At 69.3% G+C, this 56,595-nt stretch carries 47 protein-coding genes; 33 read left to right on the top strand and 14 right to left on the bottom strand.

The window, feature by feature from the left end; translation table 11 throughout:
* The first annotated feature begins 280 nt into the window (after positions 1-280).
* The 4 genes from U5798_RS20690 to U5798_RS20675 are packed head-to-tail and all read left to right on the top strand — an operon-like array spanning position 281 to position 5,228.
* A complete protein-coding gene (locus tag U5798_RS20690; RefSeq protein WP_124453847.1) occupies positions 281-790 on the top strand; it encodes a sigma-70 family RNA polymerase sigma factor in 510 nt (169 codons plus the stop codon).
* Between the two features lie 3 nt (positions 791-793).
* Complete coding sequence (locus U5798_RS20685; protein ID WP_322083030.1) at positions 794-1,780, top strand: FecR domain-containing protein; 987 nt, start codon at positions 794-796, stop codon at positions 1,778-1,780.
* 54 nt (positions 1,781-1,834) lie between these two features.
* On the top strand, positions 1,835-4,393 hold the full coding sequence (locus U5798_RS20680; RefSeq protein WP_322083029.1) for a TonB-dependent receptor: 2,559 nt from the start codon (positions 1,835-1,837) through the stop codon (positions 4,391-4,393).
* 55 nt (positions 4,394-4,448) lie between these two features.
* Complete coding sequence (locus U5798_RS20675) at positions 4,449-5,228, top strand: hypothetical protein (protein WP_322083028.1); 780 nt, start codon at positions 4,449-4,451, stop codon at positions 5,226-5,228.
* A gap of 15 nt (positions 5,229-5,243) precedes the next feature.
* Here U5798_RS20675 and U5798_RS20670 read toward each other — a convergent pair whose 3' ends face one another.
* The gene (locus tag U5798_RS20670; protein WP_322083027.1) at positions 5,244-6,134 is read right to left on the bottom strand and encodes a LysR family transcriptional regulator; all 891 of its coding nucleotides are present in this window, start codon (positions 6,132-6,134) and stop codon (positions 5,244-5,246) included.
* A gap of 112 nt (positions 6,135-6,246) precedes the next feature.
* On the opposite strand from U5798_RS20670, the gene U5798_RS20665 reads away from it, so the two are divergent.
* Both U5798_RS20665 and U5798_RS20660 read left to right on the top strand, forming a co-directional pair.
* Positions 6,247-6,672 (top strand): VOC family protein, encoded by a 426-nt coding sequence (locus U5798_RS20665; protein WP_322083026.1) that lies wholly within the window; start codon positions 6,247-6,249, stop codon positions 6,670-6,672.
* 132 nt (positions 6,673-6,804) lie between these two features.
* On the top strand, positions 6,805-7,389 hold the full coding sequence (locus U5798_RS20660) for a flavin reductase family protein (RefSeq protein WP_322083025.1): 585 nt from the start codon (positions 6,805-6,807) through the stop codon (positions 7,387-7,389).
* 39 nt (positions 7,390-7,428) lie between these two features.
* Here the strand turns inward: U5798_RS20660 and U5798_RS20655 are convergent, their stop codons facing one another.
* Positions 7,429-8,325 (bottom strand): LysR family transcriptional regulator, encoded by an 897-nt coding sequence (locus tag U5798_RS20655; protein ID WP_322083024.1) that lies wholly within the window; start codon positions 8,323-8,325, stop codon positions 7,429-7,431.
* 97 nt (positions 8,326-8,422) lie between these two features.
* Between U5798_RS20655 and U5798_RS20650 the strand changes: the two genes are divergently transcribed.
* From U5798_RS20650 to U5798_RS20640, 3 genes are read left to right on the top strand one after another with little or no spacing between them, the layout of a single operon-like run.
* Positions 8,423-9,721 carry a citrate:proton symporter gene (locus U5798_RS20650; RefSeq protein ID WP_322083023.1) on the top strand — a complete coding sequence of 433 codons (1,299 nt, stop codon included), beginning with the start codon at positions 8,423-8,425 and terminating at the stop codon, positions 9,719-9,721.
* A 40-nt stretch (positions 9,722-9,761) separates the two neighbouring features.
* On the top strand, positions 9,762-11,120 hold the full coding sequence (locus tag U5798_RS20645; RefSeq protein WP_322083022.1) for an acyclic terpene utilization AtuA family protein: 1,359 nt from the start codon (positions 9,762-9,764) through the stop codon (positions 11,118-11,120).
* Positions 11,120-11,431 (top strand): hypothetical protein, encoded by a 312-nt coding sequence (locus U5798_RS20640; RefSeq protein ID WP_124453829.1) that lies wholly within the window; start codon positions 11,120-11,122, stop codon positions 11,429-11,431. The genes U5798_RS20645 and U5798_RS20640 overlap by 1 nt, the downstream gene beginning before the upstream one ends.
* Positions 11,432-11,467: 36 nt before the next feature.
* On the opposite strand, the gene U5798_RS20635 is transcribed toward U5798_RS20640, so the two are convergent.
* Positions 11,468-12,289 (bottom strand): carbon-nitrogen hydrolase family protein, encoded by an 822-nt coding sequence (locus tag U5798_RS20635; protein WP_124453827.1) that lies wholly within the window; start codon positions 12,287-12,289, stop codon positions 11,468-11,470.
* A gap of 399 nt (positions 12,290-12,688) precedes the next feature.
* Positions 12,689-13,486, bottom strand: a complete 798-nt coding sequence (locus tag U5798_RS20630) for a helix-turn-helix transcriptional regulator (RefSeq protein ID WP_322083021.1) — start codon at positions 13,484-13,486, stop codon at positions 12,689-12,691.
* Positions 13,487-13,591: 105 nt separating this feature from the next.
* Here U5798_RS20630 and U5798_RS20625 point away from each other — a divergent pair, with 105 nt between their 5' ends.
* A complete protein-coding gene (locus tag U5798_RS20625; RefSeq protein WP_322083020.1) occupies positions 13,592-14,350 on the top strand; it encodes a hypothetical protein in 759 nt (252 codons plus the stop codon).
* 56 nt (positions 14,351-14,406) lie between these two features.
* The gene (locus tag U5798_RS20620; RefSeq protein WP_322083019.1) at positions 14,407-15,231 is read left to right on the top strand and encodes a topoisomerase IV; all 825 of its coding nucleotides are present in this window, start codon (positions 14,407-14,409) and stop codon (positions 15,229-15,231) included.
* Positions 15,232-15,273: 42 nt separating this feature from the next.
* On the opposite strand, the gene U5798_RS20615 is transcribed toward U5798_RS20620, so the two are convergent.
* A complete protein-coding gene (locus U5798_RS20615) occupies positions 15,274-16,203 on the bottom strand; it encodes a phosphatidate cytidylyltransferase (RefSeq protein WP_322083018.1) in 930 nt (309 codons plus the stop codon).
* A 34-nt stretch (positions 16,204-16,237) separates the two neighbouring features.
* Positions 16,238-16,870, bottom strand: a complete 633-nt coding sequence (locus U5798_RS20610) for a lysophospholipid acyltransferase family protein (RefSeq protein WP_124455914.1) — start codon at positions 16,868-16,870, stop codon at positions 16,238-16,240.
* Positions 16,871-17,337: 467 nt separating this feature from the next.
* Here U5798_RS20610 and U5798_RS20605 point away from each other — a divergent pair, with 467 nt between their 5' ends.
* The 4 genes from U5798_RS20605 to U5798_RS20590 all read left to right on the top strand — a co-directional run bounded on the left by U5798_RS20605 (position 17,338) and on the right by U5798_RS20590 (position 21,648).
* Entirely contained in the window at positions 17,338-17,943 is a 606-nt protein-coding gene (locus U5798_RS20605) for a CDP-alcohol phosphatidyltransferase family protein (protein ID WP_124455915.1), read from the top strand.
* Positions 17,944-18,023: 80 nt separating this feature from the next.
* Positions 18,024-19,793, top strand: coding sequence for a bifunctional alpha/beta hydrolase/class I SAM-dependent methyltransferase (locus tag U5798_RS20600; protein WP_322083017.1), 1,770 nt, complete (start codon positions 18,024-18,026; stop codon positions 19,791-19,793).
* Complete coding sequence (locus U5798_RS20595) at positions 19,790-21,196, top strand: phosphatase PAP2/dual specificity phosphatase family protein (protein WP_322083016.1); 1,407 nt, start codon at positions 19,790-19,792, stop codon at positions 21,194-21,196. The genes U5798_RS20600 and U5798_RS20595 overlap by 4 nt, the downstream gene beginning before the upstream one ends.
* Positions 21,196-21,648, top strand: a complete 453-nt coding sequence (locus U5798_RS20590; RefSeq protein ID WP_322083015.1) for a hypothetical protein — start codon at positions 21,196-21,198, stop codon at positions 21,646-21,648. The genes U5798_RS20595 and U5798_RS20590 overlap by 1 nt, the downstream gene beginning before the upstream one ends.
* Before the next feature lie 23 nt (positions 21,649-21,671).
* Here U5798_RS20590 and U5798_RS20585 read toward each other — a convergent pair whose 3' ends face one another.
* Positions 21,672-22,694, bottom strand: coding sequence for a sensor domain-containing diguanylate cyclase (locus U5798_RS20585; RefSeq protein WP_260434982.1), 1,023 nt, complete (start codon positions 22,692-22,694; stop codon positions 21,672-21,674).
* Positions 22,695-23,162: 468 nt separating this feature from the next.
* Here U5798_RS20585 and bcsB point away from each other — a divergent pair, with 468 nt between their 5' ends.
* The 9 genes from bcsB to U5798_RS20540 all read left to right on the top strand — a co-directional run bounded on the left by bcsB (position 23,163) and on the right by U5798_RS20540 (position 38,076).
* Positions 23,163-25,481, top strand: coding sequence for a cellulose biosynthesis cyclic di-GMP-binding regulatory protein BcsB (gene bcsB, locus U5798_RS20580; protein ID WP_124455920.1), 2,319 nt, complete (start codon positions 23,163-23,165; stop codon positions 25,479-25,481).
* Positions 25,482-25,484: 3 nt separating this feature from the next.
* A complete protein-coding gene (gene bcsZ, locus U5798_RS20575) occupies positions 25,485-26,705 on the top strand; it encodes a cellulose synthase complex periplasmic endoglucanase BcsZ (protein WP_322083014.1) in 1,221 nt (406 codons plus the stop codon).
* Positions 26,690-30,568, top strand: a complete 3,879-nt coding sequence (locus U5798_RS20570; RefSeq protein WP_322083013.1) for a cellulose synthase subunit BcsC-related outer membrane protein — start codon at positions 26,690-26,692, stop codon at positions 30,566-30,568. The genes bcsZ and U5798_RS20570 overlap by 16 nt, the downstream gene beginning before the upstream one ends.
* Before the next feature lie 294 nt (positions 30,569-30,862).
* Positions 30,863-32,800 (top strand): cellulose biosynthesis protein BcsE, encoded by a 1,938-nt coding sequence (bcsE, locus tag U5798_RS20565; RefSeq protein ID WP_322083012.1) that lies wholly within the window; start codon positions 30,863-30,865, stop codon positions 32,798-32,800.
* A complete protein-coding gene (locus tag U5798_RS20560; protein WP_322083011.1) occupies positions 32,797-33,003 on the top strand; it encodes a hypothetical protein in 207 nt (68 codons plus the stop codon). Before bcsE ends, U5798_RS20560 begins: the two co-directional genes overlap by 4 nt.
* Positions 33,000-33,779, top strand: a complete 780-nt coding sequence (gene bcsQ, locus U5798_RS20555) for a cellulose biosynthesis protein BcsQ (RefSeq protein WP_124455925.1) — start codon at positions 33,000-33,002, stop codon at positions 33,777-33,779. Before U5798_RS20560 ends, bcsQ begins: the two co-directional genes overlap by 4 nt.
* Positions 33,776-36,313, top strand: coding sequence for a UDP-forming cellulose synthase catalytic subunit (bcsA, locus tag U5798_RS20550; protein WP_124455926.1), 2,538 nt, complete (start codon positions 33,776-33,778; stop codon positions 36,311-36,313). The genes bcsQ and bcsA overlap by 4 nt, the downstream gene beginning before the upstream one ends.
* Positions 36,314-36,340: 27 nt before the next feature.
* Positions 36,341-37,897: a cellulose biosynthesis protein BcsG gene (bcsG, locus tag U5798_RS20545; protein WP_322083010.1), complete on the top strand. Its 1,557-nt coding sequence runs from the start codon at positions 36,341-36,343 to the stop codon at positions 37,895-37,897.
* Positions 37,879-38,076: a hypothetical protein gene (locus tag U5798_RS20540; RefSeq protein WP_124455928.1), complete on the top strand. Its 198-nt coding sequence runs from the start codon at positions 37,879-37,881 to the stop codon at positions 38,074-38,076. Before bcsG ends, U5798_RS20540 begins: the two co-directional genes overlap by 19 nt.
* Positions 38,077-38,131: 55 nt before the next feature.
* On the opposite strand, the gene U5798_RS20535 is transcribed toward U5798_RS20540, so the two are convergent.
* The 4 genes from U5798_RS20535 to U5798_RS20520 all read right to left on the bottom strand — a co-directional run bounded on the left by U5798_RS20535 (position 38,132) and on the right by U5798_RS20520 (position 42,819).
* Positions 38,132-39,016 (bottom strand): pirin family protein, encoded by an 885-nt coding sequence (locus U5798_RS20535; protein WP_322083009.1) that lies wholly within the window; start codon positions 39,014-39,016, stop codon positions 38,132-38,134.
* Between the two features lie 20 nt (positions 39,017-39,036).
* Entirely contained in the window at positions 39,037-39,429 is a 393-nt protein-coding gene (locus U5798_RS20530) for an OsmC family protein (protein ID WP_124455930.1), read from the bottom strand.
* A gap of 52 nt (positions 39,430-39,481) precedes the next feature.
* Positions 39,482-41,062, bottom strand: coding sequence for a sodium:proton antiporter (locus U5798_RS20525; protein WP_322083008.1), 1,581 nt, complete (start codon positions 41,060-41,062; stop codon positions 39,482-39,484).
* 170 nt (positions 41,063-41,232) lie between these two features.
* Positions 41,233-42,819: an acid phosphatase gene (locus U5798_RS20520; RefSeq protein ID WP_322083007.1), complete on the bottom strand. Its 1,587-nt coding sequence runs from the start codon at positions 42,817-42,819 to the stop codon at positions 41,233-41,235.
* 231 nt (positions 42,820-43,050) lie between these two features.
* Between U5798_RS20520 and U5798_RS20515 the strand changes: the two genes are divergently transcribed.
* The 3 genes from U5798_RS20515 to U5798_RS20505 all read left to right on the top strand — a co-directional run bounded on the left by U5798_RS20515 (position 43,051) and on the right by U5798_RS20505 (position 45,670).
* A complete protein-coding gene (locus U5798_RS20515) occupies positions 43,051-44,403 on the top strand; it encodes a cytochrome-c peroxidase (RefSeq protein ID WP_322083006.1) in 1,353 nt (450 codons plus the stop codon).
* Between the two features lie 398 nt (positions 44,404-44,801).
* A complete protein-coding gene (locus U5798_RS20510) occupies positions 44,802-45,188 on the top strand; it encodes a hypothetical protein (RefSeq protein WP_124455934.1) in 387 nt (128 codons plus the stop codon).
* A gap of 11 nt (positions 45,189-45,199) precedes the next feature.
* Positions 45,200-45,670 (top strand): NUDIX hydrolase, encoded by a 471-nt coding sequence (locus U5798_RS20505; RefSeq protein ID WP_322083078.1) that lies wholly within the window; start codon positions 45,200-45,202, stop codon positions 45,668-45,670.
* A gap of 129 nt (positions 45,671-45,799) precedes the next feature.
* Here U5798_RS20505 and U5798_RS20500 read toward each other — a convergent pair whose 3' ends face one another.
* The gene (locus U5798_RS20500; RefSeq protein ID WP_124455935.1) at positions 45,800-47,509 is read right to left on the bottom strand and encodes a glutamine--tRNA ligase/YqeY domain fusion protein; all 1,710 of its coding nucleotides are present in this window, start codon (positions 47,507-47,509) and stop codon (positions 45,800-45,802) included.
* Between the two features lie 253 nt (positions 47,510-47,762).
* Here U5798_RS20500 and U5798_RS20495 point away from each other — a divergent pair, with 253 nt between their 5' ends.
* The 4 genes from U5798_RS20495 (at position 47,763) to U5798_RS20480 (ending at position 49,993) form a co-directional block, all read left to right on the top strand.
* Complete coding sequence (locus U5798_RS20495) at positions 47,763-47,972, top strand: ornithine acetyltransferase (protein WP_006497729.1); 210 nt, start codon at positions 47,763-47,765, stop codon at positions 47,970-47,972.
* 192 nt (positions 47,973-48,164) lie between these two features.
* Positions 48,165-48,719, top strand: a complete 555-nt coding sequence (locus U5798_RS20490; protein WP_322083005.1) for an RBBP9/YdeN family alpha/beta hydrolase — start codon at positions 48,165-48,167, stop codon at positions 48,717-48,719.
* Positions 48,720-48,995: 276 nt separating this feature from the next.
* Positions 48,996-49,424, top strand: coding sequence for a L,D-transpeptidase (locus U5798_RS20485; RefSeq protein WP_124455937.1), 429 nt, complete (start codon positions 48,996-48,998; stop codon positions 49,422-49,424).
* Positions 49,421-49,993, top strand: a complete 573-nt coding sequence (locus tag U5798_RS20480; RefSeq protein WP_322083004.1) for a hypothetical protein — start codon at positions 49,421-49,423, stop codon at positions 49,991-49,993. The genes U5798_RS20485 and U5798_RS20480 overlap by 4 nt, the downstream gene beginning before the upstream one ends.
* A 60-nt stretch (positions 49,994-50,053) precedes the next feature.
* Here U5798_RS20480 and U5798_RS20475 read toward each other — a convergent pair whose 3' ends face one another.
* Complete coding sequence (locus U5798_RS20475) at positions 50,054-51,274, bottom strand: CaiB/BaiF CoA-transferase family protein (protein ID WP_322083003.1); 1,221 nt, start codon at positions 51,272-51,274, stop codon at positions 50,054-50,056.
* Between the two features lie 254 nt (positions 51,275-51,528).
* Between U5798_RS20475 and alaS the strand changes: the two genes are divergently transcribed.
* Positions 51,529-54,153 (top strand): alanine--tRNA ligase, encoded by a 2,625-nt coding sequence (gene alaS / locus U5798_RS20470; RefSeq protein ID WP_322083002.1) that lies wholly within the window; start codon positions 51,529-51,531, stop codon positions 54,151-54,153.
* 130 nt (positions 54,154-54,283) lie between these two features.
* Here the strand turns inward: alaS and U5798_RS20465 are convergent, their stop codons facing one another.
* Positions 54,284-55,198 (bottom strand): LysR family transcriptional regulator, encoded by a 915-nt coding sequence (locus U5798_RS20465; protein WP_322083001.1) that lies wholly within the window; start codon positions 55,196-55,198, stop codon positions 54,284-54,286.
* A 123-nt stretch (positions 55,199-55,321) separates the two neighbouring features.
* Here U5798_RS20465 and U5798_RS20460 point away from each other — a divergent pair, with 123 nt between their 5' ends.
* Positions 55,322-56,584: a YbfB/YjiJ family MFS transporter gene (locus U5798_RS20460; RefSeq protein ID WP_322083000.1), complete on the top strand. Its 1,263-nt coding sequence runs from the start codon at positions 55,322-55,324 to the stop codon at positions 56,582-56,584.
* Positions 56,585-56,595 lie beyond the last annotated feature (11 nt).

Raw genomic sequence — 56,595 nt, 5'->3', positions numbered from 1 at the left:
GACAATCGCGCGCAATCGATGGGGGAATGGCGACGGTCCGAATATTGTTATTGATCCGTCAAATAATTATTGAATGAATTGAATTGGCCGCGATGTGACGGGTGTGTTAGGGACGTATCGTCCGCGGCCGGCACCGGCATCGCGGCGTCGCCATCACGCCGCACCTGATCATGGCTGCGCGCACCGGCGCGCATCAAACCGGGGGCCCAGGCTTACTTTTGTATATAATAATCATTCTCATTTACAGAATCGTTGACGCCTGCGCACCCGGAACCCGGCCATGTCCGCTGACAAGCTGTCCCTCCATCGAGAAATCGACGCCCTCTATGCCGGCCACCACGCGTGGCTGCGCGGTTGGCTGAGCCGGAAGCTCGGCTGCGCGCACCGCGCGGCCGATCTCGCGCACGACACCTTCATGCGCCTGCTTGCACGCGACGAGCCGATCGGCGCCGACGAGCCGCGCGCGTTCCTGACGACGGTCGCGCAGCGCGTGCTGAGCAATCACTGGCGGCGCGAGCAGATCGAGCGGGCGTATCTAGACGTGCTGGCGCAGCGCCCCGAAGCGTATGCGCCGTCGCCGGAAGAGCGGGCCGTCGTGCTCGAGACGCTGCTCGAAATCGATCGACTGCTCGACGGCCTGCCGCTCGCGGCGAAGCGTGCGTTCCTGCTCGCGCAGCTCGACGGGCTCACGCAGGCCGAGATCGCGCGTGAACTCGGCGTGTCGCTCGCGACGGTGAAGCGTCATCTCGTGAAGGCCGGCACGCAGTGCTTCTTCGCGATGGCGGCCTGACCGATGGCCGCTCCACGCGCACCGTCGGTGCCACCGCACGTTGCACGCCGCGCAGTCGAATGGTGGGTCGACCGGCAGTCCGGCCGCACCGACGACGCATTCGCCGCTGCGCTCGCGCGCTGGCGCGCGGAGGATCCGTCGCACGATGCGGCATGGCGTCATATCGAAACGATGCAGGGCCGCTTCGGCCGGCTCGCGGCCGGGCTCGACCCGCAGGCCGCGCACGCGGCGCTGCTGCCGCCGCGGGCGGGCCGCCGCCGCGCGGCCGTCAAGGCGCTGGCTGTGCTGCTGTTCGCGGGCGGTGCCGCATGGATGGCCGAGCCCGCGCGGCGCGCGGCGATCTGGCCGGCCGACCTGCGCACGGCGGTGGGTGAGCAGCGCACGGTGACGCTCGCGGATCGTACGGTCGTCGTGCTCGATACCGACTCGGCGCTCGACGTGGATTTCGACGACGCAGCGCGCCGCCTGCGCCTGCTGCGCGGCACGATCATGGTGACGAGCGGGCATGACGAGCGCGTCCCCGCGCGGCCGCTCGTCGTCGCGACCGCGCAAGGCGAGTTGCAGCCGCTCGGCACGCGCTTCGCGGTACGGCAGCGCGACGGCGCGACACGCGTCGAAGTGTTCGCCGGCGCGGTGCGCGTGCAGCCGGGCGACGCGACGGCCGGCACGCGCGTGATCGCGGCGGGAGAGGGCGCGGACTTCACGCGCGATGCGATCGGCGTGCCGGCGCCGCTCGATCCGAATGCGTCCGCGTGGACGGGCGGCATGCTCGTCGCGTCGCGCATGCGGCTGGCCGACCTCGTCGCCGAGCTCGACCGTTATCGGCGCGGCAGCCTGCGCTGCGATGCGGCCGTGGCCGACCTGCGTGTGTCGGGCACCTATCCGCTCGACGATCCCGCACGCGTGCTCGACACGCTGAAGGCGACGCTGCCGATCGACGTCCACTACCTGACGCGCTACTGGGCGACGGTCGTGCCGGCCCGTTCGTGAGTTCGTCGAAAAATATTTCCGCCGACCTGAGCTGTTTCTCGATGTTCGCGTGACATGGGTATTGAAAGCAGCACTGGCCCATCGTCCACCGACTCTCCGATCATGGTTTCCATCCGTCTCACGTATCGGCGCCGTCCGGCGCCCGCCCGTCATCTGCCGCGCGCGGCCGCGCCGGGCCGTCTTGCCAGCAGGCTGGCCGGCGCGGTCCTGCTGTCGGCGCTGCTGCCGCTGCCCGCGCTGGCCGACACCGACGCCGATGCGGCGCCCGCCGCGCAGCGCGCGCCGCGCCGCACATTCGACATTCCGGCCGGCGCGCTCGAAGCGGCGTTGAACCGGTTCGGGCGCGAGGCGGGCATCCTGCTCGCGTTTCCGGCCGACATGGCAACGGGCCTGACGAGCGGCGGCGTACATGGCCGGTTCGACATCGACGGCGCATTCGATCGCCTGCTGGCCGGCACGGGGCTCGTCGCGCTGCGCCAGCCGGGCGGCGGCTACACGCTGATGCGCGCGGACGGTTCGGCGGCGCGGCCCGTGGCGGCAGACATCGCACCGGCCGCCGAGCTGCCCGCGATCAACGTGCGCTCCAGCGCGTTGCGTGCCGAAAGCTATCGCGCGCCGAAGGAAGCCGGCGTGCTGCGCTCGGAGATTCCGCTGCTCGACACCGCGCAGGCCGTCAACATCGTGCCCGCGCAAGTGTTGCGCGACCAGCGTCCGCGCAATCTCGACGACGCGCTCGGCAACGTGAGCGGCATCACGCAGGGCAACACGCTCGCGGGTACGCAGGACACGATCATGAAGCGCGGCTTCGGCGGCAACCGCGACGGCTCGATCATGCAGAACGGCATGCCGCTCGTGCAGGGCCGTGCGTTCAACGCGGCGGTCGACAGCGTCGAGGTGCTGAAGGGGCCGAGCTCGCTGCTGTACGGTCTGATGGATCCGGGCGGCATGATCAACGTCGTCACCAAGCAGCCGCAGCTCGTGCGCTACAACGCGATTTCGCTCGGCGCGTCGACGTTCGGGCACGGCAAGAACGGCGGCAGCGCAACGTTCGATTCGACGGGGCCGATCGGCGATTCGCGGCTCGCATACCGGCTGATCGTCGACCAGTCGAACGAGCAGTACTGGCGCAATTTCGGCGAGAACCGGCAGACCTTCGTCGCGCCGTCGCTCGCGTGGTACGGCCGCGATACGCAGGTCGCGGTGTCCTACCAGTACCGCAAGTTCCACTCGCCGTTCGATCGCGGCACCGCGCTCGATCCGCGCACCAATGCACCGCTCGACATTCCCGCGCGGCGGCGGATCGACGAGCCGTTCAACAACATGGACGGCGAATCGCATCTCGCGCAACTGACCGTCGATCACCAGTTCAATGCGGACTGGAGCGCGCATTTCGGCTACAGCTACAACCGTGAGACCTACGACGCGAACCAGCTGCGCACGACCGGCGTCGATCCGGTGAAGGGCACGATGACGCGCAGCAACGATGCGACGCACGGTTCGCTCAGCACCGACAGCTACGGGGTCGGCTACGTGAACGGCAAGCTGACGCTCGCGGGGATGCGTCACGACGTGCAGGTGGGTTTCGATACCGAATACCGCCGCATCTATCGCAAGGACATGCTGCGCCAGGCCGTGAAGACGCCGTTCAACTACATCGATCCGGTGTACGGGCTGCTGCCGCCGTCGAGCACGGTATCCGCGAGCGACAGCGACCAGACCGACACGCTGCACGATGCGTCCGCGTTCTTCCAGGACACCATTCACCTGACCGACAAGTGGATCGTGTCGGGCGGCCTTCGCTACATCACGTACAACCAGGTCGCGGGGCGCGGCCGGCCGTTCACGGCGAACACCGACCTGAGCGGCTCGAAGTGGCTGCCGCGCGCGGGCATCGTCTACAAGTGGACCGATACGTTCTCGCTGTACGGCAGCTATTCGCAGTCGCTGAAGCCGTCGTCGTCGATCGCGCCGATGACGGGCTACATCATCGACGGCGCGACGCCGCCCGAGGAAGCGACCGCGTGGGAAGTGGGCGGCAAGCTCGACCTGCCGGGCGGGCTGACGGGCACGCTCGCGCTGTTCAACATCGACAAGAAGAACGTGCTCGTGTCGCAGTACAACGACGCGACGAAGCTGACCGACTGGCGCACGTCGGGCAAGGCGCGCTCGCGCGGTGTCGAGCTCGACGTGTCGGGCAAGATCGGCGAACGCGTGAACGTGATCGCGAGCTACGCGTACATCGACGCGAAGACGACCGAGGATCCGCTGTATGCAGGCAACCAGCTGTGGAACGTCGCGCGCCACACGGCGTCGCTCGCGGCCGTCTACGACTTCGGCACGATGATCGGCGGCGACGACCTGCGCGTCGGCGCGGCCGCGCGCTATGTCGGCGCGCGGCCCGGCGATTCGGCGAACAGCTTCACGCTGCCATCGTACGTGCTCGCCGACGCGTTCGCGACCTACGACACGCGGATCGGCAAGCAGAAGCTGTCGTTCCAGCTCAACGTGAAGAACCTGTTCAACCGCACGTACTACCCGTCGAGCGCGAATCGCTACTTCGTCGCGATCGGCGATGCGCGACAGGTATCGCTGCTGACCACGCTGCAGTTCTGACCACGCAATCGCCGCGCGGCCGGTGCGCCGGCGCGCGGTTTTGGAGAAGATCCGGATGACCCTGAAGATGAAGACCGGCGCCGCGCGCGCCGTTGCCGGTGGCGGCGGTGCACGGCGCCGCGCATTGCGCGCGATCGCGGGCTCGGTGCTCGCACTGTCCGCGGGCGTTGGCGTCGGCGTATCGGCGCCTGCGTTCGCCGCCGATGCGCCGCCGGCCGTCACGCGCGTCGCGATGCTCGTGCAGTTGCGCGGCCCGAACCTGAAGGTCGACGAACGCATCGGCCAGCACCTCGGCGAACGCGGCTACGCGGTGCGCCTGATCGACGAGTCGGCCACACCCGATGCGGCGCGCGACGCCGACCTGGTCGTGATCTCGTCGACGGTGTCGTCGAAGAACGTGCGGCCCGGCTGGCGCACGCTCGACAAGCCGCTCGTCACATGGGAAAACGACCTGCTCGACGATCTCGCGATGACGGGCAAGCGGCACGACGTCGATTTCGGCGAAACGGGCAAGGAGCGCTACCTGTGGCTCGTCAACGCGCCGCATCCGATTGCGGCCGGCTTGCCGGCCGGCGCAACCAACGTGTACGGCAAGCAGGCGCCGATGAGCTGGGGCAAGCCGGGGCTCGGCGCGATCACGATCGCGACCGTGTACGGACAGCCCGACAAGGCCGCGGTCTTCGCGTACGAGAAGGGCGCGACGATGGACTACGAGGCGCTCGCACCGGCACGCCGCGTGATGTTCTTCCTCGACAACGACACGTTCACGAACCTGTCGCCGGCCGGCGTTGCGCTGTTCGACGCGGCCGTCGACTGGGCAGCCGGGCGGCGTTGAGTGCCCACGCGCCGGTCAGGCGGGACGCGACGGCACGCCGATCCGCGCCGCCGTTTCGATCAGCTGCGCGAGCTGTTGTGCCGGTTCCGGCATCGTGTGCCGTGCGCGATGCACGAGCCCGATGTCGCGATGGAACGTGTGCGGTCCGAGGTCGATCGCGCGCACGCCGGCCGGCCAGCGGCGATACACGGCCGTCTGCGGCACGATCGCGATGCCGACGCCGTTTTCGACGAGCTTGACGATCGCATCGAGCTCGTCGAGTTCGCAGGTGTCGCGTACCGCGATGTGCATCTTGCGCAGGAAGCGATCGACCTGGCGGCCGCCGAACGACGCACGATCGTAGCGCACGAACGGTTCGCTCGCGAGCAGTTCGGCCCAGTCCTTGCCCTTCACGCCGCGCGGCACGATCAGCCGGAACGGCTCCTGCATGAGCGTCGTCCAGTGCAGGTCGCTTTGCAGCGAAAACGGCGGGCGAATGATCGCGGCCATGTCGATCTCGCCCGTATCGACCCGGTTCACCAGCTCGATAGACAGCCCGGGGATCACGCGCGTCCGGCACGCGGGATGCCGGCGATGGAACTCGGCCAGCGCGGCCGGCAGCAGCGCGCCCTGCACCGACGCGATCGCGCCGATCGTCACGCGCACGGCGGCCGGCGAGCCGGGCGCCGTCGAGCTCAGGTTCTCGTACAGGCCGATCAGCGCCTGCGCCTGGTCGAGCACGTGATGACCCCTGTCGTTGAGCCGCGCCGACCGGCCTTGCCGGTCGAACAGCGCGAAGCCGAGCTCGGCCTCGAGACGCTGCATTTGCGCGCTGACGGCGGCCTGCGTGAGCCCGATACGGTTGCCGGCGGCGGCGAACGTGCCTTCCCGGGCGACGGCGACGAGGGTTTTCAGCTCGCGGATCATTCATCAATTCCGTTTGTGAATCGCGAAAGTATATATTGATTTAATTTTTGCTCGACCTTGTCTACCATGGTGCCGTCCTCGCGCCACGCGAGCGTTTCTTCACGAGGCAACCATGAGTCTTTCCCCGTTTCACCTGGCGATTCCGGTCTACGACCTGCCGGCCGCGCGCGATTTCTACGGCCGTGTGTTCGGGCTGGCGGAAGGGCGCTCGAGCGCGCAGTGGGTCGACTTCGACTTCTACGGGCACCAGCTCGTGATCCACGAACATCCGAAGACCGCGTCGCAGGAAGGCGCGCACACGAATGCCGTGGACGGTCATGACGTGCCGGTGCCGCATTTCGGGGTCGTGCTCGACTGGCCGAGCTGGGAAGCGCTGGCCGAGCGGCTGCGTTCGTTCGGCGTGACCTTCGTGATCGAGCCGTATGTGCGGTTCCAGGGGCAGGTCGGCGAACAGGCGACGATGTTCCTGTTCGACCCGTGCGGCAATGCACTCGAATTCAAGGCGTTCCGCGACATCGGCCAGCTGTTCGCGAAGTGACCGGCGGCAGCGCCAGCGTCGATTGAAATTGGGTGCGAGAATGCGGCCTGCGGCCCGGGCGTGCGCAGCTGCGCCGGCCGGCGCCGCGCCGCACGGCATCCGTCCGTGCGCGCCGTTCTCCAAGGAACCCGTATGGACAGTCACATCGCTCCGGTGGAGCTGAAGAAAGCGTACCGCCTCCTCAACCACGGCCCGACCGTGCTGGTGTCGGCCCGCCATGACGGCGTCGACAACGTGATGGCGGCCGCGTGGGCGTGCGCGCTGGATTTTCTGCCGCCGAAGCTGACGGTCGTGCTCGACAAGTCCGCGAGGACGCGCGAGCTCGTCGAGCGCAGCGGCACGTTCGTGATCCAGGTGCCGACTGCCGCGCAGCTGCAGCTCACGCATGCGGTCGGCAGCCACAGTCTCGCGGAACGGCCCGACAAGCTGCGCGAAGCGGGCGTCGAGCTGTTCGACGTCGAGGGGCACGACCTGCCGTTCGTCGCCGGCTGCTCGGGCTGGCTCGCGTGCAAGCTGATCCCCGAGCCGCACAACCAGCAGACCTACGACCTGTTCATCGGCGAAGTGGTCGGTGCATGGTCCGACACGCGCGTGTTCCGTGACGGCCATTGGTATTTCGAATCGGCCGATCCCGCGCTGCGCAGCCTGCACTACATCGCGGGCGGCAATTTCTATGCGATCGGCGAATCGCTGCACGTCGATCCGGACGCGCAGTAAGCGTCGGGCGACCAGCCCATTCGCTTCAGGGCGCGCGGTTCACGCGCGCTTTTTCAATTCCGCCAGCATTGCCTCGGCGAACGCCTGCGCGACGCGCGGCAGCGTGCGCCCGCGTTTCGCGACGAGCGCGATCGGCCGCACGAACGCGGGATCGTCGATCGGCTTCGCGGCCAGCTCGGGCTCGGCGCGCACCTCGCGTGCGGTCGCGGGCAGGATCGTCACGCCGAGGCCGCCGCGCACCATCGCGACGGCGGTCATCATGTAGGTCGGCTCGCACGCGATGTCGGGCGTGCAGCCGGCCGCTTCCAGCGCGGCGTCGACGACGCTGCGCACGCTGGTGCCTTGCGCGGTGAGCACGAGCGGCACGGCGGCGACGTCGGCGGTGGTGACGCGGCGCTTGCGCGCGAGCGGATGATCCTTCGGGCAGACGGCGACGAGCCGGTCGGCGCCCACATACAGTACCTCCAGCGACGCGTCGAACGTGTCGCCGCCGGTCAGCCCGAGATCGGCTTCCTCGTTGCGCACGAGTGCGGTGACGAGGCTCGCGACGCCGTCGCGGATCTCGAAGCCCGCGCGCGGCACATCGCGCCGGAACGACTGGATCAACTCCGGCAGCACGCTGGAGGCAAAGGTCGGCAGGCACGCGAGCCGCACCGTGCCGCTCGTGCCTTCGCCGAGTGCACGTGCGTCGCGCAGCACGCGCTCCATGTCGTCGAGCGAGCGCTGCAGGAGCGGCAGCAGCTCGCGCCCGGTCTGCGTGAGCGCGACGCTGCGGCTGTTGCGGTCGAACAGGCGCGCGCCGACGATCTCCTCGAGCCGGCGGATCTGTACGGTCAGCGCCGGCTGCGACAGGTGCAGGCGTGCCGCCGCGCGTGTGAAGTTGCCGGCATGCGCGACGGTGACGAAGGCGCGAATGTCGCGAAGATTCAGATCCATAACGGTTCGTGATTGCTGCGATCAAATCATTTCAATTGTGCTATCGCTGCGCCGACCTTACGCTCGTCTCCAACAAAAGACAAGGTAGGAGACACCGATGCTGCCGTTACTCGGGCTGGGCACGATCGTCGTGCTGCTGGCCGCGATTCTGTCGAAGCGGATGTCGCCGCTCGTCGCGCTGATCCTCGTGCCGATCGCCGCGTCGCTGATCGGCGGCTTCGGGCTGCACACCAGCAAGTTCGTCGTCGACGGGCTGAAGGGCCTCGCGCCCGTCGTCGGGATGTTCGTGTTCGCGATCCTGTATTTCGGGACCATCACCGACGCCGGCACGCTCGACCCGATCATCGACCGGATCCTGCGCGCGGTCGGCACGCGGCCGACGCGCATCGTGATGGGCACGACGCTGCTCGCGCTGCTGATCCACCTCGACGGCTCGGGCGCCGTCTGCTTTCTCGTGACGATTCCGGCCGTACTGCCGCTGTACGACCGGCTGAAGATGGACCGGCGCGTGCTGGCCGCCGCCGTGTCGATGGCCGCGGGCATCAATTTCCTGCCGTGGACGGGGCCGATGATCCGCGCGTCGGCATCGCTGCACCTGCCGGTGTCGGCGCTGTTCAATCCGCTGATCCCGGTGCAGGCGATCGGGCTCGTGTTCGTGTTCGGCATCGCATACTGGCTCGGGCGGCGCGAGGAGAAGCGCCTCGGCCTGTCGCGCGACGATGCGTCGATCCCGCTACCGAAGCGCGAACTGACGCCCGACGAGCAGGCGCTGCGCCGCCCGCACCTGTTCTGGTTCAACCTCGTGCTGACGCTCGTCGTGCTCGGCACGATGGTCGTGATGGGCGAGAAGATTCCGCCCGCGATCATGTTCATGGTCGGGCTGTGCATCGCGTTGATGGTGAATTACCCGGACGTCGACATGCAGAGAAAGCGCATCGACGCGCATGCGCGCGCCGCGCTGATGATGGCCGGCATCCTGCTCGCGGCCGGCGTGTTCACGGGGATCATGCAGGGCAGCGGGATGCTGAAGGCGATGGCGCAAGCGGCGGTCGGCTTCGTGCCGCCGTCGATGGCCGGCCACATTCCGGTCGTGCTCGGTATCGCCTCGATGCCGCTCAGCATGCTGTTCGATCCCGATTCGTTCTACTTCGGCGTGCTGCCCGTGATCGCGGAGGTGGCCGGCCAGCTCGGCGTGCCGGCCGTACAGGTCGGGCAGGCCGCGCTGCTCGGCCAGATGACGACGGGGTTTCCGGTCAGCCCGCTGACGCCCGCGACGTTCCTCGTCGTCGGCCTGTGCGGGATCGAGCTGGCCGAGCACCAGAAATTCACGTTCCCGCTGCTGTTCGGCGCCTCGATCGTGATGACGATCGCATGCGTCGTGCTGGGCATCTTTTGATCATTTCCGGCGGCGTGATCCGCTGGACGACGGTACGGACATGACAGCAAATCAACCTGAACCGCGCGTGCGCATCGGCGCGGGCGCCGGCTACTCGGGCGACCGGATCGAGCCCGCGGTCGAACTGGCCGAACACGGGCAGCTCGACTATCTCGTGTTCGAATGCCTGGCCGAGCGCACGATCGCGATCGCGCAGCAGGCGCGCCGGCAGGACCCGGCGCTCGGCTACGACCCGCTGCTCGACGCGCGGATGCACGCCGTGCTGCCGGTCGCGGCGGCGAAACGCGTGCGCATCGTGTCGAACATGGGCGCCGCGAACCCGCGCGCGGCAGCACGACGTACCGCGCAGATCGCGCAGTCGCTCGGCATCGCGGGACTGAAGGTCGCGGCGGTCGAAGGCGACGACGTGCTCGACGTCGTGCTGCGCGGCGCGTTCCGTTTCGAGGAATCGGGCGACGACGTCGCCGCGTATCGCGACCGCATCGTGTCCGCGAATGCGTACCTCGGCGCCGCGCCGATCGTCGACGCGCTCGCGGCCGGTGCGGACGTCGTGCTGACCGGGCGCGTCGCCGATCCTTCGCTGTTCGCCGCGCCGCTGATCCACGCATTCGGCTGGCGGATGGACGACTGGGACACGCTTGGGGCTGCGACCGTCGTCGGCCATCTGCTCGAATGCGCAGGGCAGGTGACGGGCGGCTATTTCGCGGATCCCGGCTACAAGGACGTGCCGAACCTGGCGCGGCTCGGCTTCCCGATCGGCGAAGTCGCGGCCGACGGCTCGGTCGTGATCACGAAGGTGCCGCACGCGGGCGGCCGCGTGAGCGCGGCGACCTGCAAGGAACAGCTGCTCTACGAGATTCACGATCCGGCGCGCTATCTGCAGCCCGACGTCGTCGCCGATTTCACGCGCGTGGCCGTTGTCGAGGAGGCCGTCGACCGCGTACGCGTGACGGGCGGGCGCGGCACTGCGCGACCCGATACGCTGAAGGTGTCGGTCGCGTATGTCGACGGTTACATCGGCGAAGGCCAGATCTCGTACGGCGGACCGGGCGCGCTCGAACGCGCGCGCCTCGCGCTCGACATCGTCCGCGAGCGGCTGGCGCTGACCGGCGTCGCGGCGACCGAGTGGCGCTTCGACCTGATCGGCGTCGATTCGCTGTATGGCGCCGCGACACCGGCCGTGCGCGGCGAGCCGGCCGAGGTGCGCGTGCGGGTGGCCGGCCGTGCGGCGAGCGCTGCCGAAGCCGCGCGGATCGGCAATGAAGTCGAGACGCTCTATACGAACGGGCCGGCCGGCGGCGGCGGCGCGTTCAAGTCGACGCGCGAGGTGATCGCCGTGCAGTCGGTGCTGCTGCCGCGGGCGGTCGTGACGCCGTCGTTCTCATTCGTGGAGGCATGATGCAACTGCGTGAACTCGCGCATGCGCGCACCGGCGACAAGGGCAATACGCTGAACGTATCGGTCATCTGCGTCGACCCGCGCCATTACGACCATCTGCGCCTGCACCTGGATGCGCACGCGGTGAAGGCGTGGCTCGCGGGCATCGTGCATGGCGACGTCGTGCGCTACGAATTGCCGTCGCTCGGTGCGTTCAACTTCGTGCTGCGCGATGCGCTCGGCGGCGGCGTGACGCGCTCGCTCGCGCTCGACGCGCACGGCAAGTCGGTCAGCTCGGCGCTGCTGGCGATCGAGGTGCCCGACCCGGCGTGACGCGTGGCGCCGCTGCGGGCTTTGGTCAGGGGCGTGTCACGGAATCAGCAGCTCGCGCCGACCGTCCGCATGCTCGATGCGCTCGCCGGCGATGTGCAGGCGCTGATCTCGTCGATAGTCGTAGACCGTGCGCGACGCGGCGAGCTGGTCGAAATCGAGTTCGATCGCATGCCGCGATTCGGTGTTGCCGGCTTCGAAGATCAGGTTGCCGTATGGGTCGACCGCCAGACTGCCGCCGGCGAACACGACGTCGTGCGCGCTGTCGCCGACGCGGTTGGCGACCGCCGCGAATACCTGGTTTTCCATCGCGCGCGCCGACACCGACGTGCGATGGACGTTGCGGTACGGCTCCATGTTGCCGTCGGTCACGAGGATCAGCTGTGCGCCGAGCGCGGCGAGCGCGCGGCCGGTCTCCGGAAATTCGCTGTCGTAGCAGATCAGCAGGCCGATCCGCACGCCGCGCCATTCGACCGTCGCGTAGCGGTCGCCGGGCAGCACGACGCTGTGCTCGCTCACCCACAGATGCGTCTTGCGGTAGCGCAGCGCGATACCGTCCGGCGTGACGAACACGGTCGTGTTGTAGAAGCGGCCGCCATCGTTCTCGATCAACCCGACCACGACCGCGACGTCGCGCTCGCGTGCGGCCGCGATCACCGCGCCGACGCTCGGCCCGTCGAGCGGCTCGGCGACTTCGGCCAGATTCGACGGATCGAGGAAGCCGGTGAGCTGCGCTTCCGGAAACATCACGATGTCGGTGCCGGGCGCGCAGGCCGCGATCGCCTCGAGCGTGCGCTGCAGGTTGTAGTGCGTGTCGCCGTCGCGGCCGGCGAGCTGGACGATGTCGAGCTTCAGTTTCATGGGCGGTTTCGGGGCAGTGGCCCGTCGCGACAGGCGACAGGCGGCGGAGCGGTTGGAACGAGGCTCCAGTATGCGCCGAACCCTACCGTTGGCCATCCCGCCGATGCGTTAGCCCGTCGGGGGTATTGATCTCGTGGGCATCGTGCGGGAAGCAACGGCAAAAAAACGCCGACCCTTCTGCAAGGGTCGGCGAAGAGGTTCTGACTGACGAGGAGATGCCATCAGAACCCAGGCCAGCGCGTGTCGCCCGTTTCGTCTCGAACGGGCAGACAGGTCGGATCGCGCAAGGATAGGGGCGCGCTGCCTGTTTGCACAGAAGGCACAGCCGATAGCGCGTATCGGCGGCACCGCGGGGCGAAATGCTGCGGGCCGCGAACACGTCACGCCGCCCGCCGATCGTCACGTACCGGTCTGCGCCTTCAGGAACAGCGAAAACAGTTCAGACTGCGAATTGATCGCGAGCTTCGCGTAGATGTTGCGCCGGTGCACCTTGACCGTTTCGGCCGAGATTTCCAGCTTGTTCGCGACTTCCTTGTTCGAGCGTCCGCTCAGGATCAGCCGGATCACGTCGAGCTCGCGCGCGGTGAGCGGCGTGCCGAGCCGCGTCATCGCGTGCTCGAAGCCGTTCCCGGCATCGGCGCCGGGCCGGCGCGCCGGAGCCGGTTCGGCAAGAGCGGGCTCGTATGCGAGGCGCTGGCGCATCAGCGCGGCGACCCACGGCCGCACCAGGTCGAGCAGCGCCACGTGTTCGGGGCTGAAGCGCCGCTTGCTGCCGAGCGACAGGCACAGCGTGCGCGCATCGTCGAGCACGACGTTGAACTGCACTTCGTCTTCGACCACGTTGTGCGTGAAATAGCGCGTGTAGTACTCGGTGTCGCGAAAGCACTCGGGCGCGACGTCGGACAGCCGGAACAGGCCGCTCGCCGGCGCGTCGCGGTTTGCGATGTAGAACGGATCCAGCAGGTACAGCCCCTGCAGGTAGTCGCGGAACAGCGGATCGGGCCCATCGCCTTCGTACGCGCATTCGGCGAATACCAGCGGGCGGGCGTCGTCGAACATCAGTGCGACCCAGCTGTCGACGGCGACGTATTCCTCGATCAGCCGGATCAGCGACAGCCAGAAGCCCGGCTGGTCGAGCGTCTCGATGAGCCGCCCGACCGAGCGGTGCCAGGCGACGTCCTGCAAGGTCAGGTTCATGCGTGTGTCCGTGTCGGGCCGGCCGATGTGCGCGTGCGGTGGCGCGTCTTGCGTGTACGCTACGGGTTCGCGGGCAGCTTCCCGTGCACATCGGACGGAACCTGGATGAAGAACGAGATCGTAACGCCGGCCGGCGCGAATGGCGAGGCCGTGCGTCGTGACCGGTACGCGGCACTCGCCGTGGGTGCCGTGCTGGCGTGCGCGGGCGTACTGGCCGCGCAATCGGCGACCGCTGCGCCTCCGCCGGCATCGTGCAACGCGCAATTGACGGCGCTGATCGTACCGTCGTTGCGGCAGACCGCGATGGCGCGGCGCGACATCCAGGCCGACTTGGACGAGCGCACCGGCAACGTTTATCGCATCCGGTTGTTCACGGTGCCTGGCCATCCGGGTACGCCTAATCGCGAAGCGACGATCGGCTGGGTGACGCTCGATACGCAGGCGATGCGCGCGCTCGACATCACACGCGATCCCGACCGGCCGGATGTGCTGAAGATCGACCGGCGCGCGCTGTTGCATGCCGTGTCGGTGTGTGATGCGCCTGCTGCGCCGGTGCACGGTGCCGTCGATTGCGACGCGTTGAACCGCCGCGCACAGGGGCAGGGTGATGATGTGATGGGCAGCGACGCCGGGCGTGTCGTCACCGGCAAGGGGCGTCTGCCGTTCTTTTCCGCGCCGGACGACGCATGCAGGATCGACGGGTTGTTCATCGTCGAGCACGACCACGTCGATGCGCGGACCGAATACGGCCGTTTCACGTCGGTCGTCTACCTGAATCCGCACACGCGCGGCATTGCCGAGGGATGGGTGTCAACCGCGCGGCTGAAGCCGGACGGCACCGGTATCGCGCCACGGCAACCGTGATCGTGCACACTTGCAACCCTTCACAACGTTTCTTCCCGACCAGCACGAACCTCGTCATGACCGTCCCGCACCGGAACACACGTCTCAAGCCGCTCGCGGCTTCGCTCGCTGCCCTTGGCGCACTCGCGGTACTCACGGCGCTCTCCGCGCTGTCGCCTGTTTATGCGGCCGAGCCGGTCCAGCTGGACCCTCCGTTGAAGACCTTCGTCCACGACACGTACGGAAACTGGCGTGCCGACCGCAAGGGCTGGCAGGCAGAAGGAGATGATTTCATCTACGCGCCGTGCGGCTCGCTGCGCGTCGCGACCGCGGACGGTCCGCGCACGCTGCTCGCGATGTGCGGCGAGACCGAGGCGGCGGTGCAGAACGGGATGCCGGGTATGGATTCGGACGCGACGCCCGGCACGATCGACCTGTACGTGCTGAAATCGACGGCCGACGGCAAGGCGCTCGAGCCTGTCGTGAAGAAGACGGAGATCGCGTCGGGTCAGCGCGGCGAGCCGGGTACGGTGCGCATCGAGCGGCTCGGGCCACACGTGTTCGGCTTCGTCATCGGCGAAAGCGACTCGCGGCAAGGCTATACGCAAACCTTCCGGTCGATCTGGCTGCCGTATGGCAATGCGCTGGTGCAGGCGGCGGCACGCATCGACCAGGCGCTCGACAATGCCGAATCAAACGAATGTGCGCATGCGCGGGCACGCTGCGAGGAACGTCGCTTCGAGATCGCGCCGGACCTGACCGGCGCCGGCGACGTCTATCCGCTGACGGTCACGGAGACGGGCACGCGCGGCAACAAGGACATCCACGCGCGCCATACGGTGAAGTTCGACGCGGCGCGCGGCCGCTACGTCGTGCCGAAGGCATTGCGCGAAGGGTACTGATCCTTCGCGCGCAGGAACGGGCGGCGTTGCGCCGCCCACGCATCACACGTACAGATAGCGTACGAGGTGGAAGAACACCGGCGCGGCGAAGCAGATGGAGTCGACGCGGTCGAGCATCCCGCCGTGGCCCGCGATCATCGAGCCCCAGTCCTTCGTGCCGAGCGAGCGCTTGACGGCCGACAGCACGAGGCCGCCGACGAAGCCCGCGATCACGATCGCGAGCGAGATCCCGAATGCCGCGCCGAAGCTGAACGGCGTCACGCGATACAGCGATGCGCCGCACAACGTGGCCAGCAAACCGCCGCCGATGAAACCCTCGATCGTCTTCGACGGCGACAATTGCGGCGCGATCTTGCGCTTCCCGAACAGCTTGCCGACGACATACTGCAGCACGTCGCTGATCTGCACGACGAACAGGAAGAAGAACAGCAGCAGCGCGTTCTGCCCCGCGTAGCGCGGAATGTCGAGGATCAGCACGGCCGGCGCATGGCTCAGGCCGTACACGCACACCATCAGCGCCCAGTTGATCTTCGCGTTGCGGCTCAGGAATTCGCGCGTGTCCTGCGTGAGCGCGGAGACGAGCGACATCGCGAAGAACAGGTGCACGGGCACGAAGATCGAATACATCCCGTACCAGTTGATCCCGAGCAGCAGGTACTGCACGGGGATCGCGATGAAGAACGCGATGAACAGCGTCGTATGGTCGCTCGCGGTGGTCGGCGTGAGCGTGATGAATTCGCGCAGCGTCAGGTACGACAGCAGCGCGAACACGAGATACGTGACGTTGTTGCCGAGGCCGATCGCGATGGCCATGATCGCGATCATCGCCCACCACGCGCGGATGCGCTGGTTCAGGTTGACGATGGTCGCGCTCTGGCCGCCGCTGCGCGCGCCGAGGATCGCGCCGATCACGGTCGCGACGACGAGCACGCCCGTGACGCCCGCGACCAGTTCCCAGAAGATTGTTCGCATGGTTGAAATCCGGAAAGGGAGAAGGGGGCCGCGCTCAGCCGGCGGGCCGCTGCGGCGGCGCGAGCGCGACGACCGCGTCGCGCATGCGGGCGAGGAACGTCGGCTTGTCTTCCTGGGCGCCGAGCGCCTCGTTCGCGCCGAAATGCACCTTGCAGATCAGCGGCACGGGCCAGATCGCGCCCTTGGGCATGATGCGCTGCAGGTTCTCGAGGTAGACGGGCGCGAGCGCGACGTCAGGGAACTCGGTCGCGAGATGGAACAGCCCGCTCTTGAACGGCTGCGGCAGCACGTCGGCGCCGCGCGTGCCTTCCGGGAAGATGATGATCGAGTGGCCCTGCTTGAGCGCGTCGCGCACCGGGTCGAGCGGGTCGCCTCCGGATTCGCGATGACGGTCGATCAGCACGACGTTCAGCAGCTTCTGCGCGATGTGACGCTTCAGGTCGCTGCTGTCCCAGTAGTCGCGCGCCGCGACCGGCCGCACGACCGCGCGCACGTTGCGCGGCAGCGCGGCGAGGATCGCGAGCGTGTCGATATGGCTCGTGTGGTTCGAGAAATAGATCTTCTGCGTCGGGGACGGCGGCGCCTGATGCCAGACCGGATACGCGCCGGCGACGAGCCGCACGATGGACAGCAGGAAGTCGCGCTGCCAGACGTTGAGAATGTTCATCGGCGCGGTGCCTCCTGCCTGCATGCGCGGCCCGCTGCGCACGCGCGGCGGGCGGAACCCCGGAATGCCGGCGCGGCAGGATGCGCGCCGGACGGCTCTTGTTTAAATTTTTTCAAATTCGTGGCTGCCTGTCGCAGGTCCGCGATAATCGGACGATTCGCCGTCACACGTTGTTGCGTCGCGGCGAATGCGCCGGTCGGCGGCGTGATAATCGGCTGTTGCACGAGTGCCCGTCTGCAGTTCGAATGGATCTCGCCGCGATCGGGCCAGCGGATTATCGCGAGTTTCCGTCAAAAACGCCAGATTGGCGCCACGCGTGCGAGCCGGGGGCGTGCTTGACGCATCGGGGCTGCTCGGCGACGATTAGGGCCGTCCATGGAAGGCCGACCAAGGCCGTTTCGCCGCCCGGGGCATGGCGGCGGGAAATGTATCCGACTGTGCCGCGCGAATAATACGAATACGAAACGATGAGCCTCTACGCACTCAAACCCAAATTCCAGAACCGCCTGCGCCCGTTCGCGAATTCGCTCGCCGAACGCGGCGTCACGGCCAACCAGGTCACGCTGTTCGCGGCCGGCGGCTCGATCGTCGTCGGCGCGCTCGCCGGGCTCGGCGTGTTCGCCCGCGCGCTGTTCCTGCTGATTCCGCTGTGGCTGTTCGCGCGGATGGCGCTCAACGCGATCGACGGGATGCTCGCGCGCGAACACAACCAGAAGAGCACGCTCGGCGCGTACCTGAACGAACTCGGCGACGTCGTATCCGATATCGCGCTGGTGCTGCCGTTTCTCGCGATTCCCGCGTTCGCTCCGGCGGACGTCTGGCTGTTCGCGCTGACGGCGGTGATCGTCGAATGCGCGGGGCTGATCGGCCCGCTGGTCGGCGTGAGCCGCCGCTACGACGGCCCGTTCGGCAAGAGCGACCGGGCGCTCGCCCTCGGCGCGTTCGCGCTGTGGATCGGGCTCGGGTTTCCGGTCGGCGGTGTCGCCGCATGGCTGTGGCGGCTGCTGATCGTGCTGTCGATCGTGACCGTGGTGCGGCGCGTGCAGGCCGGCATCGCGGAAAAGGGCGGTTGAAAAGGCAGTCAGCGTAGTTGCAGTACCGGGCGCCGGAGGGCGGCGCAACAAGATTCCAATAACGAAACGAGAGAAAACGCATGAGCGCACGCACGGCACGTGAGGCCGACTTCATCACGCACGACGGCGAAACGCTGTTCTATCGCCACTGGCCCGCGACGGGCCCGCATTGCCGCGGCGCCATCGTGCTGCTGCATCGCGGCCACGAACACTCGGCACGCGTCGCACATCTCGTCGACGAGCTCGACCTGCCCGATTTCGCCTTCTTCGCATGGGACGCGCGCGGCCACGGCCGTTCGCCCGGCGCGCGCGGCTACAGCCCGAGCGCGGCCGCGTCGGTGCGCGACCTGCAGACCTTCGTCGAACATATCCGCGACACGCACGGCATCGCGATCGAGGACATGGCCGTGATCGGCCAGAGCGTCGGCGCGGTGCTCGCGGCCACCTGGGCGCACGACTACGCGCCGCCGATCCGCGCGCTCGTCGTCGCGTCGCCGGCCTTCCACATCAAGCTCTACGTGCCGTTCGCGCGGCCGGGGCTGCGGCTGATGCACAAGCTGCGCGGGCTGTTCTACGTGAACAGCTACGTGAAGCCGAAATTCCTCACGCACGATCCCGAACGGATCGCGAGCTATGCATCCGACCCGCTGATCACGCGGCCGATCGCGGTCAACATGCTGCTCGGCCTGCACGACACCGCGCAGCGGATCGTCGCCGACGCGGCCGCGATCACCGTGCCGACGCTGCTGCTGATCTCGGGTGCCGACTGGGTCGTGCATCGCGGCCCGCAGGACCGCTTCTTCGAACGGCTCGGCTCGGCGCGCAAGGAGCGCATCGTGCTGCCGGGCTTCTATCACGACACGCTCGGCGAACGCGACCGCGCACAGGCGCTCGCGCCGCTGCGCGCGTTCGTGCTGCGCGAGTTCGATGCGCCGAGCCCGCGCGTGTCGCTCGCCGACGCCGACCGACGCGGCGCGTTCCACGACGAATACGCGGCGCTCGGCCGGCCGCCCGCGAACGTGTTCGCGCGGGCGTACTGGGCGCTCACGCGCGCCGGCCTGAAAGCCGGCGGCGCACTGTCGGACGGCATCGCGCTCGGGCTGCGGCTCGGCTTCGATTCGGGCTCGACGCTCGACTATGTGTACCGGAATCGTGCGCAGGGGCGGCTCGGCGTCGGCGCGCTGATCGACCGCACGTACCTCGATTCGCCGGGCTGGGTCGGCATCCGCCAGCGCAAGGTGCATCTGCAGGAACTGATCGGCGCGGCGATCGGCCGCCTGCGCAACCACGGCTCGCCGGTGCGGATCGTCGACATCGCGGCCGGCCACGGGCGCTATGTGCTCGACGCGATCGCGTCGGCCGCCGAGCGCGACGGCGCGGCGCCCGACGACATCACGCTGCGCGACTACAGCCCGCCGAACGTCGAGGCGGGGCGCGTGCTGATCGCCCAGCGCGGCCTCGAGCCGATCGCGCGCTTCGAGCGCGGCGACGCGTTCGACGAGACGTCGCTCGCGACGCTCGAGCCGCGTCCGACGCTCGCGATCGTGTCGGGCCTGTACGAACTGTTCGGCGAGAACGCGCTGATCGAACGCTCGCTGCGCGGGCTCGCGCAGGCCGTGCCGCCGGGCGGCTATCTCGTCTATACGGGGCAGCCGTGGCATCCGCAGCTCGAATTCATCGCACGCGCGCTGAACAATCACCGCGGTGAAGCGACCTGGGTGATGCGCCGCCGCTCGCAGGCCGAGATGGACGAACTTGTCGCGCGTGCGGGCTTCCGCAAGCTCGACCAGCGGATCGACGAAATGGGCATCTTCACGGTCAGCCTCGCGCAGCGGGTCGACGCGTCATGAGCGCGCTCGGCGGCGGCGCGGGCGCGCGTGGCGGGTTGGCCGAGCCGGCGGCCGGCGCGCGCGACGCATCGTTCGCGCTGCGCTTCGGCTGGCTCGCGGTGATGGGCGCGGTGTTCTTCTCGACGTACGGCTTTGCGAACTGGCTCGCGGCGCGCCGCGCGGCGGTGCCGACGTTCGCGTTCGGCTGGGAGCATGCGATCCCGTTCGTGCCGTGGACGATCGTGCCGTACTGGTCGATCGACCTGCTGTATGCGCTGTCGTTCTTCTTCTGGACGCGCCGCGCCGATTTGCTCGATCACGTGAAGCGGCTGCTGACCGTGCAACTGGTGTCGGTCGCATGCTTCGTCGCGTGGCCGTTGCGCTTCGGGTTCGAGCGGCCCGACGCGGGCGGCGTGGCCGGCGCGCTGTTCACGCTGCTGATGGGCTTCGACAAGCCGTTCAACCAGGCACCGTCGCTGCACATCGGGCTGCTCGTCGTGCTGTGGGCCGTCTATGCGCAGCACCTGCGCGGCACGTTCGCGCGCGCCGTGCTGCATCTGTGGTTCGCGGCGATCGGCGTGTCGGTGCTGACGACCTACCAGCATCACGCGATCGACGTGCCGACCGGCGCGGCCGTCGGCTGTCTCGCACTGTTCCTGTTCCCGCTGCGCGATGCGGCGGGCCGGCTGCCGGGCGCCGATGCGTCACCGAACGTGGCCGGGCGCGCGCTCGCACGGCGCTATGCGATCGGCGCGGCGCTGGTGGCGTTGGCGGCACTGTGGTGCGTGCCGCGCGCGCCGGGCTGGGCGCTGGCGGCCGGGTGGGTCGCGCTGGCGCTCGCCTGTGTCGCGTGGGCCTACCGGCGCGGCGCGCCCGGTGCTTTCCAGAAGGATCCGCATGGGCGCCTTCCGGTATTCATCCGCTGGCTGCTCGCACCGACGATCGCCGGCGCGTTCGTCAATTCGCGGCTGTGGACGTTCCGCCAGCCGGCGCCGGTGCGGATCGACGAGCGCGTGTCGATAGGCCGCACGCCGACGACGCGCGACGTGCGTCGCCGTGGCTTCACCGCGCTGGTCGACCTGACCGCCGAGATGCCGCGCTGGGCGGCGGCAGATGCATCGCTCGCGTATGCGGCCGTGCCGCAGCTCGACCTCGTCGCGCCGACGGCGGCACAGCTTTCGGAGGCCGTCGCGGCGCTCGAGCGCCTGCACGGGGAAGGGCGCGACGTGCTGGTCTGCTGCGCCCTCGGATACGGGCGCAGCGTGTTGTGCGCGGCCGCGTGGCTCGCGGCCCGACGCGGGCTGGGGGACGCGCGCGACGCGCTGGCCGCGGTGCGCGCGGTGCAGCCGCACGCGGTGTGGTCGGACGAAGGCGTGACCGTGCTGCAGCACTGGATCGATCGTCGCCACGCGGGAGGGGCGTGATGGGCGATCCGTCGGCGCCGTTCCGGATTGCCGCCGCGCGCGGCGCGCTCGATGCGGGCGCGTGGGCGATCGCGGCCGCCCTGGCCGCGGCCGGCGCGGGCTGGTGGATCGCCGCGGGCTGGGCGCCGGCGACGGTCGCCCGCGTGCTGCTGGCCGTCGTCAGCACGGGGTCGGGGATTGCGGCGCTGTGGTACGCGGTGCGCATCGAGATCGACCGCCGGCTGTTCGCGGCACTCGCGCGGGCGACGGCCGGCGATGCGTCGGTCGACGACGGGCTCGCGGCGCTCGACCGCGCACTCGCCGATCTCGGCTGGATCGATGCGGCCAAGGCCGGCCGCGCGCTCGACGCGCGCGTACGCGGCGCGGTCGGGCTGTGCCGGGCCGGCGTGCTGGTCGCGATCGTGCAGTGGCTCGTGGTCGGGCTCGCGATCGCGGCGCCGCAAATCGGCTAGCGTCGCACGTGACGCGGCAGGCGTTACGCGTAAGCCGTGCGCTGCGACCGCGTTCGCTTGGCCTCGTACATCGCCTGATCGGCATGCTCGATCAGCGCGGTCATGTCGGTGCCGTCTTCCGGCAACATGGCGATCCCGACGCTGACGCCCAGCCGCAACGCGCGCCCCTCGAATTCGAACGGTTCGCCGACCTGCCGCGCGAGCCGCGTGCTTTGCGCATGCGCGTCGTCGCGGGTGCCGATGTTCGGCAGGATCACCGCGAATTCGTCGCCGCCGACGCGCGCGACCGTATCCGAGCGCCGCACCGCCCCCTGCATCCGCGTGGCGATCTCGCGCAGTGCGGCGTCGCCCGCGCGGTGGCCGAACCCGTCGTTGATCGGCTTCAGCCCGTCCATGTCGATGTTGAGAATGCCGAGCCGGCCGTTCGCGCGCAGCGCCGTGTGCATCGACTGGCGCAGGCGGTCGTAGAACAGCGCGCGGTTCGGCAAGCCCGTGAGCGCGTCATGGGTGGCGCGCAGGTACAGCTCGTTGGCCTCGTTGCGCGCCGCGTGGAACATCGCGGCGGCGATCAGCCCCGCCGTCAGCCGCAGCGTGCCGGCGTCGGCCGGCGAGAAGCCGTCGACTTCCGGCGACATCACCTTCAGCACGCCGACCGTCGTGTCGGCATGCGTGAGCGGCATCACGAGCATCGAGCGCAGGCCGACCCGGCGGCATGCGTCGCGATCGACGCGCGGGTCGGTTTCCGAATCGACGCAATGCAGCAATTCGCCTTGCCGCACGCACAGGCCCGACAGGCTGCCCGAGCGGCGCAGCCGCAGCCCGAGCATCCCGGCGGCGGTGCCCGATGCGGCGCGATACACCATGTCGTCGCCCTCGGCGAATTCGACCGCGGCCGCACTCGCGCCCGTGAGCAGCGGCACCTGCTCGGCGACGTAGGTCATCACACTGCCGAGGTCGAGGCCGAGCTTCGCGATCTCGGCCTGCACGGCGATGATGCGCAGCAGCGTGTCGGAGGACGGGGTGGCGGTGTCGACGATTTGATTCAAGTCAGTTTCCATGAAAGAAAGCGCATCCGGTGTCGCGGGATTGCGGTAGCATACGCGCCGCCTCGCGGCCGCGCGTCCCAGCCAACGGGCCGCCCGGCGGCCGGCTGCACCGCGCCGGCAGTATGCCGTTCGGCCCGTCCGGCGACAACGGCGCAATTCTTACCATTCGTCCCGCTCGTGCAGCATTTCCGACTGGATCGAGGTTTTTTTCGCTTCACCGTCACGAATTCGCGCAAGTTTTGCCCTTTTTTTGAGATAGTGTGACGAATGGGTGCGCGCCCGTGCCAGGCGCGCGCAGCACGACGACGGCCATTCAGGAATGCGCCGCGTCGTTTCGATAAATGCATCAGGTCAGTTCGCCATATGAGGGGAAGCAGTGGGGATGTGCACTCACGGGCATAGCTGCTTAGCGCGCGTCGGTTCCGACGTGCTTGATGACCGGATCAATCAGACGAAACGGAGCGGCGCATGAAGCCGGCCGCGTCGCTGCTCGTCCTGTCGGCCGCCATGGTTGGCGCTTTCCATACGGCCGCGCTGTCGGCCGCGCCGATGCCGGCAGTGCCGGCCGCCGCGTCGGCTGCCGGGCCCGCCGAAGCGGCCGCACCGGTGCTCGCGGCCGCGCCGAGTGCGGCCAGCGCATCGTCGGCCGGCCTGCCGGCGACGACCGTGCGTCTGCCTTTCGCGTCGCTCGGCGCGTTCGATCCGCTGCGCCTGCGCGGCGCCGACGACGCGCGCACGATCAACGCGGGCGTGCGGCTCGACCGCGTGGTGACGGGCGCGCGGTTGCGCCTCACCTATGCGTATTCGCCGTCGCTGGTGTTCCCGATGTCGCACCTGAAGGTGTCGGTGAACGGCGAAGTGATCGCGACCGTCCCGTTCGACGCCGCGCGCGCGGGCCGCACGGTCACGCAAGAGATCCCGATCGATCCGCGTTACTTCTCCGATTTCAACCAGATCGGCCTGCGCCTGATCGCGCACTACACGCTCGATCATTGCGAAGATCCGACGAACTCGGCGCTGTGGGCCGACGTGAGCCCGACGAGCGAACTGATTCTCGACGAATCGCCGGTGCGCTTGCCGAACGATCTCGCGCTGCTGCCTGCGCCGTTCTTCGACCGGCGCGACAACGGCCGCGTGCGACTGCCGTTCGTGCTGCCGGCCGCGCCCGATTCGGCGACGCTGCGCAGCGCCGGCGTGCTCGCGTCGTGGTTCGGCGCGCTGGCCGACTACCGGCATGCGCGCTTCCCCGTATCGTCCGGGCTGCCGGCCGACGACCAGGCCGTGGTGGTCGGGACGGCCGCGACGCTGCCGGCCGGCCTCGTGCTGCCGTCGATCAACGGCCCGCTGCTCGCGGTGGCCGACAACCCGGCCGCGCCGGGACGCAAGGTGCTGGTCGTCACGGGCCGCACGGCGGCCGAGGTCGACGATGCGGTCGCCACGCTCGTGCTCGGCCGCGCGGCGCTGTCGGGGCCGGCGGCGACGGTTGCGCACGTCGATCTCGGCGCGCCGCGCAAGCCGTACGACGCGCCGCGCTGGCTGCCGGTGAACCGGCCGATCACGTTTCGCGAGCTCGTCAACGATCCGCGCCAGCTCGAAGTGCGCGGCACGACGCCCGACGCGATCCGCCTGAACCTGCGCGTGCCGGCCGATCTGCATTCGTGGAACGGCGCGGGTGTGCCGATCACGCTGCGCTACCGCTACACGGCGCCGACCGTGCAGGACAATTCGACGCTCGCGGTCGAGATCAACGACCAGCTCGTGAAGTCGTACCGGCTCGGGCCGGCCCAGGCCGAGGATGCGCATGGCCGCATGCAGCTACCGCTGCTGTCGGTGCCGGAAGGGCGCGTGACGAGCGACGTCGACATTCCCGCGTTCCGCGTCGGCAGCGGCAACCAGCTGCAATTCCGCTTCACGCTCGATTCGCAGAAGACGGGCCTGTGTTCCAGCACGGCCACCGAGCCGCAGCGCGCGGCGATCGATCCCGATTCGACGATCGACTTCTCGCACTTCGTCCACTACGCGCAATTGCCGAACCTCGCGTTCTTCGCGAACAGCGGCTTCCCGTTTACGCGCTTCGCCGACCTGTCGCAGACGGCCGTCGTGCTGTCCGACCGGCCGTCGCCGCAGGAGCTCGAGGCCTACCTGACGATGCTCGGCCACATGGGCGAATGGACCGGCTTCCCGGCGCTGCGCGTGCAGGTCGCGCGGCCGGGCGACGTCGCCGCGCTGTCGGGCCACAAGGATCTGCTCGTGATCGACGGCTCGCCGGCGTCGCCGCTGCTCGCGCACTGGCGCTCGGCGCTGCCGCTCGCGTTCGGCGAGCAGGGCGGAGCGGGCGGCGACGGTGCCACGCGCGTCGCGTTCACGGTGAAGGAGCGGTGGCGCAACGGCGTCGGCCTCGCCGACGGCGGCGCGCATATCGAACAGACGGGCCCGCTCGCGACGCTCGCCGGATTCGAGCTGCCGGGCAGCCGCGGCCGCAGCGTCGTCGCGCTGACGGCGACCGACCAGCCGCGCCTCGGCGATCTGCTCGACGTATTCGAGAACCCGGGCCTCGTGTCGCAACTGCAGGGCGACCTCGCGGTGGTGCGGCCGGGGCAGGTCGACAGCCTGCGCGTCGGCGAGCCTTACGTGGTCGGCTTCGTGCCGTGGTATGCGCGTGTGTGGACCGAGGCGGCGCGGCATCCGGTCGCGCTCGGCGCGGTCGGCGTCGTCGCGGGGCTGCTGCTGGCGCTCGGCGTGTTCAGCGTGCTGCAGAGAATCGCCGCGCGTCGACGGGGGATGTAACGGATGGCGCGGGCATTGACGAAGCGACGGGCAACGCAGCCGGCGCGACGTGTCGGCGCGGCACTCGCGCTGGCGCTGGCGATGACGTGCGCGGCGGCCGGCCTGGCCACGCGCGCGCAGGCCGCGGGCGCCGCCGCGCCCGATGCGGGATGCGGCGCGGCCTGGCCGCGCTGGGACGCGTTCAAGCGCGATTTCATCTCGGCCGACGGCCGCGTGATCGACGTCGGCTCGGCCGATTCACGCACGGTATCGGAGGGGCAGGCGTATGGACTTTTCTTCGCGCTGGTCGCGAACGACCGGCGCATGTTCGACACGATCCTCGCATGGACCGAGAACAACCTCGCGCAGGGCGACCTGAGCGCGCACCTGCCCGCGTGGCTGTGGGGCCGCGCGCCCGACGGCGCGTGGCGCGTGCTCGACGCGAACGCGGCGTCGGATGCCGACCTGTGGATCGCGTATGCGCTCGTCGAAGCCGGGCGGCTGTGGCACGAGCGCAGCTATACGGCACGCGGCGCGCTGCTCGCGAAGCGCGTGCTCGACGACGAGACGGCGAGCGTGCCGGGCCTCGGCCTCACGCTGTTGCCGGGGCCGACCGGGTTCAGGCTCGCCAACGGCCAGTTCCGCGTGAATCCGAGCTATTCGCCGCCGCAGGTGATCCGCGCGCTCGGCGCGCGCCTGCCCGACGACCGGCGCTGGGCCGCGCTGGCATCCAGCACCGGGCGCGTGCTGCTCGACACGGCGCCGAAGGGCTTTTCGCCCGACTGGGCGCTGTATCGCGCGGGCACGGGCTTCGGGCCCGATCCGGACACGCATGCGGAGAGCGCGTACAACGCGATCCGCGTGTACCTGTGGGCCGGCATGCTCGACCGCGCCGATCCGCTGGCCGCGCCGTTGCTCGCGCGCTTCGCGCCGTTCGCCGACCATATCGCCGCGCATGGCGCGCCGCCGGAGAAGGTCGACACGACGACGGGCGTCGCGGGGCCGAACGACGGCAACGGCGGGTTTTCGGCGGCGGCCGTCCCGTTCCTCGACGCGCGCGGCCAGCGTGCGCTCGCGGATGCGCAGGCGGCCCGCGTCGAGACGCTCGCGCGCCAGTCGGCACCGGGCTATTACACGAGCGTGCTGACGCTGTTCGGCCTCGGCTGGCGCGAAGGGCGCTACACGTTCGGCGCGGACGGCACGCTCGACCCGCGCTGGGGAGGCCGCTCGTGCGCCGCCCGCTGAAGCGCGCCGTGCCGCATGTCGCGGGATTCGCGTGGCTCGCGTCGTCGGTGTGCGCGGCGGCGCCGGGCCCGGCATCCGGCACGGCGATGCCGAATGCGGCGGCGACCTCCGCTTCCACGGACGCGCAGCGTCAGCTCGACACCGCGCGGATGTGGGGCACCAAGCATCGCGACGACCTCGCGCGCGACGCATTGCGCAAGGGGCTGCTGATCGCGCCGGGCGATCCCGAATTGCTGGCCGAACAGGTCCGCGTGCTGCTGCGGCTCGGCGACGCAAAGGGCGCGCAGGCGTCGCTCGCGCGCCTGCAGGCGCAGTCGCCGAATGCGCCCGCCACGCGGCGGGTGGCCGACGAATATCGTGTCGCGACGAGCGGGCGCGGCGAGATGGCGCAGATCCGCCTGCTCGCGCGCAGCGGCCGCGCGGACGAGGCGGCCCGGCGGATCGTCGCGCTGTTTCCGAACGGCGCGCCGTCGGGGGCGCTCGGCGCCGAGTACTACCAGATCGTGTCGAATGCGCCGGGCGGGCGCGAGCCGGCGATCGCCGCGCTGCGCCGCGCGGTCGCGGCCGATCCGCGGGACACGAGCGCGTCGATCGCGCTCGCGCGGCTCTTGAACCAGCGCGCCGACACGCGCCCGGAAGCGAACCGGATCGCGTGGTCGCTCGCGAAGCGCACCGACGCCGACCATACGGAGGCGATGGCGTTGTGGCGCCGCGTGCTGCAGTCGGCCGGCAGCGATCCCGCCTATCTCGATGCGCTGCATGCGTATCTCGCGCTCGTGCCGGACGACACCGAATTCCGCGACCGCATCGCCGGCCTCGACCAGCAGCGCGAGGCGCAGCGCCGGCTCGAGCGCGATCCGGACTACATCGCGCAGCAGCGCGGGTTGCAGGCGCTCGCGCGCGGCGACCTGGCTGCCGCCGACCCATTGCTCGCGCGCGCCGCGCGGGCGCGGGCGGACGACGCCGACGCGGTCGGCGGACTCGGCCTGCTGCGCCTGCGCGAAGGGCGGCACGACGAAGCGCGTGCGCTGTTCACGCAGGCCGCGACGCGCGCGACCGATCAACGCGGCAAATGGCAAAGCCTCGCGCGTACCGCGCAGTTCTGGGGGCTGCTCGCGCAAGGCCGCGAAGCGGCCAACGCGGGACGTCCGCAGGACGCCGAGCGCGCGGCGCGGGCGGCGCTCTCGATGCAGCCGGGCAGTCCGGACGCGAAGCTGCAGCTTGCCGATGCACTGCTCGCGCAGCGCGACTGGGCGCACGCGGAGCCGTTGCTGCGCGAGTTGCTGGCCGCGCGTTCGCCGGACCTGTCGGCCGTGCGCGGCACGGCCATGCTGTACGAAAACACCGGCCGCGCGGACAAGATCGGCCCGTTGCTCGACGCGCTGCAAGGGCGCGTGGCGGGGCGTGACGATCGCCGCGCGCTCGACGGCCTGCGGGCCGACCTGCTCGCGAGCCAGGCCCGCGTGCTGGCCGACAAGGGCGAACGCGGGCCCGCCGCGCAACGCTACGAAGCGGCCGTGCGCGCGGCGCCCGACGCGCCGTGGACGCGCTTCGCGCTCGCGCGTCTCTATCGCGACATGGGGTTGCCGCAGCTCGGCCGCACGGTGATGGACGACGGGCTCGCGCTGAGCGATACGCCCGAGATGCGCTACGCGACCGCGCTGTACCGCAATTCGCTCGACGACGTCGCGGGCGCGCAGGCCGCGCTCGCGCCCGTCGACGACGCGCATCGTTCGGACGGGATGCGCGCACTCGCGCGCAAGCTCGACGGCGAACGCGCGCTGGCCGACGCACGCGGCGCGCTCGCGCGCGGCGATCGCGCAGCATTCGCCGCCACGCTCGCGCATGCTCAGGCGAGCGCGCCGGACGATCCCGACATGCTCGCCGCGATCGGCGCGCAATGGATCGACGCGGGCGAACCCGATCGCGGCCTCGCGCCGCTGCACGACTGGATCGCCGCGCATCCGCGCGAAGCCGATGCCGACGTGCGGCTGCGCTACGGCGACCTGCTCGGCAGCGCGGGGCGCGACGATGCGCTCGCCGCATGGCTCGACACGTTGCGTCGCGACCCGTCGCTGACCGCCGCGCAGACGGCGCGGCTCGAGGATCAGTCGCTGCGGCTCGTGCTGCGGCAGACCGACGACGCGATCGCGCAGCAGGACTACGCACGGGCGCGCCAGCTGCTCGACCGCGCGAGCCCGGCCGGCCGCGCGGACAAGCGCCATGCGCTCGAACTGGCCGATCTCGAACGCGCGCAGGGCCATTACGGCGCGGCGCGCGACGCGCTCGCGCCGGTCGTGGCGCGTACGCCGGACGACGCCGATACGCAGCTCGCGCTCGCGCGGATCGACGAGGACAGCGGCAACCGTGCGGCCGCGCTTGCACGCGTGCAGGCCGTGCTCGCGCGCACGCCGGACGACGACGTCGACACGCAACTGTCGGCCGTGCGTCGCCTGAACGCGCTGCGCCGCCCGGACGAAGCCGCGCAGGTGACGGATCGGCTGCAGGCCGCATATCCGGCGCGCGCCGACGTGACGGTCGCGGCCGGGCGCGTGGCCGAGGCCCAGGGTCGCTATGACGACGCGGCGTCGCTGTATCGGCTGTCGCAGTCGCAGGAGCGCGCGACGGGCGTGAGCCCGGGCCGCGACGGATTGACGCCCGCGCAGGCCGCGTTCGCGGATCTGCAGCAGCGGCGCAATCCCGAGATCGAGACCGGCTGGCTACCCGCGTACAAATCGGGCGACGAAGGCGTCTCGTCGTATCGCGCGCAGCAAGTGCCGATCTACATGCAGATGCCGGTCCGTTACGACGGGCACGTGTTCGCGCAGATCGACACCGTGCACCTCGACCCGGGCACGCTCGATACGAGCGACCCGAACGCGTATTCGCTGAAGACGTTCGGCACCTATGCGGCGCTCAGGGCACAGGCGAATCCGTCAACCGCCGCGCTGCTCGCGAATCCGCCGGGCTCGCTGCACCAGTCGACGACGGGCGTCGCGCTCGGCGCCGGCTATCTGTCGGACGCCTGGCGTTTCGACCTCGGCACGTCGCCGCTCGGGTTTCCCGTGCATTACCTCGTCGGCGGCGTGCGCTATCGTTTCGACGCGGGCCCGGCGAGCTTCAGCGTGAATGCGTCGCGGCGGCCGGAAACGAGCAGCGTGCTGTCGTACGCGGGGATGCGCGACCCGTGGACGGGCGCGGTGTGGGGCGGCGTGCGCCGCGACGGCGTGAACCTGCGCGCGTCGGTCGACGTCGGCCGCACGAACCTGTTCGCGGAACTCGGCGCGGGCGTGCTGTCCGGCCGCAACGTCGAACGCAACGCGGAAGTCACGCTGCGCACCGGCTTCACGGTGCCCGTGTACGAACGTGCGACGATGAAGGTCAGCACCGGTCTCGTCGGCAATGCGTGGCACTACGCGCAGAACCTGCGCTACTACACGTACGGGCAGGGCGGTTACTACAGCCCGCAGCGCTACCTGTCGCTCGGCGTGCCGATCGAATGGGCGGGGCGGCGCGACGCGCTGTCGTGGGACCTGACGTTCACGGGCGGGATTTCGAACAGCTACGAGAAGGATTCGCTGTACTACCCGACGTTCTCGAGCCAGCGGGCCGCACAGGTCGCGGCCGGGTTCGTGTATGCGGGCAGTTCGACGCGCGGCGTGTCGTTCTCGTACGGCGTGAACGGCATCGTCGAGTACCGCGTGAACCCGCACCTGAGCGTCGGCGCGCAGTTGCAAATCGACCGGTCGCACGACTATGCGCCGAGCTCGGCGCTCGTGTACCTGCGCTATGCGTTCGAAGCGCGCGCGCCGCGCAATTGGCTCGTCACGCCGACGCCGGTGCGGCTCTATTCGGATTACTAGGGTCTGTTTCCACATGGAACACACATGCGAATGCCCGAAATCGCTCGTAGGGCAAGAAGTGAGGAGCGCCGTTTGGCCGAGCCAAACAAGCGACGAGCGACGCCGCCATACGGGCGATTTCGGGCATTCCCGTGGAATGGATTTTTTAATTTGGGGTTGCTACGAGAACGGCCGCTCGCCGCGTTGCGCTCCTGGCGAATACGTCAGTATTCGCGGCGTCACGCGCCTCGCGAGCGGCCGTTCTCGTGGCAACGCATGTGCGTTCCATGTGGAAACAGACCCTAGGGGAACGTCGTGAATACGGAAATCGATGCCACCCGTTCCGCGCTCGGCGCCGCCGGCCTGCTTGGCCGCCTGCGTGCGCTGCTGCGCATGGGGCCGGCCGGCGGCCGCGTCGGCACGCTGAGCCGGCTCGCGATCGACGGCCTGCCTGACGCATGGACGCAACTGGAGGCGGGTGGCCTGTACGCGATCTACGCGGCCGGCGGCACGCCGGGGTGCGACGCACTCGTCTGGGAAAGCGCGCGACAGGCGCGCACGCGCAACGTGACGGTCGTGCTCGCGCGCGATGCGGCGCGCGTCGCGGACCAGATGGAGTCGCTCGGTTTCGCGGACGGCGCACAACCGGCCGGCTGGCCGCGCAACCTGAACGTGCTGGCGATGCCGGCGGCGGAGCCGGCCAAAGGTGACGGTGCCGACGCGCCGCGCCGCGCGGCGCCAGGCCCGTTCGCACGGCTGACCGGCGGCCTGCGCGCGATGAAGCGCTACGGTTTTCGCGCGCGTTCGCTGTATTTCGTCGAAGGTGCCCAGCGCTGGTTCAGCTGGGACGACCCGATCGCGCTCGCGGATGAAGCCCGCGCGCTGGCCGACTGGTGCCGGACGCACCGGATCGCGCTCGTGCTGCTGCTCGATCCCGAAGCGGCGCGGGCGGGCGACGGCGTGCGCACCGACGATGCGCCGCTCGTGCGCGCGGCGGACCGAACGCCGCGCAGCGGCTTCCACGGTATTTGCTCGGGCGTCGCGCAGTTGCAGCGCACGCACGGCGAACTGCTGTGGATCGTCGATTTCTGGCGCGCGGGCGACACGCTCGCGGCCGGTGAAGTGCGGCCGCTGCGCTTTGCGCCGGGCGGCCGGCTGTCCGCGAGCGTCGACGGCGGCGCGACCGAGCCGGCGCACCGGATGAAGCTCGCGAGCGACGAGGATCGTGTCGTCGTCAGCCGCGCGGTGCTCGACGGCACGAATCGCGTGCCGGCCGGCTGGGAAATCGTCGAAGACAACGCGGCCGTCGTCGCGGCGTGCGCGCATGCCCAGGCTGCCACCGCGGTGCTCGTGTTCCGTTCGCATGCGCAGCTCGAAGCGTTGTGCGCGGACGTGCATGCGTTGCGCCGGCAATGCGGCGGCGCGCTGAAGATCGCGGTCGTGGAGCGCGGCGAAGTGCTGCGCCAGCAGTTCGAGATGCTCGTGCTGAGCGTCGGCGCGAACCGTGTCGTCGCGCGCGATTTGCCGGTCTCGCGGATGCAGGCCGCCGTGCATGCGCTGCGCGGCCAGCTCTACGCGCGGCCGGTCGCGCCCGACTATCGCGCGGCGCTCGCGGCCGCGCTCGGCGATTCGGTGCTCGGCTATCTGCCGGTCGGCGCGTTCTGCCTGCGCATTCGCGCGGTGCTTGATCGCGGCGCCGTGCTCGCGCTGCCGCACACGCTCGCGAAGATCACGCTGCTGCCGGGCGTGTCGCACGTCGATGCATTGCGGCACTGCCGCCCGCGCCGTGCGGGCGACGTCGTGACGGCCGATCCCGGGCACCTGTTCGTGTTCCTGTTCGCATGCGAACCGGTCGACGCCGACGACGCGCTCGCGCGGATCTTCGACGTGCCGGTCGACACGCTGTCCGATCGCGTCGTGTGCCTCGGGCAGGGCAGCATCGACACGGAGCTCGATGCGCTGAAGGCCGAGAACCGGCGCGCGCCGATCGCCGACTACAGCGACCTGTTCGCGGCGACGCACCCGGCCGGCGGCGCACGCACGCCGCCCGCGGGCGCCGATCTCGGTGTGACGCCGGCCGAAGCGAGCGAGGCGATCGAGCAGATCGACGCGATCGTCGCGCTCGAGGCGATCGGTGAATCGCCGGCGCCCGATGCCGTCGACGCACCGGCGCCGCCTCCCGTCATTCCCGCCGCGCGTGCGCGCGGCGCTACCCGCAGCGCGATGCCGCTGCGCAAGCAGGAGCGCGCATGATTGCCGTACTCGTCATCGGTTTCATCGCCGGCATCGTGATCGCGGTGCCGGTGTGGATCGTCGCGCAGCACCTCGGCATCGGCCGCGGCTTTCATGCGCCGCGCGGGATCGACCGGCACGACGCGGTGCCGTGCGAACTCCTGCCGGTTGCGCTGCGCGGCCGGTTGCTGCCCGGCGCCGTCGACGACAAGGCGGCGCGATGAAGACGATCGCCATTACGTCGACGACCGGCGGCGCGGGCCGCACGACGCTCGCCGCCGCGCTCGCGGTGCTGCTTGCGCGCCGCGGCCGGCCGGTCGTCGCCATCGAATTCGATCCGCAGAACCTGATGGGCGCGGCGCTCGGCCTCGACACGCTGGCCGAACAGGGTCTCGCGCAAAGCGTGCTCGGCGGCGCGGAACCGTGGCACACGCATACGTGGCGTAACGCCGACGACGTGCTGTTCGTGCCGTACGGACAAGTCGATGCCGCCGATGCAGCCGCATGCGATGCACGGCTCGCGGCCGATCCCGCGTGGCTGTCGCGCGCGCTGGACGAGATCGCGCTGCCGGCCGACGGCGTCGTGCTGGTCGACACCGCGCGCTATCCGTCGCCGCAGGCCGAGCAGGCGATTCGCCGCGCGGACCTGACGCTCGTCGTCGTGCCGCCGGAGCCGGCCGCCTGCGCGACGACGGCCGCGCGGCTCGGTGCGCTGCGGGCCGGCGCCGGTGAACTGCAGATCGTCGTGAACCGGCTGAATCCGGCACGCGATATGCAGCGCGACGCGCTCGCGATGCTGCGCGCGGTCGCGGGGCCGGCATCGATGCTCGAACAGCGGATCCACGTCGACGCGGCCGTGCCCGAAGCGCTCGCGCGCGGCAGCTGGATCTTCGACGACGCGCCGTATTCGCAGGTGTCGCACGACCTGAACGGCATCGCGAACTGGGTCCATGCATGGTTGACCGCCGTCGCCGCGGGCCGCAGCGGAGCGGCGCGATGAAGCCCGCGTTCGCGCCGCGACTGCGCACGCTCGGCCGCCGTGTGGCCGACTGGTGCGCACGCGGCATCGGGCTGCCCGCCGAGCGCACGCTGGTCGACTGGTTCGTGCGGCTGTTCTTCCATGCACCGCCGCCCGGCCGACCCGATCACGTGCGCCGCTGGGTGCGCGTCGCGTTCCTGCGGCTCGCGCACGACTGGGGCGTGCTGCAGCCGCTGAGCCCGCGCGAATGGTTGTGGCGGGCGATCGTGCGCGCGCCGCGCGCGGCCGACGGCCGGCCTGCGCGCGATCCGCTCGCGTGGTTCGACAAGACCGTCGTGCCGGCTTACGTGGCCGGGCGCGCGGTCGGCCGGCGCATCAACGCGCTGCTCGACCGGCTGCCGTGGACGCGCTGGGGCGGCTGGCTCGATGCGCGCGCGAACGGCGTCGGCCGCCGCCGCTGGCTCGCGCCGCTGCTGCTCGTCGCCGGGGCGGTGCTGTGGGCCGCGGCCGGGATGTCGCCGCTGATGCCCGGCGCGCAGTTCGCCTTCTTCGCGATCGTCGCGGTGCTGGCGCTCGCGCTGCGCCGCCTGCCGGGCCATCTGCCGACGCTCGCGCTCGCGTCGCTGGCGCTGCTCGCGACGGTGCGCTACGTGTGGTGGCGCACGACGCAGACGCTCGACTTCCGCAGCCCGGTCGAGGCTGTCGCCGGCTACCTGCTGTACGGCGCCGAAGCCTATACGTGGATGATCCTGCTGCTCGGCTTCGTGCAGACCGCGTGGCCGCTCGACCGGCCGATCGTGCCGCTGCCCGATGACCCCGACACCTGGCCGACCGTCGACATCTACATCCCGACCTACAACGAGCCGCTGTCGGTCGTGAAGCCGACGGTATTCGCCGCGCAGAGCATCGACTGGCCGACGGAGAAGCTGCGCGTGTACCTGCTCGACGACGGCAAGCGCCCCGAATTCGAGGCGTTCGCGCGCGAGGCCGGCATCGACTACGTGACGCGCGACGACAATCGTCACGCGAAGGCCGGCAACATCAACCGTGCGCTGCCGAAGACGCACGGCGAATACATCGCGATCTTCGACTGCGATCACGTGCCGACGCGCTCGTTCCTGCAGACGACGATGGGCGTGTTCCTGCGCGACCCGAAGTGCGCGCTCGTGCAGACGCCGCACCATTTCTTCTCGCCCGATCCGTTCGAACGCAACCTCGGCACGTTCCGCGAGATCCCGAACGAGGGCAACCTGTTCTACGGGCTCGTGCAGTCGGGCAACGACCTGTGGAACGCGACGTTCTTCTGCGGCTCGTGCGCGGTGCTCAAGCGCACGGCGCTGGAGGAGGTCGGCGGCGTCGCGGTCGAGACCGTGACCGAGGATGCGCACACGGCGCTCAAGCTGCACCGGCGCGGCTATACGTCCGCGTACCTGCCGACCGTGCAGGCGGCCGGCCTCGCGACCGAAAGCCTCGCGGGCCACGTGAAGCAACGCACGCGCTGGGCGCGCGGGATGGCGCAGATCTTCCGCATCGACAACCCGTTCCTCGGGCGCGGGCTCGGCTTCATCCAGCGGATCTGCTACGGCAACGCGATGCTGCACTTCTTCTACGGGATTCCGCGCCTGGTGTTCCTGACGATCCCGCTCGCGTACCTGTTCTTCCACCTGTACTTCATCAACGCGTCGTCGCTCGCGCTCGCGAGCTACGTGATCCCGTACCTCGTGCTCGCGAACGTCGCGAACTCGCGGATGCAGGGACGCTATCGCCATTCGTTCTGGGCCGAGGTGTACGAGTCGGTGCTCGCGTGGTACATCGCACTGCCGACCACCGTCGCTTTCTTCAGCCCGAAGCACGGCAAGTTCAACGTGACCGACAAGGGCGGCAAGATCGACGAAGGCTACGTCGACTGGTCGACGTCGAAGCCGTATCTCGTGCTGTTCGGGATGAACGTGCTCGCGATCCTCGCCGGCCTGTGGCGGCTCGCGGCCGACCAGGGCGACGAGGCGTCGACGATCCTGATCACGCTCGGCTGGACCGTGTACAACCTCGCGATGCTCGGCGCGGCGCTGGCCGTCGCGCGCGAGACCAAGCAGGTGCGCGTCACGCACCGGATCGCGATGCGCGTGCCGGCCATGTTGCTGCTGGCCGACGGGTCGACGGCCGCGTGCTTCACGAGCGACTACTCGACCGGCGGCCTCGGCCTCGAGGCCGTGCCGGGGCTGCCGCTCGCCGTCGGCGACACGCTGACGGTGTGCGTGACGCGCGGCGACCGCGCGTTCCCGTTCCCGGTGCGCGTGACCCGCGTGACGCCGACGCATGTCGGCGTGAGCTTCGAGGAACTGACGCTCGAACAGGAGCGCCAGCTCGTGCAGTGCACGTTCGGTCGTGCCGATGCCTGGCTCGACTGGCACGAGGGCGAGCGTCTCGACACGCCGCTCGGCGGGCTGAAGGAAGTGCTGCGGATCGGGCTGGACGGCTACGTGCGGATGTGGAAGGGTGCGGCGCGCGGCGTACAGGCGATGCTGGCGCCGAAACTCGATCGGGCGCGCGACTGACGCGGCGCTCATCATGGAGTGGTTTAGATGACGTTCTGGAATCTGTATTTCATCCTGAAGTTCGCGCTGTTCGCGACCGGGCACCTGCAGCCGTTCTGGCTCGCGAACCTCGCGTTCGCGGTGGCGCTCGTGGCGAGCGCGCCGATCCGCCGGCGCGCGTGGCGCATTGTCCGGCAGGTCGTGGCGATCCTCGTCGCGGTGCCGCTGCTCGCGCGCGAGATGCATGCGCCGCCGCTCGCGCGTCTCGCCGAGGCCGCGCGCGAAGTGAGCACGTTCCGCCTCGACTACTGGATGGAACTGCTGCCGCGCCTGCTGCCGCCGGTGCTGGTGCTGACGGTCGTCGGCGCGCTGATCGTCTATTTCATCGTCAACCGCTGGCTGCGCGTCGCGACGTTCGTGCTGGCCGTGCTGATCGTGATGCCGCTGTGGCAGGCCGGCAGCGGGCTGATGGCGCGCGTCGTCGCGCCGGCCCAGCAGCAGGCGAACGCAACGGGCGCCGCGCGCGCCGACCAGCCCGAGGACCACAACGCGGCGCTCGCGACGTTCCGCGCCCAGGAGTCGCAGCGGCAGGTCGCGTTCGGCCATCTCGGCAGCGATCCGGCCGCGCAGTTCGACGTGATCGTGCTGCACATCTGTTCGCTGTCGTGGGACGACCTCGACGCGGCGAAGGTGCGCAACCACCCGATGCTGAGCCACTTCGACTACCTGTTCTCGAACTTCAGCACGGCGGCGAGCTACAGCGGCCCGGCGGCGATCCGCGTGCTGCGCGCGAGCTGCGGCCAGGAAGCGCACGCCGACCTGTACAAGCCCGCGCCGCAGCAGTGCCACCTGTTCTCGCAACTGGCGAGCGCCGGCTACTCGGTGCAGTCGCTGCTGAACCACGACGGCCATTTCGACAACTTCCTGCAGGTGGTCCACGACAACATCGGCGTGGCCGATGCGCCGATGATCTCGAACGCGGCCGCGCCCGTCGCGATGCACGCGTTCGACGGCTCGGCGATCAAGGACGACTATTCGACGCTCGCGAACTGGTACGCGCAGCGCGCGTCGGTGCCGGGCCCCGTCGCGCTGTACTACAACACGATCAGCCTGCATGACGGCAACCGCATCGTCGGCAGCGCGCTGACGAGCATCGACTCGTATCCGCAGCGCGCGACGAAGCTGATGAACGACTTCGACCGGCTCGCGGACCTGATCGCGCAGTCGGGCCGCCGCGCGGTGATCGTGTTCGTGCCCGAGCACGGCGCCGCGCTGCGCGGCGACAAGAACCAGGTCGCGGGCCTGCGCGAGATCCCGACGCCGCGCATCGTGCACGGGCCGGTCGGCGTGCGGCTCGTCGGCTTCACCGGCAACCACGGCGCGACGACCGTGATCGACCAGCCGACCAGCTTCCTCGCGCTGTCGCAGTTGCTGTCGAACCTGGTGTCGAACAGCCCGTTCAAGCCGGGCACGACGCTCGCGCAGTACGCGGCGGACCTGCCGCGCACGCGGATGGTCGGCGAGAACGAGGGCACGGTGACGATGCAGACGGCCGCGGGCTACGCGGTGAAAACTCCGGACGGCGTATGGATCGACGAACAGTAATCCTTCCCGGCGACGGCGACGACGATCGCCTGTCGCAACCGAACGACGTGATCGGTCTCGCGCGGCATCTGCCCGCGCTCGATCCCGAGCGTTATGTCGACGAGCAGGCGCGCCGCGCGTTCGTCGAGTCGCTCGACCGCTGGCCGACGCTCGCGAAGCTGATGGGATTGAAGCCGTAAACGCACGACGGCCGGCAGGCGTGCCGGCCGTCCTTGGTCGGGCGCGCGCGCCCGCTTATTGCGCCTTGCGCGCCGGCTGGCGCGTCCACTCGTCTTCTTCGCCCGGCACCTTGCCGAACGTCTGATCGGCCCACGCGGCGCGCGCCGCGTCGATCTTCGCGCGTTCGCTCGAGACGAAATTCCATTCGATGAACCGCTCGCCCGGCAGGTGTGCACCGCCGAGCAGCATCACGCGCGCGCCGTTCGCGCTGGCGAGCGCCGCGGTCGCGCCCGGTTCGAGCACGGCCATCGTCGCCGGGGCGAGCGGCGTGCCGTCGACGGTGAGATCGCCGTCGACGAGATACACGCCGCGCTCGTCGTGCTCCGCATCGAGCGCGAGTTGCCCGCCCGACGCGAATTCCGCATACGCATAGAGCGTCGGCGAGAACACGGCGACCGGCGACGTGAGCCCGAACGCGGTGCCCGCGATCACGCGCACGTTCACGCCGTCGCGCGCGAACGACGGCAGCGTGTCGGCCGCGTGGTGAACGAATGCGGGCGTGGTGTCCTCGTGCTCGACCGGCAGCGCGACCCAGGTCTGGATCCCGTGCACCGGCTGCTCGCGCGGCCGGTCCTCGTCGGGCGAGCGTTCCGAATGCACGATGCCGCGGCCGGCCGTCATCCAGTTCACGTCGCCCGGCACGATCTTCTGCCGGAAGCCGAGGCTGTCGTGATGCATCAGCGAGCCGTCGAACAGGTAGGTGACGGTCGCGAGCCCGATGTGCGGATGCGGCAGCACGTCGATACCGCGGCCGGCCGGCAGCACGGCCGGGCCCATTTCGTCGAAGAAGATGAACGGACCGACGAGGCGCGCGGCACGCGCGGGGAGCACGCGGCGCACGACGAGGTTGCCGATGTCGCTTTCGCGCGGCGTGAGCAGGGTCTTGATCGAGGCGGACATGGTGGGGATCCCGGGAAGCGTCAGGCGATCGCCGTGTCGATCGTGATCGGGTGCGTGAGGATCTTGTGTACCGGGCACGCGTTCGCGATCTGCAGCAGGCGCTCGCGCTGCTCGCCGGTCAGGTCGCCGTCCAGCGTGATGCGGCGCACGATCGTGCTGCCCGCGCTGCCCGATTCGTGCGCGAGCTTCACGTGCACTTCGGCGAGCGGCCAGCCTTTTCGTTGCGCATACATCTTCAGCGTGATCGCGGTGCACGCACCGAGGCTCGACAGCAGCAGCGCGACGGGCGTCGGTGCCGCATCGCCGCCGCCGAGCGGCGCGGGTTCGTCGGCGCGCCACTGGTGGACGCCATCGCTGAAGTGGACGAGGTAATCGACCGAGCCGATGCTCGCTTCGACGGACAGTTCGCTCATTGCAATTCCAGGTGGGGAAGGAGGGCAGCCCGGCGGCGTGGCCGGCCGGGCGTTACGGTTCGAGCAGCCGCTGCAGGCGCAGTTCCTCGAAATCGAGTTCCGATTCTATGCGGTGCAGCGTCGCGTCGTCGACCTTGCCGTCGCGGTGCAGGTCGAGCAGCGCGCCGCGCGACACGCCGACGAGTTCGAGCTCGACGCGCAGCATGCGCGCGCGCACGCCGGCCGGTTCGGCGCCTTGCCGGTGCGCGCGTTCGTTGAACATGACGCGGTTGCGGTATTCGGTGAGCAGGCGGTCGAGCGACGGGCGTTCGAGATCCGACCCGCGCCGCTCGCGTGCGTCGAGTTCGGCGAGCGCCGCGCCGAACGTGTGCGCCCGCACCGCATGTTCGGACATCGTGTGGCGCGCGGCCGGGCGCAGCTTCAGCACGCGGATCAGCGGCGCGAGCGTGCCGCCTTGCACGACGAGCGTCGCGATGATCAGCAGGAACGTGCTGAACAGGATCAGGTCGCGGCCGGGGAAGTTGCCCGGCAGCGCGATCGCGGCCGCGAGGCTCACGACGCCGCGCATGCCCGACCAGCCGAGCACGACGGCTTCGCGCCACGACCACGGCGCGTGACCCGCGCGCGGCGCGCGCAGGCGGCCCGGCAGCCACATCGCGACGAATACCCACACGACGCGCGCACCGATCGCGGCGGCAGTGGCCGGCAGCGCGACGCGCAGGCCGGCCATCAGCACCGCGCCTTCGTGGTTCACGCGTGCGAGGATCGCATGCAGCGCGAGGCCGATCAGGATGAACACGAGCGCGTCGAGCACGAACACGATCGCTTCCCACGTGGCCTTGGCCTTGATCCGCATGTCGGCGTCGAAGACGCGATGCTGGCGTACGCCGAGCACGAGGCCGCAGGTGACGACCGACAGCACGCCCGAGCCGTCGACGGCTTCCGCGATGCCGTAGCTGCCCCAGGCCATCGCGAAGGTCACGACGATGCCGAGCATCGGGTCGCGCAGGCGCGGCAGCACCCAGCTCATCGCATGGCCGCAGGCGAGGCCGACCGCGATGCCGATCAGCGTGAGCGAGAAGAACAGGCCGGTGGCGCTCGCGGCCGTGATCGAGACGGCGAGCGCGGCCGAGACGGCCATCTGGTACAGCAGCAGGCCCGATGCGTCGTTGACGAGGCTTTCGCCTTCGAGCACCGCGACGAGTCGTGCGGGCAGCGGATGGCGCTGCAGGATGGCTTTCGCGGCGACCGCGTCGGGCGGCGAGACGATCGCGCCGAGCGTGAAGCACGCGGCCCAGGGCAGCGCCGGGTTCGCGGCATGCACGGCGAGCGCGACCGCGACGGTCGTGAACGCCACCGCGCCGAGCGCGAGCGACGCGATCGATGCCAGTTGCTCGCGGAATTCCTTCCATGCGGTGTAGAACCCGCTCGACATCAGCAGCGGCGGCAGCACGGCCGCGAGCAGCAGCGCCGGATCCATGTCGGGCACGCGTTTGCCGGCGACCGCGATCACGCAGCCGCCGAGCAGCAGCACGACGGCCGGCGGAATCGAGATCCGCTCGGCGAGCCACGTGAGCGCGCCCGCGCCGCAGATCAGCAACAGCAGGTAATGGAACAGTTCGACGTTGGTCATGCGCGGCCGCGAGCGAGGGGGGGCATCACGACGGCTACCGGAACGGCACCGTCAAGGTCTCGAAAGCGTAGCGGGTTTGCGTAAAGAAAAAAAGGACGGCCCCGCGGGGCCGTCCTTCGTTGGTCCGGCCCGGCCGTGCGACCGGCCGGTTTGCCGTAACGGTGACGCGATTACAGGTTCGGCGACAGCGCGAGCGCGTTCGTCAGGTCGCCCATCGGCTGCGACCCGTTCGCCTTCAGCGCGTCGTCGCGCTGCTGCAGGCCCGCGAGGCGCGGCAGCGAGAAGCGGCGCGTGACGAAGCGCAGGATCGAGCCCGTGTCGTACAGCGTGTGGTCGACGAAGCCCTTCTTCGCGAACGGCGACACGATCAGCGCCGGAATGCGCGTACCCGGACCCCAGCGGTCGGCGGTCGGCGGCGCGGCATGATCCCAGAAGCCGCCGTTTTCGTCGTACGTGACGATCACGACCATGTTCTTCCACTGCGGGCTGGCCTGCAGGTGTGCGATCACGTCGGCGATGTGCTGGTCGCCGGACGTGACGTCCGTGTAGCCCGGGTGCTCGTTCAGGTTGCCTTGCGGCTTGTAGAACGTGACCTGCGGCAGCGTGCCCGCATCGATCGCCTTGATGAACTCGGCGCCGTTCGCGCCGCCGTCGAGCAGGTGCTGCGCGCGGCTCGCGGTGCCCGGCGCCTGGTTCGCGAAGTAGTTGAACGGCTGGTGGTGCGGCTGGAAGTTCGGCGTCGACAGGTCGGCGCCGTAGATCACGTTCGACGTGCCGTTCTGGCTCGCCTGCAGCGCCTGGCCCCATGCGCCGCCATACCACGCCCACGAAACGCCCGCGTTGGTCATCAGGTCGCCGATGTTGGTCGCCGTCTGCGGCGGCATCGTCGACGGATTGGCCGGGTCGGCGAGCAGCGGGTCGCCGCCTGCGGCCGCCTTGTTGCCGCTCGGCTGGTACGCCGGCTGCATCGTGTTGATGCCGTAGAAGTCAGGCGTGAGCGCGCCGTCGTTGACGAACTTCGGCGGGCCGCTCAGCGCGGAGGCCGGCGAGTTCGTCGCGACCTTCAGCGACTTGCCGTCGGCATTCAGCACGGCGATCTTGCCGGCCGCCGGGCTCTTGTCGGCGTTCGCGTAGTACGGCGCGCACGCGCAGATCAGGTACTGGTGGTTCAGGAACGAACCGCCGAACGCGCCCATGAAGAAGTTGTCCGCGAGTACGTATTGCTGCGCGATCTTCCACAGCGGCAGCTTCGACGGATCGGCCGTGTAGTGGCCCATCGTCAGGCCGCCCGCGTCGGTCCATGCGGCGTACATGTCGTTCTTGCCGCCGTTGATCTGCATCTGGTCCTGGTAGAAGCGGTGCACGATGTCGCGCGTCGCGATGCTCATCGACTGGTTGAAGCCCTTCGGATCGTCGATCGCGAACGGCGCGTTCGGCAGGTTCGCCGTCATCGCCTCGGTCACCGCCGGCGTGATGCCGGTCGCGGTCAGGCCGCCCCAGATCTTCGGCAGCGTCGCCAGCGTCGAGCCGTCGCGATCCTTCTGCACCGAGTTCGCGGCCGTCGCGTTCTGCAGGCCGTTCGCGCCCGGGAAATTGCCGTACAGGTTGTCGAAGCTGCGGTTTTCCGCGTAGATCACGACGACGTTCTTGACGGCCGACAGGCCTTGCTGCGTGACATCGTCACCGCCGCAGGCGGTCAGGCTGAGCGCCGCCGCGAGGGCGATCGGCGTGTAGCGAATCCAGGCGTACTTCTTCATGCGATGTTCTCTCTCATTCGTCGTTGGTCGCGTGTGGGAACCAGGTGGCGGGAGGGCCGGCGCACGAACCTCGCGGTACCGCCCGGCTGCGCGCATTATCTGGAACCGATTTGACAGCCGGGTGTAGGCACGCTTTCAATTGACTGTCGGTCGAACGTCATTCAACGGTCACGGAACTGACATAAGCTCCGGCCGATTGCCCACCTGCCCACCGCTACTAGAACAACGACGATGCACACCCTTCTGAAATCCTTCGCGTCCGCGCGCTCGCTGGTCTCCGCCGCGGCGACGCTGGCGCTGGTCGGCGCGCTCGCGACGCTCGCCGGGTGCGATGCACAGCCCGGCACGAATGCGTCGGCCGTGTCCGTCGTACCGGCGGCCCAGGCTGCTGCTCCGGCCGCCCCGGCGGTCGCGCCGGCCGGCCAGCCGCAGACGCGCGCGCAGGTATTCGAGGGCGTGAAGCAGATGACGGCGCTCGGCAAGCAGCTGTTCTTCGATCCGTCGCTGTCCGGGTCCGGCAAGCTCGCTTGCGCGTCGTGCCATAGCGCCGAGCATGCGTTCGGGCCGCCGAATGCGCTGTCGGTGCAGCTCGGCGGCGACGACATGCACCGTACCGGCTTTCGCGCGGTGCCGTCGCTGAAGTACCTGCGCGGCATCCCGCCGTTCAGCGAGCACTTCCACGATTCGCCGGACGAAGGTGACGAAAGCATCGACGCGGGTCCGACCGGCGGGCTGACCTGGGATGGCCGCGTCGATACGCGCGATGCGCAGGCGCGCATTCCGCTCATGTCGCCGTTCGAGATGAGCAGCTCGCCCGCGCGGGTCGCGACGGCGGTTCGCGCCGCACCGTATGCCGACGCGTTCCGCAAGGCGTTCGGCGACCAGGTGCTCGGCGACGACCAGGCGACGTTCAATGCAGTGCTGCGCGCGCTCGACGCATTCCAGCAGCAGCCGGCACTGTTCGATCCGTATACGAGCAAATACGACGCGTACCTGGCCGGCCACGCGCAGCTCACGCCCGCGGAGTTGCACGGGTTGCAGCTGTTCAACGACGAGAAGAAGGGCAACTGCGCGAGTTGCCACATCAGCCAGCGCACGCTCGAAGGCGGCCCGCCGCAGTTCAGCGATTTCGGGCTGATCGCGGTCGCGGTGCCACGCAACCGCGCGCTGCCCGTCAACCGCGACCCGCGCTTCTACGATCTCGGCGCGTGCGGCCCCGAGCGCACCGACCTGAAGGGCCGCGACGAATTCTGCGGGCTATTCCGCACGCCGTCGCTGCGCAACGTCGCGCTGCGCAAGACCTTCTTCCACAACGGCGTGTATCACTCGCTCGAGGACGTGATGCGCTTCTACGTCGAGCGCGACATCCATCCGGAGAAGTTCTACCCGGTCGTGCACGGCAAGGTGCAGATCTACGACGATTTGCCGAAGCGCTACTGGCCGAACATCAACCGCGAGCCGCCGTTCGACCGCAAGCGCGGCGACCAGCCGGCGCTGAACGCGGCCGAGATCAACGACGTGATCGCGTTCCTCGGCACGCTGACTGACGGATATCAGCAAACGGCGGCGCCGGCCAAGCCCTAGGGCCTGTTCCCGCTAATAACGGGCTTGCGAACGTGCCTTCCCGCCTGCAGTGCAAGGAGTAAGGAGCGCCGTTTGGCCGTGCCAAACAAGCGACGCACGACGCCGCAATGTGGGCGGAAAGGCACGTTCCCCTGTTTGGAAAAATGCATTCGTGGGGCTGGCTCCCAGAAGGGCCGATCGCCGCGTCATGCTCCTCGCGAATACGTCGAGTATTCGCTTCGTCGCAATCCTCGCGCTCGGCCCTTCTGGGGGCCAGCGCAAGCCCGTTATTAGCGGGAACAGGCCCTAGAGGCATTCATTACAGCACGCATGCTATGCTCGCTCGCTGACGGGCGTGGTGCGTACCGGTCCGCCGGCATGCACCACGCCGTTCGATCGAACATCCAAGGAGAAAAAACATGTCGATGCGTGCATCCCTTTCCGTCGTCACGCGCGTGCTGGCCGGCGCCGCGTGCGCAGCCGCGATGCTGCCCGCCCATGCGCAGAACAACCTGAACTTCCTGAACGACACGCCGATCAGCTATTTCAGCAAGACCGATCGCGCATCGCTGTCCAAGGCGGTCGTGCAAGTGCGCGACGAAGGCAAGGACGGCGAAACCACGACGTGGCAGAGCAGCGGTCGCGGCACGCAGATCGACGCGAAACTCACGCCGACCACGTCCGAGAGCGACGGCAAGACCTGCCGCGAGATCGCCACCGAAATCACCGCGAAGGGCCAGACGATGACGCTCAAGCCCGTCTACTGCAAGACGGCTGCGGGCAAGTGGCAGCTGCAGAAGCGCTGAGCACGCGTGTGATGAGGCGGGGCGGTGCGCCGCGCACGGTGTCGTGCGGCGTCGTGATCCTCGATGCGGCCGGCCGTGTGTTCCTCGCGCACGCGACGGATACCACGCACTGGGACATCCCGAAGGGGCAGGGCGAGCCGGGCGAGACGCCGGCCGACGCCGCGCTGCGCGAGCTGCTCGAGGAAACCGGCATCGAATTTGCGCCGGCCAGGCTGCTCGATCTCGGCCGCTTTGCGTACCGGCACGACAAGGACCTGCACCTGTTCGCGGTGCGGGTGGCCGAAGGGGAGATCGATCCCGCGCACTGCACGTGCACGTCGCTGTTCCCGAGCCGTCGCGACGGTTCGATGATTCCCGAGATGGACGCGTACCGCTGGACCGTGCCGGGCGACGTCGACGCGTATGCGAGCCGCAGCCTCGCGCGGCTGTTTCGCACGAAGCTGTCGCTGGCGGAGCTGCATCGGCGGTTGTCGGGCGAGTGAGCGGGCGCGGCTTGCGCCGTCGCGTTCCGCTTCGATACACGCAATAAAAAAACCGGCCTGAGTGCCGGTTTTTTCATGGTCACGCGACGGCGGCCGTCGCAGCCGCGCGCCGCGTGCGGGAGCAGGCCGTCAGGCCGGCTTGCCCCAGCTGTCGCGCAGCCCGACGATCCGGTTGAACACCGGCTTGCCCGGCTTCGAATCGACACGGTCGGCAACAAAGTAGCCGTGGCGCTCGAACTGCAGGCGCGTTTCCGGCGCGATGTCGCCGTTGCCCGGCTCCAGATAAGCCTGCACGATCTTCTTCGAATCGGGATTCAGCGCTTCGAGGAAGTTCGCGCCGCCCGCGTCCGGGTGCGGCTCCTTGAACAGGCGGTCGTAGATCCGCACTTCGGCCGGCTGCGCATGCTTCGCGCTGACCCAGTGGATGTTGCCCTTGACCTTGTACGTGTTCGCGCCTTCCGTGCCCGACTTGCTGTCGGGGAAGTAGTTGCAGTGCACGGCCGTCACGTTGCCGTCGGCGTCCTTGTCGAAGCCCGTGCATTCGATCACGTAGCCGTAGCGCAGGCGCACCTTGTTGCCCGGGAACAGGCGGAAATAGCCCTTCGGCGGGTTTTCGACGAAATCCTCGCGCTCGATCCACAGCTCGCGCGAGATCGGGAACGTGCGCACGCCGCGGTCCGGGTGGTGCGGATGCACGGGCGCCGTGCACGCTTCCTCGAGGTCTTCCGGATAGTTGTCGATCACGAGCTTCAGCGGATCGAGCACCGCGACCGTACGCGCGGCCTTGTCGTCGAGGTCGTCGCGCAGCGCGCCTTCGAAGATGCTCATGTCGATCCACGAATCGATCTTCGTCACGCCGATCCGTTCGCAGAACAGGTGGATGCTCTCCGGCGTGAAGCCGCGACGGCGCACGCCGACGATGGTCGGCATCCGCGGGTCGTCCCAGCCGTCGACGTGACCTTCGGTGACGAGCTGCAGCAGCTTGCGCTTGCTGGTGATCGCGTACGTGAGGTTCAGGCGCGAGAATTCGATCTGTTGCGGCAGCGGGCGCGTGAACATGCCGGCTTCCGCGAGTTCGTTCAGCACCCAGTCGTACAGCGGGCGGTGATCCTCGAATTCGAGCGTGCACAGCGAATGCGTGATGCCTTCGAGCGCATCCGAGATGCAGTGCGTGTAGTCGTACATCGGATACACGCACCATGCGTCGCCGGTGCGGTAGTGATGCGCGTAGCGGATCCGGTAGATCACCGGGTCGCGCATGTTCATGTTCGGCGAAGCCATGTCGATCTTCGCGCGCAGCACGTGCTCGCCTTCCTTGAACTCGCCGGCCTTCATGCGGCGGAACAGGTCCAGGTTCTCTTCCGGCGTGCGGTCGCGGAACGGCGACGGCTTGCCGCCTTCCGTCAGTGAGCCGCGGTTCGCGCGCATTTCGTCGGCGCTCTGGCTGTCGACGTACGCCTTGCCGCGCTTGATCAGCAACTCGGCGAACTCGTACAGCTTGTCGTAGTAGTCGCTCGCGAAATACTGGTGATCGACCGCGTCCTTGCGCCAGTCGAAACCGAGCCAGCGCACGGCGTCGACGATCGAGTCGACGTACTCGACGCTTTCCTTTTCCGGGTTCGTGTCGTCGAAGCGCAGGTGGCACACGCCGCCGTAGTCGCGCGCGACGCTGAAGTTCAGGCAGATGCTCTTCGCATGGCCGATGTGCAGATAGCCGTTCGGCTCGGGCGGGAAGCGCGTCTCGACGCGTCCGCCCCATTTGCCGGTGCGGTTGTCGTCGTCGATGATGTTGCGGATGAAATTGGAAGCCGCGGGGGCGTCGTTGCGTTCGGTGCTCATGCGGGTGGCGTCAGGTTGTGTCGGCGCGTCGCGCCGGTTTAATCCTGTAATTCTACCTGACCGGGGTCCGTCCCGCGCGGCTCGCGGGTCCGGCACCGTGCGTTCGCGATGCGTACCGCAATATATCGAGTGTGTGTCGGCTGTAACACGACGTAAATCGGATTGCTGGCGCCGTTCGGGTTTTCCTATGATGGCTTTACCGATACAACGCCGCCATTCGTATATTTTTCCGGGCGGAAGGAAGCCAATAACCATGATGAAGAAGACCACTTTTCTCGTTCGTACCGCGGTGATCGTCGCGGCCCTGTCGCAACTCGGCGCATGCGCGATGACGCATACGCAGCGTAATGCCGGTATCGGCGCGGCCGCCGGCGGCGCGCTCGGCTACCTGATCACGGGCGGCCCGGTCGGCACGGTGGCCGGTGCGGCGGCAGGCGGCCTGGTCGGCGCCGGCGTACGCTGATCGCAGGCAGGCGCCCGGGACGCGGGCGCCGTTGAACGCCGGACGGTCGTGACGTCGACCTGAACACGCGTCACGGCGCGCTCGGCCTTCTCGCACATCCCTCCGGTTTTCGACAGGCAGCATCAGGGAGAGGAGGGTGTGCGACACTGCGTCGACGCCACAACACGATTCCATTCGTCGACGCATTCCTCCATGAGCGCCCCCTTCGTTTTCGTCCTGCCGGGCTACGCCAATTCGGGCCCGCTTCACTGGCAAAGCCGCTGGGAGCGCGCCGACGCGCGCTTCTCGCGGGTCGCGATGCCCGACTGGGACCGCGCGTTCCGCAACGGCTGGTGTCTCGCGCTCGACCGTGCGGTCGAAGCCGCGCGCGGGCCCGTGCTGATCGCCGGCCACAGCCTCGGCACGCTGACCACCGCATGGTGGGCGACACGCTATGCGCGTCCGGCCGCGCTCGCGAAAGTGCGCGGGGCGCTGCTCGTCGCGTTGCCCGATCCCGCCGCGCCGGCGTTTCCGGCCGATGCGCACGGTTTCGGCCCGGTGCCGCACGAGCGGCTGCCGTTTCCGACCTGCGTGGTCGCGAGCAGCGACGATCCGTACGGTTCGCTTGCGTTCGCGCACGGCTGCGCGCACGCGTGGGGCAGTGCATTCCGTGACATCGGCCCGCGCGGCCACATCAACGCGGACAGCGGGCTCGGCGACTGGCCGCAAGCGCGCGGCTGGCTCGACGCGCTGGCGGTCGCAGGTTGACCGTGTTGCGCAGGGCTGATCGCAGGACCGTCAGATCGTCTGCTTCGCCTTCAACGCCGCGATCCGTTCGTCGTCGTCGCCGAGCAGCGGGGGGAGCCACGCGCGTCGGCAGTCCCCCGACACATGTCGCGCCATCCGGGCTCATCGCTTGGTGGGCATGTGCGGCAGCAGGCACGTCTGCCGTTGGGCAGCGCTCCGAATTTCTGACGTGTCCCATATCGTTTGAAGTCGGTAGTGGGTAGTCTGGCGGGCCATTCGACCAGACGGAAAGCCTCCATGCCAGTCCAGCCCGCACGATCCGACCGCACCAAAGAAAACAACGGAGCCGCGACGAAACGGATTCAGGTTGATCTGTCACGGCAATGCGTGGAAGCATACGAGGGGCGCGTTTGCGTGTTCCGCTTCGACTGCGTGACAGGCGACCGCGAGCACCCGACCGATCGGGGCACGTTCAGAATCCTCCGCAAGCATCACCCTTATCGTAGCCGCACGTATAACGTGCAGATGGATCGTGCAATGTTCTTCACCACGGATGGCAAAGCTTTTCATCAATATCACGGACCAATGCCGCTCGGCGTCGTGCGGCTGGCTCGCCATTCGGTGAGTGACCGGTTCGGCTCGCGCGGATGTGTGCGGCTGAGCGAAGCCGATGCGCGGCAACTGTACGAATGGACACCGGTCGGAACAATGGTGCACGTGTCATGACGCGCGCGGCAACAGGCCGGGTTGTCCGCGCGACCGGCGTCGTGTTCGTCGCCGTGCTCGTTGGATTAGCTTGGCGAAGCATGATCGGAAGCACGGGCAGTCCCGCGCCAATCGCGCCAGGTACCGAAATACTCAGCGTGCAGCCGGATGAGGTGATGTCGTTCGTCTACACCGCGGGTGCGCTGAGCGTGAACGCGCATCGCGTGCAGCCGGCGGCACCGTTCTCCGTGCGCGTCACGTTTGCCGATGGCCGCGCTTCCCGGCAGTGTGTCGCGCCACCTGGGCTGGCCGACCGGCTCGCGCCGCTCACCACGCTGATCGCGCGCGGTGGTGTGTCCGGCGCCGAGCTCGAGACAGCGTTTCCGGCGCCGCTCGGCACGCTGGAAATGCGCGATCGCATCGCTTCTGAACCGCTTCCGACATTGGTATTCCGGGGGGCAGCCGATACGGACACGGTGGCAATCGCCGGTCTCCCGGGCGCGGGCGATCGCGCAATCGTCGTCGATCCGGCCGCGCGTGCGGCGCTCGCACTGCTTGCTGGTGGGTGCGATACGCTTGCGCAGCGCTGACTCCCGATATACCCGGCCGACGCTCCTTACGTGGGCAGTCGGGCCGGGTGTCACGCGCGCTCAAATCGCCTGCTTCGCCTTCAGCGCGGCAATCCGTGCGTCGTCGTAGCCGAGCATGTCGCGCAGCACGTCGTCGGTCTGCGCGCCGAGCAGCGGCGGGGCCGTGCGCGCATCGGGCGGCGTCGCGCTCATCCGGATCGGGTTGCGCACGAGCTTCACGTCCGCGCCGCACGGGTGCGGCAGCGATACCTGCATCCCGCGCGCGACCACCTGCTCGTTGTCGAACACTTCGTCGAGATCGTTGATCGGCCCGCACGGCACGCCGGCCGCTTCGAGCACGGCGATCCAGTCGGCCTTGTCGCGCGCCTTCACCATCTCCGCGAGGATCGGCACCAGCGTGTCGCGGTGGCGCACGCGCGACGGGTTCGTCGCGAAACGCTCGTCGTCGGCCAGTTCGGACCGGCCGCCGGCCTCGACGAACTTGCGGAACTGGCCGTCGTTGCCGACCGCGACGATGATCCAGCCGTCGCGCGTCTGGAACGTCTGGTACGGCACGATGTTCGGATGCGCGTTGCCCCAGCGTGCCGGCGGCTTGCCGCTCGCGAGGAAGTTGGTGTTCATGTTCGCGAGCAGCGCGACCTGCACGTCGAGCAGCGCCATGTCGATGTACTGGCCAACGCCTGTGCGGTCGCGGTGCGCGAGCGCGGCAAGCACCGCGATCGTTGAATAGAGGCCCGTCGCGAGGTCGGCGATCGCGACGCCGGCCTTCTGCGGGCCGCCGCCCGGCTCGCCGTCGCGCTCGCCGGTGATGCTCATGAAGCCGCCGATCCCCTGCACGATGAAGTCGTAGCCCGCGCGGTGCGCATACGGGCCCGTCTGGCCGAAGCCGGTGACCGAGCAGTAGACGAGATCGGGCTTCACCGCACGCAGCGAGTCGTAATCGAGCCCGTATTTCTTCAACTGGCCGACCTTGTAGTTCTCCAGCACGACGTCGCTTTGCGCGGCGAGCTCGCGCACGATCTGCTGGCCTTCGGGCGTCGCGATGTCGATCGTCACCGAGCGCTTGTTGCGGTTCGCCGCGAGGTAGTACGCGGCCTCGGCGGTATCCGCGCCGTCCGCGTCCTTCAGGTACGGCGGCCCCCAGTGGCGCGTGTCGTCGCCGGCGCCCGGGCGCTCGACCTTGATCACGTCCGCACCGAAGTCGGCAAGCGTCTGCGCGCACCACGGCCCCGCGAGCACGCGGGTGAGGTCCAGCACGCGGATATGGCTCAGGGCACCCATCGTCGAATCGTCTCCTTTCATGGCTGGCCCGTCTTGTCCGGCCGGGCCGATTGGCATGCCGAGCATCTTAAGGCGAATCGGCCGCGCGGGTGGCCCAGCCGGGCCGGCCGGATGGCCGAGCCGCTTTGCCGGCGCTTTGCCCGGAAGCCGGCCCCGATCCCGTATAATCGATCGTTTCCGAATCCATGCCGCCGCGCGCCCCGCCTGGGGCGCCGGCGTTTGAAGCCGTCTTTGCCAGACTGTCCCCGCACGCCATGAAAGCTGCCGAAATCCGCGAGAAATTCCTCAAATTCTTCGAATCGAAGGGCCACACGATCGTCCGCTCGTCGAGCCTCGTGCCCGGTAACGACCCCACGCTGATGTTCACGAACTCGGGCATGGTCCAGTTCAAGGACGTCTTCCTCGGCACGGATCCGCGCCCGTACTCGCGCGCCACGACGGCGCAGCGCAGCGTGCGCGCGGGCGGCAAGCACAACGACCTCGAGAACGTCGGCTACACGGCGCGCCACCACACGTTCTTCGAGATGCTCGGCAACTTCTCGTTCGGCGACTACTTCAAGCACGACGCGATCAAGTTCGCGTGGGAGCTGCTGACCACGGTCTACCAGCTGCCGAAGGACAAGCTGTGGGTCACCGTCTACCAGGAAGACGACGAGGCGTACGACATCTGGGCGAAGGAAGTCGGCGTGCCGACCGAGCGCATCATCCGCATCGGCGACAACAAGGGCGCGCGCTACGCGTCGGACAACTTCTGGACGATGGGCGACACGGGCCCGTGCGGCCCCTGTACCGAAATCTTCTACGACCACGGGCCGGACGTGTGGGGCGGCCCGCCGGGGTCGCCTGAAGAAGACGGCGACCGCTACATCGAGATCTGGAACCTCGTGTTCATGCAGTTCAACCGCGACGCGCAGGGCAACATGACGCGCCTGCCGAAGCAGTCGGTCGACACCGGCATGGGCCTCGAGCGCCTCGCCGCGGTGCTGCAGCACGTGCACAGCAACTACGAGATCGACCTGTTCCAGAACCTGATCAAGGCCGCCGCGCGCGTGACCGAGATCAGCGACCTCACGAACAACTCGCTGAAGGTGATCGCCGATCACATCCGTGCGTGCTCGTTCCTGATCGTCGACGGCGTGATCCCCGGCAACGAAGGCCGCGGCTACGTGCTGCGCCGGATCGTGCGCCGCGCGATCCGCCACGGCTACAAGCTCGGCCGCAAGGGTTCGTTCTTCCACAAGCTGGTGGCCGACCTCGTCGCCGAGATGGGCACGGCCTATCCGGAGCTGAAGGAAGCGGAACAGCGCGTGACCGACGTGCTGCGCCAGGAAGAAGAGCGCTTCTTCGAGACGATCGAGCACGGGATGTCGATCCTCGAAGCCGCGCTTGCCGACGTCGAGGCGAAGGGCGGCAAGGTGCTCGACGGCGAACTCGCGTTCAAGCTGCACGATACGTACGGCTTCCCGCTCGACCTCACGGCCGACGTCTGCCGCGAGCGCGGGATGACGGTCGACGAGCCGGCATTCGACGACGCGATGGCGCGCCAGCGCGAGCAGGCGCGCGCGGCCGGCAAGTTCAAGGCCGCGCAGGGCCTCGAATACTCGGGCGCGAAGACCACCTTCCACGGTTACGAGGAAATCGCGTTCGACGACGCGAAGGTCGTCGCGCTGTACGTCGACGGTTCGGCCGTCAACGAAGTGAAGGCCGGCCAGGACGCGGTCGTCGTGCTCGATCACACGCCGTTCTACGCGGAATCGGGCGGCCAGGTCGGCGACCAGGGCGTGCTCGCGAACGCCGCGACGCGCTTCGCGGTGGCCGACACGCTGAAGGTGCAGGCCGACGTGATCGGCCATCACGGCACGCTGGAGCAGGGCACGCTGAAGGTCGGCGACGTGCTGCGCGCGGAAATCGACGCGCATCGCCGCGCCCGCACGCAGCGCAACCACTCGGCCACCCACCTGATGCACAAGGCGCTGCGCGAAGTGCTCGGCGCGCACGTGCAGCAGAAGGGGTCGCTGGTCGACGCGGAAAAGACCCGCTTCGACTTCGCGCACAACGCGCCGATGACCGACGACGAAATCCGTCGCGTCGAGCAGATCGTCAACAACGAGATCCTGGCCAACGCGCCGGGCATCGTGCGCGTGATGCCGTACGACGAAGCGGTGAAGGGCGGTGCGATGGCGCTGTTCGGCGAGAAGTACGGCGACGAAGTGCGCGTGCTCGACCTCGGTTTCTCGCGTGAACTGTGCGGCGGCACGCACGTGCAGCGCAGCGGCGACATCGGTTTCTTCAAGATCGTCGTCGAAGGCGGCGTCGCGGCCGGCATCCGCCGTGTCGAGGCGATCACCGGCGACAACGCGGTGCGCTACGTGCAGGAGCTCGACGCGCGCGTGAACGAAGCGGCAGCTGCGCTGAAGGCGCAACCGTCGGAACTCACGCAGCGCATCGCACAGGTGCAGGACCAGGTGAAGTCGCTCGAGAAGGAGCTGGGCGCGCTGAAGTCGAAGCTCGCGTCGAGCCAGGGCGACGAGCTCGCGCAGCAGGCCATCGAAATCGGCGGCGTGTACGTGCTGGCCGCGACGCTCGACGGCGCCGACGCGAAGACGCTGCGCGAAACGGTCGACAAGCTGAAGGACAAGCTGAAGAGCGCGGCGATCGTGCTGGCGGCCGTCGAAGGTGGCAAGGTCAGCCTGATCGCGGGCGTCACGCCGGACGCGAGCAAGAAGGTGAAGGCCGGCGAACTCGTGAACTTCGTCGCGCAGCAGGTCGGCGGCAAGGGCGGCGGCCGTCCGGACATGGCGCAGGCAGGCGGCACCGAGCCGGCCAACCTGCCGGGCGCGCTGGCCGGCGTGAAGGGCTGGGTCGAAGAGCGGCTCTGATCGTCACGTCATCGAGGCGATGCCGTTTCACTGACGGCATTGCCTGACTGAAAAACGACCCGATCGGCACGCGCCGGTCGGGTCGTTTTGTTTGTGCGCGTCGCTCCGTGCGGCGACGCGCGAACACGGGTCAGGCCGTCACGGTCGCCGTCGGCGGCGTCGCATCGGCGGGCGGCCGTCCGGCTTCCGTGAGCGCATCGCGCAGCGCGGCGAGGGCCGCCGATGCATAGCCCTGCCGCCACGCGAGCAGCGTGTCGATGCCTTCGAGTTCGGGGATCGTGTGCGCGGCGATGTTGCCGGTTTCGGGTTGCAGATCGAGTACGGAGCGCGGCGCGACCGCGACACCCGCGCCGGCCGCGACACACGCGACGATCGCGTGATACGAGCCGAGTTCGAGCACGCGCGCCGGTTTTACGCCATGCGCCGCATACCACCGCTCGACGTACTTGCGATACGTGCACCCGCGCTCGAACGCGATCAGCGTCGGCAGGATCACGTCGCGCGGCGTGCGCACCGGCGGATGGCCACGCGGCGTCAGCAGCACGAGATCCTCGCGGAAGATCGGCACCGTCTCGAACGTGTCGGGCAGCGCGTCCGGCTCGGGCGGGCGGGCGAACAATGCCGCATCGACCTCGAAGTCGCGCACGCGGTCGATCAGCCAGCCCGTCGTGCCCGTCAGCAGTTCGAGCGACACGTCGGGCCATGCGTGGTGATAGCGTGCGAGTATCGTCGGCAACCGGCTTGCGGCCGTGCTTTCCATCGTGCCGAGCCGCAGACGGCCGCGCGGCGTGTCCTCGCGCACCGCGTCGCGCGCTTCGTCGGCGAGCGCGAGCAGGCGTTCCGCATACGGCAGCAGCGTGTGGCCGGCCGGCGTCAGCACCAGGCGGCGGCCGTCGCGCACGAACAGCGCCGCGCCGAGTTCCTCCTCGAGCTGCTTGATGCGCGTCGTGACGTTCGACTGCACGCGATTGAGCTTGGCCGCCGCACGCGTCACACCGTTCTCGCGCACGACCGCCCGGAATATCGCCAGCGCGGCCAGATCCATGATTCTCTCCAGAGGATGGGTCGATTCTCAATTATTCATTTTTCGAGAACGTTTGGTCAAGCTACGATGAAGGCATTCCGATTTCCGATCCGGCCGGCGCGCTGAGTGCCGGCCGATGCCGCCATGTCCCGCTTCGATGCCCCGACCGCCGCTGCCGGCGTGCTTTCGTCAGACCAGGCCGATCGTCGTGCCCGCGCGGCCGCGCTGGCCTGCATGGTCGGCCTCGCCGTCGTGCTCGGCGTCGGCCGCTTCGCGTTCACGCCGTTGTTGCCGCTGATGCTCGCCGACGGCTCGATCGGCCTGAAGGCCGGCGGCTGGCTCGCGTCGGCAAACTACGCGGGCTACTTCGCCGGCGCGGTCAGTTGCGCGACGCTGCGTGTCGCGCCCGCGCGGATGGTGCGCTTCGGGCTCGCGGCCACCGTGCTGCTGACGGCGGCGATGGGCGTCGGGCACCTGTTGCCCGTGTGGCTCGCGGTGCGCTTCGTCGCGGGCGTCGTCAGTGCCTGGACGTTCGTGTTCGTGTCGCAGTGGGGATTGCGGCGCCTGGCCGAGCTGCACGCGCCGGAATGGAGCGGGGTGATCTACGCGGGGCCCGGCGTCGGCATCGTCCTGACGGGGCTGATCGGCAGCGCGCTGGCCGGTCAGCGCGCGGCGTCGGGTTGGCTGGGCTTCGCGGCGCTGTCGGCCGTGCTGTCGGTTGCGATCTGGCGCACGTTCGGCACCGTGCCGGCGCCGGCGCACGTGGCACCGCCGGCCGCCGCCGCGCCGCATGCGGCTGCCGGAGCAGCGGCCGCTTCGACGGCGCCTGCCGCCGGCCTGCGAAGCCGCCGCATGGATGCCGCGTGGCTCGTCGTGCTGTACGGCGCGCCAGGCTTCGGCTACATCATCACCGCGACGTTCCTGCCGGTGATCGCGCGCGCCGCGCTGCCGGCCGGTTCGCCGTGGCCCGACCTGTTCTGGCCGATGTTCGGCGCGGCGCTGATCGTCGGCGCGATCTCCGCCGCGCGGCTGCCCGCGCGCTGGGACAACCGCCTGCTGCTCGCGGCCGGCTGCGCGACGCAGGCGCTCGGCATCGTGGCCGGAATCGTGTGGCCGAACGCGGCCGGTTTCTCGGCCGGCAGCGCGCTGCTCGGCCTGCCGTTCACCGCGATCACGCTGTTCGCGATGCGCGAGGCGCGGCGCCTGCACGGCGAGCGCGCAGCCGGGCTGATGGGCTATGCGACGGCGTCATACGGCATCGGGCAGATCCTCGGGCCGCTCGTCGCGGCGCCGCTGGCCGCGCGTTTCGGGTCGTTTACGCCGGCGTTGTGGGTCGCGGTGGGCGCGTTGCTCGCCGGTGCGGCCGGTTTTGCGGCGACTGCCGTGAGCGGGCGCCGGCAACCCTGACGGCGGCGGGG

Source organism: Burkholderia sp. BCC1972 (assembly GCF_905339605.1).
Taxonomy (GTDB): Bacteria; Pseudomonadota; Gammaproteobacteria; order Burkholderiales; family Burkholderiaceae; genus Burkholderia.
This window is presented reverse-complemented; position numbering and strand designations above follow the sequence as displayed.

What these genes read in the sequence shown, in the direction of transcription:
- U5798_RS20690 (WP_124453847.1), top strand. Translation starts at nt 281, where the DNA reads ATGTCCGCTGACAAGCTGTCCCTCCATCGAGAAATCGACGCCCTCTAT.
- U5798_RS20685 (WP_322083030.1), top strand. Translation starts at nt 794, where the DNA reads ATGGCCGCTCCACGCGCACCGTCGGTGCCACCGCACGTTGCACGCCGC.
- U5798_RS20680 (WP_322083029.1), top strand. Translation starts at nt 1,835, where the DNA reads ATGGGTATTGAAAGCAGCACTGGCCCATCGTCCACCGACTCTCCGATC.
- U5798_RS20675 (WP_322083028.1), top strand. Translation starts at nt 4,449, where the DNA reads ATGACCCTGAAGATGAAGACCGGCGCCGCGCGCGCCGTTGCCGGTGGC.
- U5798_RS20670 (WP_322083027.1), bottom strand. Translation starts at nt 6,134, where the DNA reads ATGATCCGCGAGCTGAAAACCCTCGTCGCCGTCGCCCGGGAAGGCACG.
- U5798_RS20665 (WP_322083026.1), top strand. Translation starts at nt 6,247, where the DNA reads ATGAGTCTTTCCCCGTTTCACCTGGCGATTCCGGTCTACGACCTGCCG.
- U5798_RS20660 (WP_322083025.1), top strand. Translation starts at nt 6,805, where the DNA reads ATGGACAGTCACATCGCTCCGGTGGAGCTGAAGAAAGCGTACCGCCTC.
- U5798_RS20655 (WP_322083024.1), bottom strand. Translation starts at nt 8,325, where the DNA reads ATGGATCTGAATCTTCGCGACATTCGCGCCTTCGTCACCGTCGCGCAT.
- U5798_RS20650 (WP_322083023.1), top strand. Translation starts at nt 8,423, where the DNA reads ATGCTGCCGTTACTCGGGCTGGGCACGATCGTCGTGCTGCTGGCCGCG.
- U5798_RS20645 (WP_322083022.1), top strand. Translation starts at nt 9,762, where the DNA reads ATGACAGCAAATCAACCTGAACCGCGCGTGCGCATCGGCGCGGGCGCC.
- U5798_RS20640 (WP_124453829.1), top strand. Translation starts at nt 11,120, where the DNA reads ATGCAACTGCGTGAACTCGCGCATGCGCGCACCGGCGACAAGGGCAAT.
- U5798_RS20635 (WP_124453827.1), bottom strand. Translation starts at nt 12,289, where the DNA reads ATGAAACTGAAGCTCGACATCGTCCAGCTCGCCGGCCGCGACGGCGAC.
- U5798_RS20630 (WP_322083021.1), bottom strand. Translation starts at nt 13,486, where the DNA reads ATGAACCTGACCTTGCAGGACGTCGCCTGGCACCGCTCGGTCGGGCGG.
- U5798_RS20625 (WP_322083020.1), top strand. Translation starts at nt 13,592, where the DNA reads ATGAAGAACGAGATCGTAACGCCGGCCGGCGCGAATGGCGAGGCCGTG.
- U5798_RS20620 (WP_322083019.1), top strand. Translation starts at nt 14,407, where the DNA reads ATGACCGTCCCGCACCGGAACACACGTCTCAAGCCGCTCGCGGCTTCG.
- U5798_RS20615 (WP_322083018.1), bottom strand. Translation starts at nt 16,203, where the DNA reads ATGCGAACAATCTTCTGGGAACTGGTCGCGGGCGTCACGGGCGTGCTC.
- U5798_RS20610 (WP_124455914.1), bottom strand. Translation starts at nt 16,870, where the DNA reads ATGAACATTCTCAACGTCTGGCAGCGCGACTTCCTGCTGTCCATCGTG.
- U5798_RS20605 (WP_124455915.1), top strand. Translation starts at nt 17,338, where the DNA reads ATGAGCCTCTACGCACTCAAACCCAAATTCCAGAACCGCCTGCGCCCG.
- U5798_RS20600 (WP_322083017.1), top strand. Translation starts at nt 18,024, where the DNA reads ATGAGCGCACGCACGGCACGTGAGGCCGACTTCATCACGCACGACGGC.
- U5798_RS20595 (WP_322083016.1), top strand. Translation starts at nt 19,790, where the DNA reads ATGAGCGCGCTCGGCGGCGGCGCGGGCGCGCGTGGCGGGTTGGCCGAG.
- U5798_RS20590 (WP_322083015.1), top strand. Translation starts at nt 21,196, where the DNA reads ATGGGCGATCCGTCGGCGCCGTTCCGGATTGCCGCCGCGCGCGGCGCG.
- bcsB (WP_124455920.1), top strand. Translation starts at nt 23,163, where the DNA reads ATGAAGCCGGCCGCGTCGCTGCTCGTCCTGTCGGCCGCCATGGTTGGC.
- bcsZ (WP_322083014.1), top strand. Translation starts at nt 25,485, where the DNA reads ATGGCGCGGGCATTGACGAAGCGACGGGCAACGCAGCCGGCGCGACGT.
- U5798_RS20560 (WP_322083011.1), top strand. Translation starts at nt 32,797, where the DNA reads ATGATTGCCGTACTCGTCATCGGTTTCATCGCCGGCATCGTGATCGCG.
- bcsQ (WP_124455925.1), top strand. Translation starts at nt 33,000, where the DNA reads ATGAAGACGATCGCCATTACGTCGACGACCGGCGGCGCGGGCCGCACG.
- bcsA (WP_124455926.1), top strand. Translation starts at nt 33,776, where the DNA reads ATGAAGCCCGCGTTCGCGCCGCGACTGCGCACGCTCGGCCGCCGTGTG.
- bcsG (WP_322083010.1), top strand. Translation starts at nt 36,341, where the DNA reads ATGACGTTCTGGAATCTGTATTTCATCCTGAAGTTCGCGCTGTTCGCG.
- U5798_RS20540 (WP_124455928.1), top strand. Translation starts at nt 37,879, where the DNA reads ATGGATCGACGAACAGTAATCCTTCCCGGCGACGGCGACGACGATCGC.
- U5798_RS20535 (WP_322083009.1), bottom strand. Translation starts at nt 39,016, where the DNA reads ATGTCCGCCTCGATCAAGACCCTGCTCACGCCGCGCGAAAGCGACATC.
- U5798_RS20530 (WP_124455930.1), bottom strand. Translation starts at nt 39,429, where the DNA reads ATGAGCGAACTGTCCGTCGAAGCGAGCATCGGCTCGGTCGATTACCTC.
- U5798_RS20525 (WP_322083008.1), bottom strand. Translation starts at nt 41,062, where the DNA reads ATGACCAACGTCGAACTGTTCCATTACCTGCTGTTGCTGATCTGCGGC.
- U5798_RS20520 (WP_322083007.1), bottom strand. Translation starts at nt 42,819, where the DNA reads ATGAAGAAGTACGCCTGGATTCGCTACACGCCGATCGCCCTCGCGGCG.
- U5798_RS20515 (WP_322083006.1), top strand. Translation starts at nt 43,051, where the DNA reads ATGCACACCCTTCTGAAATCCTTCGCGTCCGCGCGCTCGCTGGTCTCC.
- U5798_RS20510 (WP_124455934.1), top strand. Translation starts at nt 44,802, where the DNA reads ATGTCGATGCGTGCATCCCTTTCCGTCGTCACGCGCGTGCTGGCCGGC.
- U5798_RS20505 (WP_322083078.1), top strand. Translation starts at nt 45,200, where the DNA reads ATGAGGCGGGGCGGTGCGCCGCGCACGGTGTCGTGCGGCGTCGTGATC.
- U5798_RS20500 (WP_124455935.1), bottom strand. Translation starts at nt 47,509, where the DNA reads ATGAGCACCGAACGCAACGACGCCCCCGCGGCTTCCAATTTCATCCGC.
- U5798_RS20495 (WP_006497729.1), top strand. Translation starts at nt 47,763, where the DNA reads ATGATGAAGAAGACCACTTTTCTCGTTCGTACCGCGGTGATCGTCGCG.
- U5798_RS20490 (WP_322083005.1), top strand. Translation starts at nt 48,165, where the DNA reads ATGAGCGCCCCCTTCGTTTTCGTCCTGCCGGGCTACGCCAATTCGGGC.
- U5798_RS20485 (WP_124455937.1), top strand. Translation starts at nt 48,996, where the DNA reads ATGCCAGTCCAGCCCGCACGATCCGACCGCACCAAAGAAAACAACGGA.
- U5798_RS20480 (WP_322083004.1), top strand. Translation starts at nt 49,421, where the DNA reads ATGACGCGCGCGGCAACAGGCCGGGTTGTCCGCGCGACCGGCGTCGTG.
- U5798_RS20475 (WP_322083003.1), bottom strand. Translation starts at nt 51,274, where the DNA reads ATGGGTGCCCTGAGCCATATCCGCGTGCTGGACCTCACCCGCGTGCTC.
- alaS (WP_322083002.1), top strand. Translation starts at nt 51,529, where the DNA reads ATGAAAGCTGCCGAAATCCGCGAGAAATTCCTCAAATTCTTCGAATCG.
- U5798_RS20465 (WP_322083001.1), bottom strand. Translation starts at nt 55,198, where the DNA reads ATGGATCTGGCCGCGCTGGCGATATTCCGGGCGGTCGTGCGCGAGAAC.
- U5798_RS20460 (WP_322083000.1), top strand. Translation starts at nt 55,322, where the DNA reads ATGTCCCGCTTCGATGCCCCGACCGCCGCTGCCGGCGTGCTTTCGTCA.